Origin of the sequence: Microbacterium sp. BDGP8 (assembly GCF_029991045.1) — a bacterium.
Taxonomy (GTDB): Bacteria; Actinomycetota; Actinomycetes; order Actinomycetales; family Microbacteriaceae; genus Microbacterium; species Microbacterium plantarum.
This window is the reverse complement of record NZ_CP120712.1, coordinates 2,269,102-2,324,942: the sequence shown is the minus strand read 5'-3', so window position 1 is coordinate 2,324,942 and position 55,841 is coordinate 2,269,102. Positions and strand designations below refer to the sequence as shown.

The 55,841-nt window shown below is 69.8% G+C and carries 57 protein-coding genes and 1 tRNA gene (1 of these 58 running past the window's edge); 33 read left to right on the top strand and 25 right to left on the bottom strand.

What is annotated here, in order from left to right:
• Positions 1-60: 60 nt before the first annotated feature.
• A complete protein-coding gene (locus P6897_RS11330; protein ID WP_274178738.1) occupies positions 61-1,332 on the bottom strand; it encodes an MFS transporter in 1,272 nt (423 codons plus the stop codon).
• 106 nt (positions 1,333-1,438) lie between these two features.
• On the opposite strand from P6897_RS11330, the gene P6897_RS11325 reads away from it, so the two are divergent.
• The 9 genes from P6897_RS11325 to P6897_RS11285 all read left to right on the top strand — a co-directional run bounded on the left by P6897_RS11325 (position 1,439) and on the right by P6897_RS11285 (position 10,772).
• Positions 1,439-2,455 (top strand): TadA family conjugal transfer-associated ATPase, encoded by a 1,017-nt coding sequence (locus tag P6897_RS11325; RefSeq protein ID WP_274178737.1) that lies wholly within the window; start codon positions 1,439-1,441, stop codon positions 2,453-2,455.
• Entirely contained in the window at positions 2,452-3,351 is a 900-nt protein-coding gene (locus tag P6897_RS11320) for a type II secretion system F family protein (RefSeq protein ID WP_274178736.1), read from the top strand. The genes P6897_RS11325 and P6897_RS11320 overlap by 4 nt, the downstream gene beginning before the upstream one ends.
• Before the next feature lie 96 nt (positions 3,352-3,447).
• Entirely contained in the window at positions 3,448-3,648 is a 201-nt protein-coding gene (locus P6897_RS11315; RefSeq protein WP_114588405.1) for a DUF4244 domain-containing protein, read from the top strand.
• Positions 3,645-3,983 (top strand): TadE family type IV pilus minor pilin, encoded by a 339-nt coding sequence (locus P6897_RS11310; protein ID WP_274178735.1) that lies wholly within the window; start codon positions 3,645-3,647, stop codon positions 3,981-3,983. Before P6897_RS11315 ends, P6897_RS11310 begins: the two co-directional genes overlap by 4 nt.
• Complete coding sequence (locus tag P6897_RS11305) at positions 3,983-4,300, top strand: helicase (RefSeq protein WP_274178734.1); 318 nt, start codon at positions 3,983-3,985, stop codon at positions 4,298-4,300. Before P6897_RS11310 ends, P6897_RS11305 begins: the two co-directional genes overlap by 1 nt.
• A 351-nt stretch (positions 4,301-4,651) precedes the next feature.
• Complete coding sequence (gene topA / locus P6897_RS11300; RefSeq protein ID WP_282501277.1) at positions 4,652-7,357, top strand: type I DNA topoisomerase; 2,706 nt, start codon at positions 4,652-4,654, stop codon at positions 7,355-7,357.
• Positions 7,354-7,992, top strand: a complete 639-nt coding sequence (gene tmk / locus P6897_RS11295; RefSeq protein WP_282501276.1) for a dTMP kinase — start codon at positions 7,354-7,356, stop codon at positions 7,990-7,992. Before topA ends, tmk begins: the two co-directional genes overlap by 4 nt.
• A gap of 75 nt (positions 7,993-8,067) precedes the next feature.
• The gene (locus tag P6897_RS11290) at positions 8,068-9,222 is read left to right on the top strand and encodes a DNA polymerase III subunit delta' (RefSeq protein ID WP_112617192.1); all 1,155 of its coding nucleotides are present in this window, start codon (positions 8,068-8,070) and stop codon (positions 9,220-9,222) included.
• A complete protein-coding gene (locus P6897_RS11285) occupies positions 9,219-10,772 on the top strand; it encodes an alpha/beta hydrolase (RefSeq protein ID WP_282501274.1) in 1,554 nt (517 codons plus the stop codon). The genes P6897_RS11290 and P6897_RS11285 overlap by 4 nt, the downstream gene beginning before the upstream one ends.
• A gap of 106 nt (positions 10,773-10,878) precedes the next feature.
• Here P6897_RS11285 and P6897_RS11280 read toward each other — a convergent pair whose 3' ends face one another.
• From P6897_RS11280 to P6897_RS11265, 4 genes are all read right to left on the bottom strand, one after another.
• Positions 10,879-11,685, bottom strand: coding sequence for a nucleotidyltransferase domain-containing protein (locus P6897_RS11280; RefSeq protein WP_282501273.1), 807 nt, complete (start codon positions 11,683-11,685; stop codon positions 10,879-10,881).
• A gap of 119 nt (positions 11,686-11,804) precedes the next feature.
• Positions 11,805-12,464, bottom strand: coding sequence for an ABC transporter permease subunit (locus P6897_RS11275; protein ID WP_181574219.1), 660 nt, complete (start codon positions 12,462-12,464; stop codon positions 11,805-11,807).
• Positions 12,457-13,494 (bottom strand): methionine ABC transporter ATP-binding protein, encoded by a 1,038-nt coding sequence (locus P6897_RS11270; protein WP_282501272.1) that lies wholly within the window; start codon positions 13,492-13,494, stop codon positions 12,457-12,459. The genes P6897_RS11275 and P6897_RS11270 overlap by 8 nt, the downstream gene beginning before the upstream one ends.
• A gap of 68 nt (positions 13,495-13,562) precedes the next feature.
• Entirely contained in the window at positions 13,563-14,459 is an 897-nt protein-coding gene (locus P6897_RS11265; RefSeq protein WP_282501271.1) for a MetQ/NlpA family ABC transporter substrate-binding protein, read from the bottom strand.
• A gap of 230 nt (positions 14,460-14,689) precedes the next feature.
• Here P6897_RS11265 and P6897_RS11260 point away from each other — a divergent pair.
• Positions 14,690-14,765, top strand: a tRNA-Thr gene (locus P6897_RS11260).
• Between the two features lie 68 nt (positions 14,766-14,833).
• Here P6897_RS11260 and P6897_RS11255 read toward each other — a convergent pair.
• Together P6897_RS11255 and P6897_RS11250 are read right to left on the bottom strand one after the other, a co-directional pair.
• Positions 14,834-15,961, bottom strand: a complete 1,128-nt coding sequence (locus P6897_RS11255; RefSeq protein WP_282501270.1) for a Gfo/Idh/MocA family oxidoreductase — start codon at positions 15,959-15,961, stop codon at positions 14,834-14,836.
• The gene (locus tag P6897_RS11250; RefSeq protein ID WP_282501269.1) at positions 15,958-16,782 is read right to left on the bottom strand and encodes a sugar phosphate isomerase/epimerase; all 825 of its coding nucleotides are present in this window, start codon (positions 16,780-16,782) and stop codon (positions 15,958-15,960) included. Before P6897_RS11250 ends, P6897_RS11255 begins: the two co-directional genes overlap by 4 nt.
• Before the next feature lie 128 nt (positions 16,783-16,910).
• Here P6897_RS11250 and P6897_RS11245 point away from each other — a divergent pair, with 128 nt between their 5' ends.
• The 4 genes from P6897_RS11245 to P6897_RS11230 all read left to right on the top strand — a co-directional run bounded on the left by P6897_RS11245 (position 16,911) and on the right by P6897_RS11230 (position 20,801).
• Complete coding sequence (locus P6897_RS11245; RefSeq protein WP_282502591.1) at positions 16,911-17,489, top strand: TetR/AcrR family transcriptional regulator; 579 nt, start codon at positions 16,911-16,913, stop codon at positions 17,487-17,489.
• Positions 17,490-17,558: 69 nt separating this feature from the next.
• The gene (locus P6897_RS11240) at positions 17,559-17,954 is read left to right on the top strand and encodes a hypothetical protein (RefSeq protein WP_282501268.1); all 396 of its coding nucleotides are present in this window, start codon (positions 17,559-17,561) and stop codon (positions 17,952-17,954) included.
• Positions 17,955-18,015: 61 nt separating this feature from the next.
• A complete protein-coding gene (locus P6897_RS11235) occupies positions 18,016-20,220 on the top strand; it encodes an efflux RND transporter permease subunit (RefSeq protein ID WP_282501267.1) in 2,205 nt (734 codons plus the stop codon).
• Positions 20,217-20,801, top strand: a complete 585-nt coding sequence (locus P6897_RS11230) for an isochorismatase family protein (protein ID WP_112617185.1) — start codon at positions 20,217-20,219, stop codon at positions 20,799-20,801. Before P6897_RS11235 ends, P6897_RS11230 begins: the two co-directional genes overlap by 4 nt.
• Positions 20,802-20,805: 4 nt before the next feature.
• Here the strand turns inward: P6897_RS11230 and P6897_RS11225 are convergent, their stop codons facing one another.
• From P6897_RS11225 to P6897_RS11205, 5 genes are all read right to left on the bottom strand, one after another.
• Positions 20,806-22,428: a serine/threonine-protein kinase gene (locus P6897_RS11225; protein ID WP_282501266.1), complete on the bottom strand. Its 1,623-nt coding sequence runs from the start codon at positions 22,426-22,428 to the stop codon at positions 20,806-20,808.
• A gap of 108 nt (positions 22,429-22,536) precedes the next feature.
• Positions 22,537-23,853, bottom strand: a complete 1,317-nt coding sequence (locus P6897_RS11220) for an ABC transporter permease (protein ID WP_112617183.1) — start codon at positions 23,851-23,853, stop codon at positions 22,537-22,539.
• Entirely contained in the window at positions 23,853-24,605 is a 753-nt protein-coding gene (locus tag P6897_RS11215) for an ABC transporter ATP-binding protein (RefSeq protein ID WP_274178720.1), read from the bottom strand. Before P6897_RS11215 ends, P6897_RS11220 begins: the two co-directional genes overlap by 1 nt.
• The gene (locus tag P6897_RS11210; RefSeq protein WP_282501263.1) at positions 24,602-26,215 is read right to left on the bottom strand and encodes a hypothetical protein; all 1,614 of its coding nucleotides are present in this window, start codon (positions 26,213-26,215) and stop codon (positions 24,602-24,604) included. The genes P6897_RS11215 and P6897_RS11210 overlap by 4 nt, the downstream gene beginning before the upstream one ends.
• A complete protein-coding gene (locus tag P6897_RS11205; protein ID WP_282501262.1) occupies positions 26,212-27,180 on the bottom strand; it encodes a hypothetical protein in 969 nt (322 codons plus the stop codon). Before P6897_RS11205 ends, P6897_RS11210 begins: the two co-directional genes overlap by 4 nt.
• A 115-nt stretch (positions 27,181-27,295) precedes the next feature.
• Between P6897_RS11205 and P6897_RS11200 the strand changes: the two genes are divergently transcribed.
• From P6897_RS11200 to P6897_RS11185, 4 genes are all read left to right on the top strand, one after another.
• Positions 27,296-28,648 (top strand): D-alanyl-D-alanine carboxypeptidase, encoded by a 1,353-nt coding sequence (locus tag P6897_RS11200; RefSeq protein ID WP_282501261.1) that lies wholly within the window; start codon positions 27,296-27,298, stop codon positions 28,646-28,648.
• 222 nt (positions 28,649-28,870) lie between these two features.
• Positions 28,871-29,422: a CGNR zinc finger domain-containing protein gene (locus P6897_RS11195; protein WP_282501259.1), complete on the top strand. Its 552-nt coding sequence runs from the start codon at positions 28,871-28,873 to the stop codon at positions 29,420-29,422.
• A 45-nt stretch (positions 29,423-29,467) separates the two neighbouring features.
• The gene (locus P6897_RS11190; RefSeq protein ID WP_282501258.1) at positions 29,468-30,337 is read left to right on the top strand and encodes a WcbI family polysaccharide biosynthesis putative acetyltransferase; all 870 of its coding nucleotides are present in this window, start codon (positions 29,468-29,470) and stop codon (positions 30,335-30,337) included.
• Between the two features lie 172 nt (positions 30,338-30,509).
• Complete coding sequence (locus tag P6897_RS11185; RefSeq protein ID WP_282501257.1) at positions 30,510-30,803, top strand: hypothetical protein; 294 nt, start codon at positions 30,510-30,512, stop codon at positions 30,801-30,803.
• 75 nt (positions 30,804-30,878) lie between these two features.
• Here the strand turns inward: P6897_RS11185 and P6897_RS11180 are convergent, their stop codons facing one another.
• Positions 30,879-31,553: a TetR family transcriptional regulator gene (locus tag P6897_RS11180; RefSeq protein WP_112617175.1), complete on the bottom strand. Its 675-nt coding sequence runs from the start codon at positions 31,551-31,553 to the stop codon at positions 30,879-30,881.
• 122 nt (positions 31,554-31,675) lie between these two features.
• Between P6897_RS11180 and P6897_RS11175 the strand changes: the two genes are divergently transcribed.
• Positions 31,676-33,082: a DHA2 family efflux MFS transporter permease subunit gene (locus P6897_RS11175; protein WP_274179032.1), complete on the top strand. Its 1,407-nt coding sequence runs from the start codon at positions 31,676-31,678 to the stop codon at positions 33,080-33,082.
• A 79-nt stretch (positions 33,083-33,161) separates the two neighbouring features.
• Here the strand turns inward: P6897_RS11175 and tkt are convergent, their stop codons facing one another.
• Positions 33,162-35,237: a transketolase gene (gene tkt / locus P6897_RS11170; RefSeq protein WP_282501255.1), complete on the bottom strand. Its 2,076-nt coding sequence runs from the start codon at positions 35,235-35,237 to the stop codon at positions 33,162-33,164.
• Positions 35,238-35,358: 121 nt separating this feature from the next.
• On the opposite strand from tkt, the gene P6897_RS11165 reads away from it, so the two are divergent.
• Genes P6897_RS11165 through P6897_RS11145 form a run of 5 tightly spaced genes read left to right on the top strand, consistent with a single transcriptional unit; the run spans position 35,359 to position 39,005 of the window.
• Complete coding sequence (locus tag P6897_RS11165; protein ID WP_274178712.1) at positions 35,359-36,105, top strand: GntR family transcriptional regulator; 747 nt, start codon at positions 35,359-35,361, stop codon at positions 36,103-36,105.
• Between the two features lie 14 nt (positions 36,106-36,119).
• The gene (locus tag P6897_RS11160; RefSeq protein ID WP_274178711.1) at positions 36,120-36,572 is read left to right on the top strand and encodes a PTS sugar transporter subunit IIA; all 453 of its coding nucleotides are present in this window, start codon (positions 36,120-36,122) and stop codon (positions 36,570-36,572) included.
• A complete protein-coding gene (locus P6897_RS11155; protein ID WP_023954969.1) occupies positions 36,569-36,850 on the top strand; it encodes a PTS sugar transporter subunit IIB in 282 nt (93 codons plus the stop codon). The genes P6897_RS11160 and P6897_RS11155 overlap by 4 nt, the downstream gene beginning before the upstream one ends.
• 50 nt (positions 36,851-36,900) lie before the next feature.
• Entirely contained in the window at positions 36,901-38,313 is a 1,413-nt protein-coding gene (locus P6897_RS11150) for a PTS ascorbate transporter subunit IIC (protein WP_282501252.1), read from the top strand.
• A gap of 59 nt (positions 38,314-38,372) precedes the next feature.
• On the top strand, positions 38,373-39,005 hold the full coding sequence (locus tag P6897_RS11145; RefSeq protein WP_282501250.1) for an HAD-IA family hydrolase: 633 nt from the start codon (positions 38,373-38,375) through the stop codon (positions 39,003-39,005).
• A gap of 77 nt (positions 39,006-39,082) precedes the next feature.
• Here the strand turns inward: P6897_RS11145 and P6897_RS11140 are convergent, their stop codons facing one another.
• Together P6897_RS11140 and P6897_RS11135 are read right to left on the bottom strand one after the other, a co-directional pair.
• A complete protein-coding gene (locus P6897_RS11140) occupies positions 39,083-40,102 on the bottom strand; it encodes an NADP-dependent oxidoreductase (protein ID WP_274178708.1) in 1,020 nt (339 codons plus the stop codon).
• A gap of 85 nt (positions 40,103-40,187) precedes the next feature.
• Positions 40,188-40,577 carry a DUF1304 domain-containing protein gene (locus tag P6897_RS11135; RefSeq protein WP_274179031.1) on the bottom strand — a complete coding sequence of 130 codons (390 nt, stop codon included), beginning with the start codon at positions 40,575-40,577 and terminating at the stop codon, positions 40,188-40,190.
• 94 nt (positions 40,578-40,671) lie between these two features.
• Between P6897_RS11135 and P6897_RS11130 the strand changes: the two genes are divergently transcribed.
• From P6897_RS11130 to P6897_RS11115, 4 genes are all read left to right on the top strand, one after another.
• The gene (locus P6897_RS11130; RefSeq protein ID WP_274178707.1) at positions 40,672-41,262 is read left to right on the top strand and encodes a TetR/AcrR family transcriptional regulator; all 591 of its coding nucleotides are present in this window, start codon (positions 40,672-40,674) and stop codon (positions 41,260-41,262) included.
• 109 nt (positions 41,263-41,371) lie between these two features.
• Positions 41,372-42,271: an SDR family oxidoreductase gene (locus P6897_RS11125; RefSeq protein ID WP_274178706.1), complete on the top strand. Its 900-nt coding sequence runs from the start codon at positions 41,372-41,374 to the stop codon at positions 42,269-42,271.
• Complete coding sequence (locus P6897_RS11120) at positions 42,268-43,266, top strand: gluconate 2-dehydrogenase subunit 3 family protein (RefSeq protein WP_282501247.1); 999 nt, start codon at positions 42,268-42,270, stop codon at positions 43,264-43,266. Before P6897_RS11125 ends, P6897_RS11120 begins: the two co-directional genes overlap by 4 nt.
• Positions 43,263-44,810: a GMC family oxidoreductase gene (locus P6897_RS11115; protein ID WP_282501246.1), complete on the top strand. Its 1,548-nt coding sequence runs from the start codon at positions 43,263-43,265 to the stop codon at positions 44,808-44,810. The genes P6897_RS11120 and P6897_RS11115 overlap by 4 nt, the downstream gene beginning before the upstream one ends.
• 74 nt (positions 44,811-44,884) lie before the next feature.
• Here the strand turns inward: P6897_RS11115 and P6897_RS11110 are convergent, their stop codons facing one another.
• From P6897_RS11110 to P6897_RS11100, 3 genes are read right to left on the bottom strand one after another with little or no spacing between them, the layout of a single operon-like run.
• Positions 44,885-46,402 (bottom strand): tripartite tricarboxylate transporter permease, encoded by a 1,518-nt coding sequence (locus P6897_RS11110; RefSeq protein WP_282501245.1) that lies wholly within the window; start codon positions 46,400-46,402, stop codon positions 44,885-44,887.
• A gap of 1 nt (position 46,403) precedes the next feature.
• Positions 46,404-47,024: a tripartite tricarboxylate transporter TctB family protein gene (locus tag P6897_RS11105; RefSeq protein ID WP_274178702.1), complete on the bottom strand. Its 621-nt coding sequence runs from the start codon at positions 47,022-47,024 to the stop codon at positions 46,404-46,406.
• A complete protein-coding gene (locus tag P6897_RS11100) occupies positions 47,021-48,043 on the bottom strand; it encodes a tripartite tricarboxylate transporter substrate-binding protein (protein ID WP_282501244.1) in 1,023 nt (340 codons plus the stop codon). The genes P6897_RS11105 and P6897_RS11100 overlap by 4 nt, the downstream gene beginning before the upstream one ends.
• A gap of 163 nt (positions 48,044-48,206) precedes the next feature.
• On the opposite strand from P6897_RS11100, the gene P6897_RS11095 reads away from it, so the two are divergent.
• From P6897_RS11095 to P6897_RS11085, 3 genes are read left to right on the top strand one after another with little or no spacing between them, the layout of a single operon-like run.
• Positions 48,207-49,487 (top strand): ATP-binding protein, encoded by a 1,281-nt coding sequence (locus P6897_RS11095; protein WP_282501243.1) that lies wholly within the window; start codon positions 48,207-48,209, stop codon positions 49,485-49,487.
• Positions 49,484-50,242: a response regulator gene (locus P6897_RS11090; protein WP_112617160.1), complete on the top strand. Its 759-nt coding sequence runs from the start codon at positions 49,484-49,486 to the stop codon at positions 50,240-50,242. The genes P6897_RS11095 and P6897_RS11090 overlap by 4 nt, the downstream gene beginning before the upstream one ends.
• 60 nt (positions 50,243-50,302) lie before the next feature.
• Positions 50,303-51,157, top strand: coding sequence for a PhzF family phenazine biosynthesis protein (locus P6897_RS11085; RefSeq protein ID WP_282501242.1), 855 nt, complete (start codon positions 50,303-50,305; stop codon positions 51,155-51,157).
• Positions 51,158-51,179: 22 nt separating this feature from the next.
• Here P6897_RS11085 and P6897_RS11080 read toward each other — a convergent pair whose 3' ends face one another.
• The 3 genes from P6897_RS11080 to P6897_RS11070 all read right to left on the bottom strand — a co-directional run bounded on the left by P6897_RS11080 (position 51,180) and on the right by P6897_RS11070 (position 53,080).
• Positions 51,180-51,458 carry a PLDc N-terminal domain-containing protein gene (locus P6897_RS11080; protein ID WP_282501241.1) on the bottom strand — a complete coding sequence of 93 codons (279 nt, stop codon included), beginning with the start codon at positions 51,456-51,458 and terminating at the stop codon, positions 51,180-51,182.
• A gap of 76 nt (positions 51,459-51,534) precedes the next feature.
• Entirely contained in the window at positions 51,535-52,572 is a 1,038-nt protein-coding gene (locus tag P6897_RS11075; RefSeq protein WP_282501240.1) for a YdcF family protein, read from the bottom strand.
• A 4-nt stretch (positions 52,573-52,576) separates the two neighbouring features.
• Positions 52,577-53,080 (bottom strand): MarR family transcriptional regulator, encoded by a 504-nt coding sequence (locus P6897_RS11070; protein ID WP_274178696.1) that lies wholly within the window; start codon positions 53,078-53,080, stop codon positions 52,577-52,579.
• Between the two features lie 59 nt (positions 53,081-53,139).
• Between P6897_RS11070 and P6897_RS11065 the strand changes: the two genes are divergently transcribed.
• Both P6897_RS11065 and P6897_RS11060 read left to right on the top strand, forming a co-directional pair.
• Positions 53,140-53,508 (top strand): VOC family protein, encoded by a 369-nt coding sequence (locus P6897_RS11065; RefSeq protein ID WP_114588374.1) that lies wholly within the window; start codon positions 53,140-53,142, stop codon positions 53,506-53,508.
• Positions 53,509-53,528: 20 nt separating this feature from the next.
• A complete protein-coding gene (locus P6897_RS11060) occupies positions 53,529-53,768 on the top strand; it encodes a hypothetical protein (RefSeq protein ID WP_274178694.1) in 240 nt (79 codons plus the stop codon).
• A 75-nt stretch (positions 53,769-53,843) separates the two neighbouring features.
• Here the strand turns inward: P6897_RS11060 and P6897_RS11055 are convergent, their stop codons facing one another.
• From P6897_RS11055 to P6897_RS11045, 3 genes are all read right to left on the bottom strand, one after another.
• The gene (locus tag P6897_RS11055) at positions 53,844-54,080 is read right to left on the bottom strand and encodes a hypothetical protein (protein WP_282501239.1); all 237 of its coding nucleotides are present in this window, start codon (positions 54,078-54,080) and stop codon (positions 53,844-53,846) included.
• Positions 54,081-54,159: 79 nt separating this feature from the next.
• Positions 54,160-54,501: an Lsr2 family protein gene (locus P6897_RS11050; protein WP_282501238.1), complete on the bottom strand. Its 342-nt coding sequence runs from the start codon at positions 54,499-54,501 to the stop codon at positions 54,160-54,162.
• A 77-nt stretch (positions 54,502-54,578) separates the two neighbouring features.
• A protein-coding gene (locus P6897_RS11045) for a catalase (RefSeq protein ID WP_282501237.1) crosses the window boundary here: on the bottom strand, positions 54,579-55,841 show its 3' portion. It continues 393 nt past the right edge of the window; 1,263 of the gene's 1,656 nt are visible here — the last part of the coding sequence; the start codon falls outside the window, past its right edge; the stop codon is at positions 54,579-54,581.

Sequence of the window (55,841 nt, the reverse complement as noted above, 5' to 3'; positions counted from 1 at the left end):
CGTGGGCGGCACCCCTATCCCCCAATGTGGGGTGCCGTCCTTCTTCTTTTCTCCCGGGTTTCACGCGGCGAGGTGGTGCTTCCACTCGTCCGGCAGCGCACGGTGGGGCCGCAGCGGCGAGAGAGCGAACGCGGCCGCTGCGAGTGTCAGCAGCAGAGGCGACAGCAACAGGGCGACACCGTTCGATGCCGCGCTGCCGACGATGCCCGCGACGAGTGCCCCGAGGGGCATGGCGCCCTGCGTGACGAATCGGTTCGCGGCGGTGGCTCGTCCCATCAGCTGCGGCGGAGTCACCTCGGCGCGCAGGCCAGCGGAGCTGATCATCGTCGTCACGACGATCAGGCCGAAGGCGAAGCTCGACCCCGCGACGAACACGACCGAGGGAAGCGGCACCACGTACGCCGACGGCAGGATCAGTGCGGCCACGGGAAGCAGGCAGTATCCGGTGAGCATCGTTCGGATGGGACCCAGGCGGGTGCGGATCCGCATGGCGACGAACGACCCGATGATGGCCCCGGTCGCCCCGATGCCGCTCGCGAGCGCGTAGCCGCTCGCGGTCATCCCGAGGTCGTCCAGCGCGACGAGAAGGATCAGCGTTGCGAAGACGCCGGCGCCGGCGTTGATGAGGGCATTCGTGACGAGCATGGTCCGGAGAACGGGATGCCGCCGGGCGAACGCGATCCCCTCGACGAGCGACGCCCAGAACGGGGGAGGGGCGACACCCTTCTCGCGAGGCTCCGGTGCGCGGATGAGCGAGGCCGCGACGGCGGCCAGGATGCCGGTGACCGACGTGATGACGTAGAGGAGCGGTGCGGCCAGGCGTGTGAGCACGGCTGCTGCCAGCGCGGGGCCGACGACCTGCATCGAGGTGTCGGTCGACTGGATTCGAGCCGTTGCCTCGGATACCCGCGACGGCCCGACGATGGCCGGGGTGAACGCCGTCTGCGCCGTGTCGGAGAATACCGACGTCACGCTGATGATCGCGGCGACCACCATGAGCTGCCACACCGAGAGCCAGCCGGCGATGTACGCGACCGCGACGCTCGCCGCAGCGACAGCACGGATGAGCTCGGTGCACACGAGGACGGGCCTCTTAGGCCACCGATCGACCCAGACGCCGGCCGGGAGACCGATCACGAGATAGGCGCTCAGGCCGAGCGCGGAGATGACACCGACCTGCCACGCCTCGGCTCCGAGGACGGCCACCGCCGTCACCGACAGGGCGAGTGTCGTGAACTGGCGCCCGGCCTCCTGGAGGGCGTTCGACGCCCACAACCATCGGAAGCCCCTGTTGCGGTGAACCGCACCGGACGACTCGTCCTGAACCACCATGCCAGTGTCTCGTTCCGGTTCCTCCCCAACGGGGATAAGACACGGCTTGTGCCACGAATGGCGGCGGCCCGCGAATGAGGGCGGGGGCGCTTTCTAGTGTCGGGGCATGGCATCAGCATTCGTCGTCGTTCCGCGCCCGGGCTCCGCTGCGGCCTCACGCGGCGAACCGGCGTCGGTGCCGGGACCGCGGCGACAGCTCCCCGATGATGCGGCGCTCGACCCGCTGCGCGAGTACCTGCTCGATCCCGATGTGACGGACGTCTTCGTCAACGGGGAACGCGGCGTCTTCATCGACCGCGGTCGGGGCGCCGAGGCCGTCGAGGGGTGGTGTCCGAATGAGGCGGAGGTGCGCGCTCTCGCCGTCGCGTTGATCGCCCTCGGCGGGCGTCATCTCGACGACGCTACGCCCTGTGCCGACGTGCGCTGGGCCGGCGGCATCCGGGTGCACGCCGTGCTTTCGCCGGTGGCCTGCGAGGGGTCGGTGATCTCGATCCGGCTCCCCGCGGTCGAGCAACTGAGTCTCGCCGATCTCGAGCAGCGAGGCATGTTCGACACCGCGGTCGCCGCGGACCTTCGTCGGCTCGTCGAGGAGCGGACCAACCTCCTCGTCACAGGGGCGACGGGCGCCGGCAAGACGACGCTCCTCGCAGCGCTGCTCTCGGCCGCGAGCCCGACCGACCGGATCGTCACGATCGAGGATGTCGCCGAGCTTCGGCTCGATCACCCGCACCATGTGAGGCTCGAGGCGCGCCAGCCCAATCTCGAAGGCGCCGGAGCTGTGCCGCTCGCTCGGCTGGTCCGGGAGGCGCTGCGCATGCGGCCCGATCGGCTCGTGGTGGGCGAGTGCCGCGGCGAAGAGGTCCGCGAGTTGCTGACCGCCCTCAACACGGGGCACCAGGGCGGAGCAGGGACGGTGCACGCGAGCGGTCTGGCTGAGGTCCCGGCCCGGCTCGAGGCGCTCGGTGCGCTGGCGGGCCTCGACGATCACGGCGTCGCCCGCCAGGTGGTGAGCGCGATCGGCGCGGTCGTCCACGTAGGAAACGTCGACGGTGTGCGACGGGTCATGGGGATCGCCCGCCCGGTCCTCCGGGACGGGCGCCTCGGGATCGAGGAACAGGCATGACGCGGACTTGGCGCTGGCGCCGTTCCGCGGCTGAGTCGGATGCTGCAGCGGCGGATGTCGCACCCGTCCTGCATCGTCTCGCCGTGCTCCTCGAAGCAGGCATCGCACCCGACCGGGCCTGGGAGCACCTCGCCGCCTCGGGTGACTCGGCACCTCGGCGCGTGCACGAACGACGACGAGCGGGCCGACCGCTCGCCGACGCCATCGCTGCCGAGGAGGGCGCCTGGCGCGAGGTCGCCGAAGCCTGGCAGGTCGCGACGACGGTGGGCGCCCCGCTCGCGCGCACGCTGCGCGGGATGGCCGAGGCGCTCCGCGACGCCGAGGCAGCTCGTGACGACATCCGCGTCGCGCTCGCCGAGCCGACGGCCACGGCGCGCCTGGTCGGGTGGCTGCCGCTCGCCGCCGTCGCGCTGGCACTGCTGCTCGGTTTCGATGTGCTCGCCACGCTGCAGCACCCTGTGGGCGCAGCGTGCCTCGTCGTCGGGGCGCTGCTGATGGTGGGCGCGCACGTGTGGACACGTCGTCTCGTAGCTCGCGCCCGGCCGGGCGGTGGTATCCCGGGCATGTCGGCGGAACTCCTCGCGATCGCGCTGTCGAGCGGCGTATCGATCGGCCGTGCGGAGGAGGTACTGGCATCCGTCGACGTCTCGCCGGCGGATGCCGACCGAGACGTCCTCGATCTCTCGACCTCGGCAGGCGTGCCGGCGGTGGACCTTCTGCGCGCCACCGCGGAGCTCGAGCGCCACCGCGCCCGCATCGAGGGGCGGATGCGGGCGGCGCAGCTGACATCACGGCTGCTGCTGCCGCTCGGGGTCTGCACCCTGCCCGCGTTCCTCCTGATCGGCGTCGCGCCGATGCTCCTCAGCGCGATGACGAGCACCTCGGTGACGCTGTGACGTCGCTACCCCCGCGCGAGCGCGCTCACGTCCGACCAGACCCAGACCGTGCCCACCGTGCCCGATCCGAACACTCAACGACAGAACGGAGCGAACATGAACCGATCCCTTCCTCGATTGACGCGAGCGCGCGCTGCGAGGCTCTTCGCCGACGAGTCCGGCGCCGCGACGGCGGAGTACGCCATCGCGACGATGGCCGCCGTCGCCTTCGCGGGCCTGCTGGTGATGATCATGCGCAGCGACGAGGTGCGCGGCATCCTCACCGATCTCGTGCGGCGGGCGTTGACCGTCGAATGAGGTTACGCCGAGACGAGCGCGGCTCGGTGGCCGCCGAGTTCGCGGTCGTCGTTCCGGCGGCGATGCTCCTGGTGCTGCTCGCCGTCGCCGCGTTGGCGGCGGCGGGCACGCAGATCCGGCTCGAGCATGCGGCTGCTCAGGCCGCGCGGCTCGTCGCGCGGGGCGAGGATCCCGGGCGGGCGGCGGCGGTGGTGCAGGCCGCGGCAGGGGGTGCCGTGCTCGACGTGCGATCCGAGGCGGACCTCACGTGCGCGATCGTGACGGCCGATCATGCGATCCCGCTGCCGCTGCCGTCACTGCGCGCGGAGAGCTGCGCGCTCTCCGGAGGGCTCTGATGGCGGGCGTCGCGACGGCCATCGGCGTTCTGGCAGTGACGGCGACGGTCGCGGCGGGCTGCGCCCTGGCGGGAGTCGCGGCGATCCAGTCGGCGCGGGTGTCTGCCGTCGCCGACACGGCGGCGCTCGCGGCGGCCGATGCCGCGCTCGGGTTCGTCGGGGGAGTGCCGTGCGAGCGAGCCGGGCACGTCGTCGCACGGTCGGGGCTCGCGCTCACCGCGTGCGAGGTGGACGGCGTGGTCGCCACCGTCGCGGTCGGGTCGTCGGCCGGCGTATTCGCCGTTCAGGCGCGCGCCCGGGCCGGCCCGCCGGAGTGACTCATTCGATGTCTCGACCGCGGTCGTGAACCCGCCGCCCAGGGGAGCGGCCCGGTCGCCTCAGCCACCGGGCCTGGCCGAGTGGGACTGATCAGGAACCGCCGGCTTGCTGCGATCGTAGGAGGCGCCCGGCATCCCGCGCGTGCCGGTCATCCGCAATGCGTGATTCCCGGCTGAACCCCGTCGCATCGTGCCGTCGCAGACGGGCCTGTGAAGGGTGTATTCCGCGTGCCCGCGCGCGCCCGCGCGGCTCGTGAGTCCTGGCATGCCGACGGGAGGATATGGCGCGCCGTTCCCAGCATCCTCCACCGTGTGGCGCGTGTATGGTGTGCGCTGGAGAAAGGAAGACTCGTGGCAGGCGGCAAGAAACTCGTCATCGTCGAGTCCCCGACCAAGATGAAGTCGATCCAGGGCTACCTGGGCGACGAGTACGAAGTGCTCAGCTCGGTCGGGCACATCCGGGACCTCGCTAAGAAAGAGGACATCCCGGCCGACAAGAAGCAGGCGTACGGCAAGTACTCCATCGACGTCGAGAACGGCTTCGATGCGTATTACGTGGTCAGCGATCGCAAGACCAAGACCGTTGCCGAGCTCAAGCGCGCCCTGAAGGACGCCGACGAGGTCCTGCTCGCCACCGATGAAGACCGCGAGGGCGAGGCGATCGCCTGGCACCTGCTCGAGGTGCTCAAGCCCAAGGTCCCCGTCAAGCGCATGGTCTTCCACGAGATCACCAAGGACGCGATCCGCGCGGCCGCCGACAACACCCGCGAGCTCGACCTCGCACTGGTCAACGCGCAGGAGACCCGCCGCGTCCTCGACCGCCTGTACGGGTGGGACGTCTCGCCCGTGCTCTGGCGCAAGATCGGTTCCGGCCGCGACGGCCAGGCGCTGAGCGCCGGCCGCGTGCAGTCCGCCGCCACTCGCATGGTGGTCGAGCGCGAGCGCGAGCGGATGTCGTTCGTCTCGGCGTCGTATTGGGACATCGAGGCCCACGCGGCGAAGGACGGCGGCTCGTTCTCGACCCGTCTGGCACGTCTCGACGGCGCCCCGCTGGCCCGCGGCACCGACTTCGATGACACCGGTTCGCTCAAGAAGGCGGTCGTCGTCCTCAGCGAGAAGGATGCCCGCGAACTCGCCGCAGCGATCGAGAAGGCCGCCACCGCCGCCGTCACCGCGGTCGAGGCCAAGCCCGGAACCCGCAGCCCCAAGCCGCCCTTCACGACCTCCACGATGCAGCAGGAGGCCGGCCGCAAGCTCTCGATGAGCGCCAAGCACGCGATGAGCGTCGCCCAGCGTCTCTACGAGAAGGGCTACATCACCTATATGCGTACCGACTCGACCGCGCTCTCGGCGCAGGCCGTGACGGCCGCGCGCACGCAGGCGGTCGCGCTGTACGGTGACCGTGCGGTTCCCGCGAGCCCGCGCTCGTACCGCAACAACGCCAAGAACGCCCAGGAGGCGCACGAGGCGATCCGCCCGTCGGGCGAGGAGTTCCGCACGCCTGCATCCGTCGCGTCCGGTCTCGACCGCGACGAGCAGCGCCTGTACGACCTCATCTGGAAGCGCACCGTCGCCAGCCAGATGTCCGACGCGAAGTACGAGACCACGACCGTCACGCTCGAGGTCGACGCAGCCGGCAAGCGGGCCGCTTTCACGGCATCCGGCACCGTCTACACCTTCAAGGGCTTCCTCGAGGCGTACGAAGAGGGCAACGACGAGAAGCGCGGCGACAACGACCGCTCCGCCGACCAGTCGCTGCCGGCCGTCGCCGTGGGCGACGAGCTCGCGCTGTCGGATGTCGAGCCCAAGGGGCACGCGACGAGCCCCAAGCCCCGCTACACCGAGGCGAGCCTCGTCAAGGCGCTCGAGGAGAAGGGCATCGGCCGTCCGTCGACCTTCGCGAGCATCATCGACGTCATCCTCGAGCGCGGCTACGTCACCAAGCGTGGCCAGGCGCTCGTCCCCAGCTGGCTCTCGTTCAGCGTCGTGCGGCTGCTCGAGCAGCACTTCTCCGACCTCGTCGACTACGACTTCACGGCCGCGCTCGAGGACGACCTCGACGCCATCGCCCGGGGTGAGCAGGCGCGCGAGGCGTGGCTGAAGGAGTTCTACTTCGGCTCGGACAACCACGTGGGCCTGCGCAACATCGTCGAGAACCTCGGTGACATCGACGCCCGCGAGCTCAACGCGACGCCCATCGGCGACGTGGCGACTCTGCGGTTCGGCAAGTACGGGCCGTACCTCGACGTCCCCGTCGGCGAGGGCGAGACGCGCATCGTCAACGTTCCGGACGATCTCGCGCCCGACGAGCTGACGCCCGAGAAGGCGCAGGAACTCATCGACGCTCCCGTCGCCGGTGACCGCGTCCTCGGTGAGAACCCCGAGAACGGCAAGCTCATCGTCGTCAAGGACGGACGCTTCGGCCCCTACGTGCAGGAGCTCGAGCCCGAGCCCGAGGAGACCGTCGACGAGGCGACCGGTGAGGTCGCCCCCGCCAAGAAGAAGACGACGAAGAAGAAGGAAGCGGCCCCCAAGCCGCGGACCGCGTCGCTCTTCAAGTCGATGAGCGTCGACACGGTCGACCTCGAACAGGCGCTCAAGCTGCTGTCGCTTCCTCGCGTCGTGGGCGTCGACCCCGAGTCGGGCAACGAGATCACCGCGCAGAACGGCCGCTACGGTCCGTACCTGAAGAAGGGCACCGACTCGCGCACGCTCGCGAGCGAGCAGCAGTTGTTCGACATCACGCTCGAGGAAGCCCTCGCCGTCTACGCGCAGCCCAAGTACGGCGCTCGCGCGGCGTCCAGTGCGCTCAAGGAGTTCGAAGCCGACCCCACCAGCGGCAAGCCGATCAAGCTCAAGGACGGCCGCTTCGGTCCCTACGTCACCGACGGCGAGACCAACGCGACGATCCCGCGCGGTGAGAACGCCGAAGAGGTCACGTTCGAACGCGCCGTTCAGCTGCTCGCCGACAAGCGCGCTAAGGGACCGGCGCCCAAGCGCAAGGCGGCGGCGCGCAAGACCACGACGACGCGCAAGCCCGCGGCAAAGAAGAAGTGACCGGCTCCGCCGACCGCGGACTCTGGATCACCCTCGAGGGCGGCGACGGGTCGGGGAAGACCACCCAGGCGACCGCTCTCGAGGCCTGGCTCCGCGAGAGCGGACGCGAGGTCGTTCGCACGCGCGAGCCGGGCGGCAGCGACGTGGGCGTGCTCATCCGCGACATTGTCCTGCACCACCGGGGAGACATCGCTCCGCGCGCCGAAGCCCTGCTGTACGCCGCCGACCGCGCTCACCACGTCGCGACCGTGGTCCGTCCGGCCCTCGTACGCGGCGCCGTCGTCGTGCAGGATCGGTACCTCGATTCGTCCGTGGCCTACCAAGGGGCCGGGCGGGTCCTGGATGCCGGTGAGGTGCGCGACCTCTCGCTGTGGGCCACCGACGGCGCGCTGCCCGACATCACGGTGCTGCTCGACCTCGACCCCGCCGCCGCCCGAGCACGTCTCGACGCCGACGACAAACCGTTCGACCGGCTCGAGGCCGAGAAGGCCGATTTTCACGAGCGTGTGCGCACCGCCTTCCTCAGGCTCGCCGCCGCGGAACCCGAGCGGTTCCTCGTGCTCGACGCATCCCGTCCGCCGGTCGACCTGTCCGTCGAGATCCGCGCACGCGTCGAACGTTCGCTGCGCGGCTGAGTCGGCGCGGGCGGCGGACTGTGGCCCGCGCGGCGCGGGGTAACCGAGGTCGGGGGCTCCCCGTAGGCTGGACCCATGACCGCCTCCGCTCCGCTCGCGCCGCCGTGGGGCGAGGTCTGGGGTCAGGACTCGGCCGTCGCGGCGCTGCAGGCCGCGGCATCCGACCCCGCGCAGCTCGCGCACGCCTGGCTCATCACGGGACCGCCCGGCTCGGGGCGTTCGACGCTCGCGCACGCGTTCGCGGCAGCGCTGATCGCCGAGCCGGGGGATGAGGGCGCGATGCGGCAGGTCCTCGCGGGCACGCATCCCGATCTCACGGCCCTCCGCACGGAGGGCGTGGTCATCTCCATCCGTGACGCCCGAGCGCTCGTCGAACGGTCGTACTTCTCGCCGTCTCTCGGTCGCTACCGCGTCATCGTCGTCGAAGACGCCGACCGGATGGTCGAGCGGACGAGCAACGTTCTGCTCAAGGCTCTCGAAGAGCCGCCGGAGCAGACGGTCTGGGTGCTCTGCGCGCCGAGTGATGCCGATCTGCTGCCGACGATCCGCTCGCGCGTGCGAACTCTTCGACTGCGTGAGCCCGACGTGGCGGATGTCGCACGGCTCATCTCCGCGCGCACGGGCGTAGACGAAGCGGTGGCCGAGCAGTCCGCTCGTCTCGCCCAGCGCCACATCGGTATGGCCCAGCGCCTCGCGACGGATGCCGCCTCTCGGGAGCGCCGTGATGCGACGCTGCGCGCGGTGCTGGCGGTGCGCGGGGTGTCCGACGCCGTCGAGACGGCCGGTCGCATCGTGAGCGCCGCGACGGAAGATGCCAAGGCTCTGACGGCCGAACGCGACGAGTCCGAGCGAGAGGCGCTCCGGCGTACGCTCGGGGTCGCTCCGGGTGCACCCGTGCCGCCCGCCGTGCGCGGTCAGCTCAGCGCGCTCGAGGACGAGCAGAAGCGTCGGGCGACGCGCAGCCTGCGCGACGGCATCGATCGGGTCCTCACCGATCTCGAATCGATGTACCGCGACACGCTGATGCTGCAGTTCGGCCGGGAGGGCGACCTCATCAATCGCGAGCTGACGAGCGAGCTCGCCGCTCTCGCGTCGGCATGGACTCCCGACCGCACGCTCGTCGTGCTCGATCGCATCTCGGCCACCCGGAGCGCCCTCGAAGGCAACGCGGCCCCCCTGCTCGCCCTCGAGAGCATGCTCATCACCGTCGCCAGCGGAAGGACACCGTGAAAGCTCCCCGTCGTCTGGTCACCGTCATCGCGATCGCCGCGGCCACGGTGACGGTCCTCACCGGATGCGTCTTCAAGGGAAGCTCCGATCAGGCCTCGCCCGCGCCGAGCCGCACACCTGTCACCGAGGGCGTCTCAGCGGATCTGATGCCGTTCTACGGGCAGGAACTCGAATGGGAGTCCTGCGTGGGCGCCGACTCGGGTTCATACGATTGCACGACGGTGCGCGCGCCGCGTGACTGGAACGATCCGTCCGCGGGCGAGATCGAGCTCGCGGTCGTGCGGCGGGCGGCGGGATCGGGCGAAGCGCTCGGGTCGCTGCTGGTCAATCCCGGCGGTCCCGGCGCGAGCGGGTACGACCTGATCGCCGACAGCGCGCAGTTCGCGGTCGGGTCAGTGCTGGCCGACGCCTACGACGTCATCGGGTTCGACCCGCGCGGCGTGGGCCGCTCGAGCGCCGTCGCGTGCTTCGACGCCGCGGGCACCGACGCCTACTTCTTCGACATCCCGGCGGCGCCTCGGGGCACGCCGGAGTGGGAAGCGGAGTTGACGGAGCGCAACGAGCAGTTCGCCGCCGCGTGCGACGAGAACAGCGGCGGCATCCTGCCCTTCATCACGACCGAGTTCGCCGCGCGCGACATGGATCTGCTGCGTGCGGTGCTCGGCGACGAGAAGCTCAACTACCTCGGGTACTCGTACGGAACCTTCCTCGGGGCGACCTACGCCAAGCTCTACCCCGAGAACGTCGGGCGTCTCGTGCTCGACGGTGCGATCGACCCGAGCGTGTCGTCTCTCGATGTCAGCGCCACCCAGGCGGTCGGCTTCGAGTCGGCGCTGCGCGCGTTCATGGCGGCCTGCATCGAGGAAGAGGACTGCCCCTTCCGAGGGTCCGTCGATGACGCGATGACCGACCTCGGGACGCTGCTTGCGAGCGTCGACGCCTCGCCCCTGCCGGCATCCGACGGTCGCGGGCTCGGCGCCGACTCGCTCATGACCGCGATCATTGCCGCGCTGTACTCGCAGGACAACTGGCCGATCCTGCGGCAGGCTCTCTCGCAGACGCTGGCGGGCGACCCGCAGACGGCGTTCCTGCTCGCCGACTTCTACTACGCGCGCACGTCCGACGGGCAGTACTCGGACAACTCGTCCGAGGCGTTCCGCGCGTACAACTGCATGGACTACCCGGTCGAGAACGACCCCGAGGCCGAGGCCGCGTCGAAGGCGCGCCTCGCGGTGGAAGCGCCGACGGTCGCACCGTACTGGGAGGGCGTCGACGCCTGCGCAGTCTGGCCGTACCCGCCCACCGGTACCCGCGGCGAGATCACGGCCGACGGTGCCGCGCCGATCGTCGTCGTGGGCACGACCAACGATCCCGCCACTCCGTACGAGTGGTCGGAATCGCTCGCCGATCAGCTCGCCTCGGGCGTGCTCGTCACGCGAGAGGGCGAGGGGCACACCGGGTTCCAGAAGGGCAACTCGTGCGTCGACGACGCGGTCGAGGCCTTCTTCCTCGACGACACGGTGCCCGAGGACGGCCTCGTCTGCCGCTAGGTCTCTGCTCCCTCGGCATCCCCCCGGTCCCAGCTTGCCGCGTGAGGTCCCAGTTCGGCCGGGAACGGGGCCGCTGAAACCGGCCCAAGTGGGACCTCGGCGGCGGTCAGGACGGGCGAGGCAGGGTCCGGAGCATCTCGACCGCTGCCCGCGCCCCCTCGGGTGAGCCGTCGAGCGCGCTGAGAGCAGCGGCGACCCGGATGTCGAAGTCGGCCGGGGCCGATGTCAGACGGGAGACTCCGGGGACGATGCCTTTCTCGTTGATGGCCCAGGCTCCGGCGTCGGCGTGCCACGCGTACGCAAGCCGCACGGCCGCGTTGCTCAGGCAGAGACTGAGGTAGGCGGTGTCGCCGCGACCAGCGACCTTCGCTGCGGCGTCCACGAGGAAATCCACCTGCCACAGATCGTCGAGGAAGGCCTGCCGCAGCGGCTCGGGGTAGGGAATGAGGGCAGCGGAGCTTTCGCGCAGGAAACCCGCGCCATCCACGAGCGGCTTCGCGAGCGCGACCTCGCCGGCGTATGCGACGTCCAGGAACCCGAATGGATGCCCCGGCTGTGCGTGGAAGGCGAACTCGCCGCGACGAGCCCTTGCGACCTGAGCTCGAACGCGGTCGGCGTCGCGGATGATGACGTCGACGGGCATTCCCGCGATCGTCGCCCACGCGCCGCTGTCCACCCACGGGCCCCAGCTCCCGGACGGTCCGATGGTGACCGGCGTCGTCGCCCAGCGAGACACCGACGCGGAGAGGACGCCGCGGTCGAATGTTCGCCCGTCGACGTAGACGCCGAGATCGACGTCCGAGCCGGCGGCATGCGTGCCGCGCGCGCGGCTGCCTCCGAGCGCCACCGCGACCACGCCCGGCGTCGCTGCAACATCACGCGCGATGCGAACCAGATCGGCATCCGAAAGCATGCCGCCAGGCTAGCCCCCGCCCCCGAGGTCCCACTTGGGCCGGGAATGATGCCGCCATACCCGGCCGAACTGGGACCTCGACGGGCGCGAACCCCGCCCAACGGGGACCTCGGCGGGTATCAGCGCCGAAGGATGCGGCGCGCGAGGGCGTTGCCGAGGAACTGCACGCCCTGCACGAGCAGGATGATGATGATCACGGCCGCCCAGGTCACCCACGGGTTGAACTGACGGAAGCCGTTCACCAGCGCGAACTGACCGAGGCCACCCGCCGCGATCGCGCCGGCGACCGCGGTCATGTCGACGAGCGCGACCACGATGAAGGTGTAGCCGAGCACGAGCGGTCCGAGCGACTCGCGGGGGACCAGCCGGAACAGGATGCGCGAGCGGCTCGCACCGGCGGCGCGGGCAGCCTCGATCACCCCAGGGCGCACCGTCAGCAGGTTCTGCTCGACGATGCGTCCGATGGCGAACATCGACGCGATCGAGATCGCGAAGACGGCGAACTCGATGCCGATGCCGCGGATGCTGAACGCGCGGGCGAGCGGCTGAACCGCGGCCATGAAGATGATGAACGGGATCGGCCGGAACGTGTTGACGATCACATTGACGATGCCGAACACGACGCGGTTGGGGAACAGGCTGCCGGCCCGGGTCGCGTACAGTGCGAGGCCGATGAGGAAGCCCGCGATACCGCCGAACACGAGGCTCAGCGTGATCATGTAGAGCGTCTCGGCCGTCGCCGGCCAGAGGTCGGGGAGCAGGTCGATGAGCCTATCCACGGGAGTCCTCCTCGATGAGCGGTGCGTGGGCGGATGCCGCCGCCACGGCACGGTCGACGGCATCCTTCTCACCCGACAGAGCGAGCGTCAGATGCCCGAAGACGCGCCCGCGGATGTCGTTGATGCCGCCGTGGATGAGCTCGAACCGGACGCCGTGCGACGACAGCGCCGCGAACACGTCCGCCTGCGGCGACTCGCCCTCGCGGATCGTGAAGGTGACGATGCGGCCGGGGTGCCGGGCGCGCAGTGCCGCGAGCTTCTCACCCGTGGGCGCCTCATCGATGATGCTCGCCACGAAGCGGCGCGTGGCGTCGTGCGACGGTGCCGAGAGAACGTCGAACACGTCGCCGCTCTCGATGACGCGTCCATGTTCCATCACGACGACGCGGTCGGCGATCGCGCGGACGACTTCCATCTCGTGGGTGATGACCAGGATCGTCACGCCGAGCTCGGTGTTGATGCGCTTCAGGAGGGCGAGCACCTCCTGAGTCGTGTCGGGGTCGAGAGCGCTCGTCGCTTCGTCCGCCAGCAGGATGCGGGGGCTCGTCGCCAGCGCCCGCGCGATGCCGACGCGCTGTCGCTGCCCGCCCGAGAGCTGTTCGGGGTAGTTCTTGGCCTTGCCCGAGAGCCCGACGAACTCCAGCAGTTCGGCCACGCGCTGCTTGACCTCGGCACGCGAGCGGCCGGCGACCTCGAGGGGGTACGCGACATTGCCCGCGACGGTGCGCGAGTCGAACAGGTTGAACTGCTGGAAGATCATGCCGATGTCGCCGCGGAGGGCGCGCAGCTCGCGCTCGCGGAGCCCCGTGATGTCGCGGCCGTCGATCTCGACGCTGCCGCTCGTCGGCGTCTCGAGAGCGTTGACCAGGCGCAGCACCGTGCTCTTCCCCGCGCCGGAGTACCCGACGATGCCGCATACGGTTCCTGCCTCGATCTCGAGGTCGACGTCATCGACCGCGACGACGGGCTCGCCGCCCTTGGTGGACGGAGGGAAGCGTTTGGTCACGCCGGACAGGCGGATGAGGGTCATGCGGGGCTCCTCGAACGAGACATGCGTGTGCGGCCCGTCCGGGGGAGCGGGCCGCACACGCGGGGATGTCACTGGTTGGCGCGGATGTCGTCCTCGACCTGCTTCAGGGCGGAAGCGAGCTCGTCCTTCGGCGTCTTCACGAGCACGGCCGAGCCGCCGGACGCCTCCTGCAGTCCGTCGGTGACCGCCTGGGTGTCCTGGAAGATCTCGACGAGCTTCTGGTAGGTCGGGTTGTCGGCGTCCTCGGCCTTCGCGGCGAAGATGTTGATGTACGGCTGCGCGCTCGGGTCGCTGGGGTCGTCGGTCGCGAGCGCGTCGTCGAACTTCAGGCCGGCATCCTCGACGAAGTCGTTGTTGATGATCGCGGCGGCGACATCGGGCAGCGACGTCGCGGTGAGGGCGGCGTCGAGCGCCTCGACCTTGACCTTCGAGCCGGGCTCGACGTCGGCGGTCGTCGAGAAGACCGACCCCCCGTCCTTGAGCTCGATGAGGCCTTGCGCCTGCAGCACGAGCAGCCCGCGGGCCTGGTTGCTCTCGTCGTTGGGGACGGCGACGGTGGCGCCTTCGGGGATGTCGTCGACCGAGTCGTACTGCGTCGAGTACAGGCCCAGCGGGTAGGTCGCGGTCGAGCCGACGGCCACGAGGTCGTCTCCCGCGTTCACGTTGTAGGTCGCGAGGTAGATGATGTGCTGGAACTGATTGAGGTCCAGCTCGTCGGCCGACAGCGCGGGGTTGGGCTGCGTGTACTCGGTGAAGTCGACGATGTCGACCTCGATGCCTTCCTCGGCCGCGGCCTCCTTGTAGGTCTCCCAGTAGGGGTCGCCCGCGCCCACGACGCCGATGCGCACCGGGCCGTCCTGCGCGGCGTCACCGGCGTCGCCGGCGCTGGCGTTCGACGCGCACGCGCCGAGCAGGAGGGTCAGGGGGAGGGCCAGGGCGGCCGCGGTCAGAAGTCGCTTGGACATGAGTGGTGCTCCTCGGATCGGGCACCGCGGGGCGGTGACCCGCCCGTGCGCGACCGGGGTCGCGCTCGCCTCATCGCGGTGCCCTCCGACGGTAAGCGCCACGGGTGGACGGGGAGTAATCGTCGCGTAACACGGCGTCTCCCGATATAAGGGCGTCGGCCGCGCCCCCGGTTCGCGACGGGGTCGGAGACCATGTAACATTGCTGATCGTGCATCGCACAGCGACGCGCGCCGCCTTAGCTCAGACGGCAGAGCGATTCACTCGTAATGAATAGGTCAAGGGTTCGATTCCCTTAGGCGGCTCCACAACGAAAGGCCCGAACTCCGAAGAGTCCGGGCCTTTCGCGTTCCCGTTGGACGGGCCGCCGCGCGGCTTACAGCGTCGCGGCGAACGGGTCGAAGTCGATCGGCACGGTGGGCACGGGCGCCACGGTGCTCGCGACCTTCACGAACTCGCCCGAGGCGGCCGATTCCTGCGCCGAGAGCATGACGTCGAGCACGTGGTAGCCGAGCTCGCCGGTGGCGACATGCGGCCGGTCCTCCGCGATCGCGCGGACCATGTCGAGCAGGCCCAGGCCGCGGCCGGTGAGCTTGCCCTCCTGCTCGATCTCGATCCACTCCTGCTCGCCCCAGTTGCCGTCCGAGATCGACTTCCGCGCCTTGACGTAGGCGATGCGTCCTTCGAACTGGTTGGGGTCGGGGAGCACGATGGAGCCCTCGGTGCCGTGCACCTCGAACACGCCGTGGCGTTCGAGGGCCGAGTCGAAGCTCAGCAGGCTCGCCGCCTGCTGACCCGCCTCGAAGGCCGTGATGACCTGCATCGTGGTGGGCACCTCGACGGGGAAGACGGTGCCCGCGTTGGGCCCGGCCTGGATGGTTCGCTCCTCGAGCTTCTTACGCCCGACGGCGGCGACGCGGTCGACCGACCCGAAGAGGCTGACGAGACCACTGAAGTAGTACGGACCCATGTCGAGCAGCGGTCCGGCTCCCTGGGCGAAGAGGAACGCGGGGCTCGGGTGCCACAGGTCGGGGCCGACGGTCTGGAACGTCGTCGACGCGAACATGGGCTCGCCGACCACACCGCTCTGGATCGCGCGCTTCGCGGTCTGGAAGCCGGGGCCGAGGAGCGTGTCGGGGGCCGAACCGATGCGCAGGCCCGCGGCATCCGCCTGGCGCAGGAGCTCCGCCGTGCTCTCGCGGTCGAGGCCGAGCGGCTTCTCGGTCCAGACGTGCTTGCCCGCCGCGATCGCGCGCGAGGAGATCTCGACGTGGACGGCGGGGATCGTCAGGTTGACGACGACGTCGACATCGGGGTGCGCGAGGACATCGTCGGTCGTGCCCCATCCGGCGACGCCGTGCTTCTCGGCCTGAGCCTTGGCGCGGTCGACGTCGAGGTCGCCGAGGATGACGACGCGGACATCGGGAAACGAGCCGAGGTTCTCGAGGTAGGTGTCGCTGATGACACCGACGCCGACGAAACCGACTCCGACGGGCCCGGTCATGCGCTGACTCCGTTCTCACGCAGGAACGCCAGGCTGGCGGCGACGTCGGCGAAGACGTCGCCGGGTGCCTTGTCGTATTCGACGACGGCGTACTTCAGAGCGGTCGCCGCGCGCAGCGACTCGGCGAGGGGGACGTCGCCCGTGCCGGCGTGACGCTGATCGAGGCTGTCGGATCCGAACTCCGCGGCTCCTGGGGCCCAGGGGTTGGATGTCGGGACGACGCCGTCCTTGACGTGGACGGCGATGAGCCGGTCGCCGAGGCTCTTCACGAGGGCCGGGACGTCCTGGCCACCGGTGAGCGCCCAGAAGAGGTCGAGCTCGAGCGTGACGCGCTCGTCGAGGAGCGAGACGAAGCGCTCGTAGGCGCTCTGACCGTCGAAGGACGCGACGAACTCCTGCGCGTGGTTGTGGTAACCGACGCTCAGGCCGAAGCCGGCGGCGATCTCGGCCTGCGCGTTCAGGCGCTCCGCGATGTCGGCGACGCCGTCCTCGGTGAGCCACCGCTCGGGGGCGACGAACGGGTCGATGACCGTCTTCATGCCGATCGTTGCGGCGGCCTCGTAGACGACCTCGGGTGCGGGGGTGGGGATGGAGCCGTCCGGCGTCCAGAGCTCGTCGGTCAGCAGGGGAGCGTGACCGGTCGGCGAGGTGAGGCCGGCGGCATCCAGCGCCGCGCGGATCTCGGTCGGACGCGAGACGAAGTCGAACGCCTCGACGTGTGCGAATCCGATCTCGGCGAGCTTCGCCAGCGAGCCGGACATGTCGGCGGAGAACTCCTTCGCAAGCGAATAGAGCTGGACGGATGCCTGGACCTGAGTCACAGTCGACCTTCTTTCGTACGTCATCGTGCGGGGTGCCTGTGGTGGCACGACGTCACGCTAACACGTAATACATCCAGGTGGAGGTTTCTTGTTACAGTCGCGGTGTGAGCAACGACGATCGCGCGAAGATGGGGCGCCCCGGCGCGTACGCCAAGGGTGTGGCGCGACGTCAGGAGATCCTCGACCGCGCGATCGAGGTCTTCCAGGAGCGTGGGCTGCAGGGAACGTCGCTGCGGCGGATCGCCGAGGCCATCGGGGTCTCGCACGCCGCACTGCTGCACTACTTCGAGTCGCGCGAGCAGCTCCTCGTGGCCGTGTACGAGCACGCTGAGACGCAGCGCGGACAGCGCGGTCGGACTCCGCCCGAAACGGCGATCGGGGTGATGACGCGCGCAGCCGTCGACAACCTCGAGGTTCCGGGCCTCGTCGAGCTCTACTCGATCCTCGTCGCCGGTGCGCTCGAGGCGGGGAGCGAGCACGGCAAGCGCTTCTTCACGGCCCGGTTCGAGCGCATCCGAGGCGAGCTGACCGAGCGGCTGCGGGCCGAGCAGCGTGCGGGAACCGTTCGTGACGACGTGCCGGCGGAACAACTGGCGGCTCTGCTCATCGCGGCATCCGACGGCTTGCAGATCCAGTGGCTCCTCGAGCCCTCGATCGAGCTCGAGCGCACGCTCGCCTCTCTCGCAGTGCTCCTGCGTCCGTCATGAATTCGCACCCGGCGTGAACCATACTGAGTGCATGGCCCGAGCGACCCGCTTCCCGAGCCGGCGGCGCGCGTGACGACGACTCTCGATGCGGTCCTCGAGATCCTCAGCTGGGCGGGCTTCGGTGGCGCTGTCACGTTCGGCGTCGCGCTCCTCGTGCTGTGGGCGGCGGACGGGACGTGGCTTCCGGCCGACGCGCTCGTCGACCACGAGCCCGACGGCACGTGGGTGCGCTGGTTCGACGACGAGGGTGAGGCGAACAGCGCGCGGGTCGATGAGCACACGGCGGCGCTCCTCGCGGGCCGCGATCGCGCCGACATCTGGTATCGCCACGGGTGGCGGGGAAGGATGCGGCTGACCCGTCGGCCGCCGGTTCGCCGACTGCTCGTCGGCTTGTCATCCGGATTTCTCGCTGTGGGCGTCGTCGCGCTCGTCGCATCCTGGATCGTCCTCTTCGTCCGCGGCTGAGCGGGGTCTCGAGTCGGCAGACGGACTGGCGTATCCGAATGTAGCTAGATAAGCTACCTACGTGAATAGCGAACGAAGTGTCCCACGCTGGCTGCGCATCGGCATTCCCGCCCTGCTCGTGCTCGTCTGGCTCGTGGGCGGCTCGGTGGGTGGACCCTACTTCGGGCGCGTCAGCGAGGTGGCCACGAACGACCAGTCCTCGTTCCTCCCCGCGAGCGCCGACGCGACGAAGGTCAGTGAGCGCCTGACCGACTTCACCGGCGGTGAGGAGATCCCGGCGGTCGTCGTCGCCGCGGCATCCGATCCGCTCGACGAGGCGCAGCTCGCAGCACTCGGCGAGCTCGGCACCGCCATCGGCGAGCTCGACGGTGTCGGCGAGGTGTCGCCGCCCATCCCGTCCGAGGACGGTCTGGCTGTCCAGGTCTTCGTGCCGATCGACGCCTCGGGGGAGGTGCGCGACGTCGTCGAAGAGGTCCGGGCGCTCGTCCAGGAGGACCTGCCCGCGGGCGTCGAAGCGTGGGTCACGGGGCCCGCCGGGTTCACGGCGGATCTCGCCGAGGGCTTCCTCGGCATCGACGGACTGCTTCTGATCGTCGCGCTGGCCGCGGTGTTCATCATCCTGGTCGTCGTCTATCGCTCGCCGTTGCTGCCGATCCTCGTTCTGCTCACATCGGTCTTCGCGCTGTGCGTCGCCCTCCTGACGGTCTGGTGGCTCGCCAAGGCCGACATCGTCGTCCTCAACGGACAGGTGCAGGGCATCCTCTTCATCCTGGTGATCGGCGCGGCGACCGACTACGCCCTGCTCTACACGGCTCGTTACCGCGAGGCGATCGGGGCGGGCGCATCCCGCTGGGACGCGACGCTCCGCGCCTGGAAGGGCGCTGTCGAGCCGATCCTCGCCTCGGGCGGCACCGTGATCGCGGGCCTTCTCTGCCTGCTGCTCAGCGACCTGGCGAGCAACAAGGCGCTCGGTCCGATCGCCTCCATCGGCATCGCGTTCTCGATGCTCTCGGCGCTGACCTTCCTGCCGGCACTCCTGGCGCTGTTCGGGCGGGCCGCCTTCTGGCCCTTCATCCCCCGCACCGGCGCCATCGATCTTCCTGACGACCCGCGTGAGCCGGTTCGCGGACTCTGGCCGCGTCAGGCGCGTTTCGTCGCACGTCGTGCCCGGACGGTCTGGATCGCGAGTACCGTCGTGCTGCTCGTCGGCGCTGCAGGCGTGCTGCAGCTCAACGCAAACGGTGTGCCCTCGAGCGACCTCGTGCTCGGAGCCTCAGAAGCCCGCGACGGTCAGGCCGCTCTCGCCGAGCACTTCCCGGCGGGGTCGGGCAGCCCGGCGTCCGTCATCGTTCCGCAAGACCGTCTCGCCGACGCGCTCGCCGTGCTCGAGGAGAACCCCGGCATCTCATCGGTCGCCGCGGTCGCAGCGGATTCACCCACCGGACAGGTCTCGGTGGCTCTCGAGGGCGGCGAGCCGGTCTTCACCGCCGCCGGGCCCCCGGGGGCACCGGCCCCCGAGCCGACGGTGTCGGAGGGCGATGTCCTGCTGTCGGTGACGCTCGCCGATCCGGCGGACTCGCTCGAGGCCGAGCAGACGGTGCGCGATCTGCGAGCAACGTTCGCCGACGAGGCACCCGAGGTACTCGTGGGCGGGACCACAGCGACGAACGTCGACACCAACGACACCTCGATCCGCGACCGGACAGTCATCATCCCGGTCATCCTGGTCGTGATCCTGCTCATCCTGATGCTGCTGCTGCGCTCGATCCTCGCGCCGGTGCTGCTCATCCTGAGCACCATCCTGTCGTTCGGCACGGCGTTGGGAGTGAGCGCCCTCGTGTTCAACCACGTGTTCGACTTCCCCGGAGGCGATCCCGCGGTGCCGCTGTACGGCTTCGTGTTCCTGGTGGCGCTGGGGGTCGACTACAACATCTTCCTCATGTCGCGTGTTCGTGAGGAGACTCTCGAACACGGAACCCGTCGAGGCATCGCCCGGGGGCTCGTGGCGACCGGCGGGGTCATCACCTCGGCGGGGCTCGTGCTGGCGGCGACGTTCGCGGCTCTCGGCGTCATCCCGATCCTGTTCCTCGCGCAGATCGCCTTCATCGTGGCCTTCGGGGTGCTGCTCGACACCTTCGTCGTCCGCTCGCTCCTCGTCCCCGCACTCGCTCACGACATCGGCCCCGCCATCTGGTGGCCGTCGAAGCAGTGGCGACGCGAGCGGGACGTGCAGCGCGAGGACACGCGGCGTACCCTCGACGCATGACCCGTGCCCTGTTCATCGTCGATGTCCAGAACGACTTCACCGAAGGCGGAGCACTCGGTGTGACCGGGGGTGACGCGGTCGCCGCGGCGATCACGCGTCACCTCCGGGAGCACGCCGGCGATTACGAGATCATCGTCGCCTCGCGCGACTGGCATCACGGCGATCATGACAACGGTGGGCATTTCGCCGTCGACGAGCCCGACTACGTCGACACCTGGCCGGTGCACTGCGTCGCCGACACCGCGGGCGCGGAGTACGACCCCGAGCTCGACGTGTCCGCCGTGACCCACCACGTGAAGAAAGGGCAGGGCGTGCCCGCGTACTCGCTCTTCGAAGGGACGACCGAGGAGGGGCATGCCGTCGCCGACCTGCTGACGCAGCACGGGGTCGTCGACGTCGACATCGTCGGCATCGCGACCGACTACTGCGTGCGCGCATCGGCCCTCGACGCGATCGCGCACGGTCGTCGGGTACGCATCCTGACCGACCTCGTGGCGGGCGTCGCGGAAGAATCGAGCGCGGCCGCGCTCGCCGAGCTGGCCCACGCGGGCGCGGCGCTCGCCGCCAGCACGGACCGGTGAGAGCTCAGCCGCCCGGCTTCTCCGGCTTCCCCGGCTTCTGAGAGCCCGGACCGTTGGACATCGGCCCCGCGCCGCTGTTCGCACCGGGACCGTTACCGTTGCCGCTGTTCTCGCCCGGTGCTGATCCGTTGCTCCCCGCGGGAGGCGCGTCGGTGATGACCGTTTCGGTGGTCGGGGTGTCGGCTGGCACGATGTCGGCCGGCACAGTGTCGGTGGTTTGCGCCGGAGCGCCGGCCTGACCGGTGCCGGGGGCGACGACAGTCTGCGTCCCCGTCGTGACATCGTCCGCGGGCGTTTCTGGCTCCTCGCTCTCGCCTGCATCGCCGTCGACGCCCGAAACGGACGGGGACGGAGTCTCGACGACGGTCGGCACGGCGACATCCGTCACCGGAGAGGCCTGCGGCGGCATCAGCATGAGATGTGCGGCGACCACCACGCCAGCCGACGCTGCGGCGAGGGCGCCGACAGCCATCGCCGTCCGCTTTCGGTGACGCTGTCGGGCGGCGGTGACCCGTTCCGGTGCGGACGTTGCGGTCGCACTGAGGCTGGGCGAGAAGAACGTGGGTTCCGTGCCTGCTCCGCGTGCCGCGAGAGCCGCGGCTGCCGTCACGGGGGCGTCGAGGTTCGTCGGCGACGCGGTCCCGCGCGTCGAGGTGAGCGGCCACGCGGCGGTCGCGACGTCAGACTGAGCGGCGCGGCTCGCGGCGGGCACGAAGCCGGATCGCGCCGCTGCTGTGCTCGCCGGGAAGGCGACGGTGGCTTCTCCCGCGACGTCGGCCTGGGCGCGCGCCCCACTCAGCCGTGACATGACCTCGAGCGCGGTCGGGCGATCCTCGGGGCGGCGTGCTGTCATCGCGCACAGCAGGTCGCGCCAGTGATGATCGAGCCCCTGGGGCATGTCGGGATCGCGTGACAAGCGTGCCAGCAGCTGGCCGCGATTGCCGTCCGACCCGGAGAACGCGCGCTCGCCCGTGGCCGCCTCGAGCATCACGAGGCCGAGGGCGTAGATGTCCGACGGCGGGGCCGGGTCGGCCCCGTGCAGCAGCTCGGGAGCAATATAGGCGGCGGTGCCGATCAGCAGGCTCGGTGAGGTGACACGTTCGCTGTCCAGAAGGTGGGCGATGCCGAAGTCGGCGAGCTTGGCGCGCAGCGGAACCCCCGGGACCGTCGAGCGCGCGAGGAGGATGTTGGACGGCTTCACGTCGCGGTGCACGATTCCCGCGTCGTGGACGACGTGAAGCGCGTCCGCGAGCTGGCCGCCGAGCGCTGTGAGCTCGCCCTCGTCGAGCACACCTGTCGCGATCCGCTGGGCCAGCGTCGTCCCGACGACGTGCTCCATCACGAGGAAGCGCGGTTCGGCCGTCAGATGGGCGTCGAACAGCGTGACCAGTCCCGGGTGGTTCAGCGAGGCGAGCAGGCGCGTCTCGATCGCCGCACGATCGGACGCGGCACTGTCGGTCAGCTCGGGCCGCAGCACTTTGACAGCGACCGGGCGTCCGAGGGCCTCGTCGCGCGCGAGGAACACCCGCGCCATGCCGCCCGAGCCGATCGGCTCGACGACGCGATACCGGCCCGCCAGGAGGGCGCCCGGCAGCGCGACATCATCGTTCGCGACACCGTCGATCATCCCGCGTCCTCGTCCTCGGCCGTCCCCACCGCGAGCAACGGTAGACCTGCGCGATCTCGAGCGAAGAGGACTGGCGCTCGGGCCCGGTCCGCGCTATGGGGCGACGGTTCAGGCGTTGCCGCGCAGGGCGACGACGGGTTCGATGCGAGAGGCTCGTCGAGCCGGGATGCCGCCGGCGGCGAGGCCGATGATCGCTCCGAGGACCGTTCCGCCGAGTGCTACCCACGGGTCGAGCACCGGCGACCACTGCTGCACGATCGAGACCCCCAGCACGGCGAACACGCCGAGCGCCGACCCGATGAGGCCACCGAGCAATCCGATGACGATGGACTCGACGACGAACTGGCCGGCGATCTGTCTGCCGGTGGATCCCAGCGCGCGGCGCAGCCCGATCTCGCCGGTGCGTTCGAGCACCGAGAGGGTCGTGACGTTCGCGATCCCCAGCCCTCCCGCCAGCAGCACGATGACGCCGAGGATGAGGAAGACCACATTCACGTCTCCCTGCACGTCGCGGGCGAGGTCGGAACGCCCCTGCGGTGCGCTGACCTCGAGCGTGTCGACCGCGTCGGGGGCGAGGGCCAGCGGTGCCTGCTCGCGCAATTGCGGACCTGTGCCGACCACGATGCGCGCGATCGCGTCGCCGGGGGAGGCGAGCTGGAAGTCCTGCCGGGCAGCCCCCGTGGGGATCACCACGGCATCGACGACCTCGGCGCGGCGGTCGAGTTCGTCGAAGATGCCGACGATGGCGTAGGCCACCCCTCCGATGAACACCGACGGCTGCGTGTCGACGCGGTTGATCGCGAGCCGCTCGGCGGCCCGCGACCCCAGCATCGCGACGCGGTCGCCGCGTGCGTCGTGCCCCTCGTCGAACGATCGGCCGGTGACGATGCGCCCGCCGAGGGTGTCGAGGATCTCGCCCGAGGCCGCGAAGAGCGCCGGCGGAGCGGGCGCCGCGATCGAGGGATCGTTGATGGGGACGGTGGTGATCGTGTTCTCGCGCAGCGTGACGGGCGCCAGCACGGCGGCGGACTCGACGCCGGCGAGGTGCTCGAGGCGCAGGGGGGCGTCCCACGGCAGCGAGGCGGTCGCGACCCGCTGTCCGCCCCGCGCCTGCGCTTCGGTCGGGGCGATGCTCAGATGGGTGGCTGCGGCCGCGTCGAACTGTCGGGCGATCTGCCCGGCTGCGGTCTGCGCGAAGCCGACGGTCGCGACGAGCGCGCCGATGCCCAGCACGGTTCCCATGACGGTCATCACGAGGCGTCCCGGGCGTGAGCCGATGTCGGTCGTCGCCTCGAGCACGAGGTCGCCGAATCCGAAGCGATCGGCGCGCGCCACCTGGCGTGCCTCAGCGACCGCAGTCGTCGTCTCGACGTCGGTGCGGCGGCGAGAGACGCGCCCGCGGAGCTTCTTCCAGAACGCCGGCATCAGCTCAGCTCGCTCATGCGGCCGTCGGCGATGCGGATGCGCCGTGCCGCGCGGTCGGCCACGCCTTGGTCGTGGGTGATGACGACGAAGGTCAGCCCACCCGCGTTCAGCTCCTCGAACAACGCCATGATGTCCGCCGTCGTGGACTGGTCCAGGTTGCCGGTCGGCTCGTCGGCGAGGATGACCCGCGGCTGCGTGACGACGGCACGCGCCACCGCCACCCGCTGGCGCTCGCCGCCCGAGAGGAGACCGGGCCGGAAGTCGACGCGGTGGCCGAGGCCGACGCGCTCGAGCGCGGCCCGTGCGCGGTCGGCGCGCTCGGCCCGCGGTGTGCCGCTGTAGAGCATCGGCAGCATGACGTTCTCGAGCACGGTCCGCCGCGGCATCAGGTGGAAGGCCTGGAACACGAACCCGAGCCGACGTGCTCGCACCGCGGCGCGCTCGTCCTCGGTGTATCCGCCGGTGAGCTCGCCCGCGAGGCGGTACTCGCCCACCGTCGGGCGGTCGAGGAGGCCGAGGATGTTGAGCATCGTCGACTTGCCCGACCCGCTCGGCCCGACGATCGACACGTACTCACCGTCGGAGACGGTCAGATTGATGCCTTTGAGCGCCTGCACCTCGGGCGGCCCGGGGAACGATCGAGTGACGTCGCGCAGTTCGATCACCGGCGGAATTTCATCCGATCGGATGACGTCCTCGCCCGCGTCCGGTGCGGCGGAACGGTCGGAGGCGGCGACGATCGTGTCTGTCATCGCCCGACCACGACGAGATCGTCCTCCGCCAGTTCGCCCTCGGTGGCGCGCACCTCGACGGCGCCGCCGGCCGACAGTCCGGTCTCCACGACGACGAGCCGGGTACGGGCGTCTGGGTCACGCGGGTCGCCCTCGACGACCTCGACGCGGGTCTCGCCGCCCGGCCCCGCCGTCAGCGCCGCCGCGGGAACGCTCAGCACGTCGCCGGCGGTCGCGCCGACGGCGATCGTCACGCGCACGTTCGTGCCCTGGAGCTGCGAGATCTGCTCGGGGGTCAGCTCCGCCGGCTCGAGGCTGACCTTCCACCGGCTTTCGCCACCGGTGCCCGGTTCCACCGCGGTCACGGTCGCGGCGTGCTCAGCCCCATCGGGCAGCGCGAAGGTGGCGGCCGAGCCGACTGTGAGCAGCTTCGCGTCGGCCTCGGCCGCCGAGCCGTTCAGCGCCACGGTCGCTCCGGAGACGGTCATCGCCGCGCCGGAGAGGATGCTGCCGCGCTCGGCCGTGACCGCGTCGACGCGGCGGGGCAGCTCGGTCAGATAGAGCACTTCGCCGGCCGGCAGGGCGGGCAGCGCTTGCTGGCGGGCTCGGGCGAGGTCGTCCTGCGCCTGCGAGAGCTGGCTCGCGGCGGCGTCGACGGCGGCGCGCTCGCTGCTCGTGTCGGGGGCGGCGTTCGCCTGCTCTCGCGCGAGTTCCGCGGTAGCCACCTGGTTCTGGGCGGCGACGATCTCGTCCCAGGAGGCGCCGTTATCCCGCGCACCCTGCAGGACCGCGCGGGCGTTCGCGACCTCGAGGTCGGCGCGAGCGATGGCGTCGCCGTCTCGCCCGGCCGAGGCCAGCTGAGCGCGCGCGGCGGACAGAGCTTGCTCGGCCGATCGGACGCTCTCCTGCGTCGCGCGCACCGCGCTGTCACCGTCTTCTTCCGACTCGGGGCCGGTGTAGCCGACAGCGGCGTACAGCGCGGTGACCGCGTTCGCCGCCTGCTCGTCGAAGACGTTGTCGGCGGGATCTCCCGCGTCGATGCCGACGGAGCGCATGGCCTCCTTGAACTGCACGACATCGGGGCCGGAAACGCCGAACCGGAGTGTGCGGTACGCAGGCAGCTCGCCGGGCAGCGTGATGACGGGACGCCCCGCCACCTCGAGCGCGACCGAAAGTTGCGTCAGCTCGGCTCCCAGAGCCGGAACCTGCCCGGTGACGACGGCCGGGCCCGAGATCGCGGACGTGTCGATCTTCACCTCGACGGGGTCGGCGAAGCCCACCTCACCGCGGATGGTGACGTCATTGCTCAATGGGCCGAACTCCACCGGAACGGTCACGAGACCCGGTGCGGGGGCGTCGTCCGCCGCCGCCGAGGCGGGCGCCATGACGAACCGGCCGACGAGCAGCCCGCCGACCAGCGCGACCACGGCGACTGCTGCGGAGATCCAGAGCACGCGGTTGCGTGAGACGACCGACCGCCAGACGGCGAGTCGCCCACCTCCCGCGGCCGGCGTGGATACCGCGGCATCCGTGCTGTCGGCGGCGTCGGGCGCTTCCGCGGGGTCGCCGATGAGTTCATCGAACGAGTCGTCAGCCTCCGAGACGGCGTCGTTCACGCGCTCACCACTCACGGACGAGCCTGCTCAGCAGCCGCCTTCATCGCCTCGAGCTCCGTCTTGTGATCGGCGATGAACTGCTCCTCGGCGTCGAACTGCGCCTTGTCGTACTTCGCGCGGTAGTCGGTCTCCTTGCGGCAGTCGAGATCCGCGAGCGCGAGTTCGACCTCGCGCTCGTAGATGTCGTCCATCGTCGCCTGGTCGGGCCCGGCTTCCGTCATGGTCTCGTACATCTTGTTGAGCTCGTCGAAGATCGAGTTCTGGGCGTCCGCCTGCGTAGCGAATCCGGGGTATCCCGCGGCATCCATGCACGCGGACCATTCGCGGTCGAGGTCGACGATGGCGGGGAGCGACGCGGAGTTCTCGTAGAACTTCGTGATGGCGTCCATCACGTCGGCGAATTCGTCGGACTGCAGGGGGTCGTCGCCGCTGATCTCGTGAGAGGCCGAGCCGTTGCAGCCGGCTGTCTCCCAGTTGTATTCGTACGACCCGTCCTCCGACATCTCCTCTTCGCTCGGGGTCGGCCCGTACAACGCCTCGTAATACGCGGCCTGTTCCGACTCGGAGAGCGCCATGACGTAGTCCGAGTTGGGGTCGGGGGTCATCTGCTCGGGCTCAGGCTGCTCGTCCGCCTCGGGGTACTTCACAGCGCCGTAACCCCACTGGGCCACGAAGTCGCGATCCTCGGGCTTCCATTCGGTGCCCGAGCTGAACGACATGCTGCTGGGGGCGGGGATGTACTCGAAGCCCTCGTCCTGCATGCATTGCGCGACGAGTTCTTCGCGCTGCTTGTTCTCCTTCTCGAACTTCGCCTGCTGCTCTTCCTCGCTCATGTCGCTGCCGTAGAAGGCGGAGGAGTACTCGGAGAGCGGCGATTCCTCAGCCGCGTCGGCGGAACCGTCGGCGGCCGTGCAACCGGCCAGAACGAAGACGAGACCGATCGCGGCCGGTGCGGCCCATCGAAGCGTTTTGCGGTGCACGTGCAACCCCCTTGTTTCAAGATCGCCTCAACACTATGGGGTCGCTGAGAGTCGCGAATCATCCATGAGGATGACGTTTGAGTGAAGATGGGCGACACAGACGGAGGGAACCGCGATGACGCGACGCGACTCGGAAAGCGACGACCTCGGCGAATTCGGGGAGTTCTTCTCGGCAGCCGCTGGGGTGCCTGTGGCGTCCCCGGAAGAAGTGTCGGCATCGCGCCGCCGTCGACGCCGCACCGGCTGGATCGCCGCAAGCGTTACGGCCGCGATCATGCTCGGTGCGCCCGGGGGATACGCCGCCTGGGCGTTGACCGCCCCGCTCAAGCCGGCTGCGGGCGAGGTCTCGATTCCCCGAGCGCCCGCCCCGCCGGCTGCCGTCGACCTCGGTCTTACCGCTGATGGCGCAGCCGCCCTCTCGGTCGCGGGCGCCGAGCCGTATCTCGGCCCGGAGGCAGCCGGGGTCTGGATGGTCCAGGGCGGTGACGATCCTCGCCCGATCGCCAGCATCACCAAACTCGTCACAGCGCTCGTGGTCCTTGACGCCTACCCGATCACCGACGGCGACCGGGGGCCGACGCTCACCTTCGACCGCGACGATCACGCGCTCTACGACGCGTACTTCGTCCGTGACGCGACGATCGCTCCGATGCCGATCGGCAGCTCGCTCTCGCTGCGCGACGCCCTTGCGACCATGCTCATCCCGTCGGCGAGCAACTACGCCGAGGCGATCGCCGTGTGGGCGTTCGGCTCGGTGTCGGGCTTCCGCGCAGCTGCCGATCGGTGGCTCACGGCGAACGGCCTGGAGCGGACGAGCATCGTCGAGCCGTCTGGCCTGGATCCCCGGAACACCAGCTCCCCGAGCGACCTGATCGCACTCGGTCGCATCGCCGCGGCAGATCCGACGGTGGCGGCGATCGCCGCGACGCCGTCTCTGACCCTGCCGGGGCCGGGGGCCATGGCGAACACCAACCGGTTGCTCGGACAGAGCGGGATCACGGGACTCAAGACCGGCACGCTCGAGGAAAGCGGTGCGAATCTGCTCTACACAGCGACTGTCGACGTCGGTCTTCCCGAGCCGCTGAGCGTCGTGGGGGTGGCACTCGGCGGCTCATCGCAACGCGGCGTGGGCGCCAGTGTGCTCGGCATCCTGCAACGTGTCTCCGACGGGTTCCACGTCACCTCTGTCGCGCAGCCCCGTCAGCAGATCGGCACGTACACGACCGCGTGGGGCAGCTCGGCCCGGGTCGTGCTGGGGGAGGGGGCCTCGTTGCGCACGTGGTCCGACACGCCCATCGTCGTCGATGGAGACGTGCGCGAGCCCCGCCTCTGGACCGACGGCGAGGTACTCGGCGAGATCACCTGGTCGGCCGGCCCGGAGTCGGTCACCGTACCCGTCGTGCTCGACGGCGAGATTGAGCCTCCCTCCGAGTGGTGGCGTCTCACTCATCCGGGTGAAATCGGCTGATCGATTTCCGCGGTCTCCGCGACCGGCGGGAGGGATGGTGTCGGTTGTAGGTCGACCCGTCGTATGCCGCATCCCGCGCATCGGACGTAACGGACGATTCCCTCCGACGTCGGGTGCGCGGACTCGGTCGTCCAGCCGTGCTCGTGAGTGCGCGTGTGAAGCGGTGCGGCGGACGATGCGGGGGAGGAGGGTGACATGATTCGATCGTGATGTAATGCCGTTATGCAGCTCAACCCTTACGGCGAGTACGCGGTCCTGCTCGCCGCTTCGCTGGCCAACGACTGGCCGAGCGATCGAGATGGGATCGTCGCGCGCACATACGAGTTCGGGATGACCGCGATCTACGCCCCGGCGGCCCCGTCCGACCTCGATGCGACCCATGCGGTCATCGACTCGTGGCTCGAGGTCGTCGATGCCAAGTCGGCAGCGCAGCGCGCCACGCTGCTCAACCGGCTCATGGCCGCAGCGACGGCGTACCCCCGGCTGACCGACCACGACGGCGAGTGGCACCTCCACTACCGCGACGACGACCAGCGTTTGCCGCAGGTTCTCCGCGCGGTCATCGCGGTCGGAACAGCCCTGCACGTGACGACGCGGGGGATGGAGCGCCTGTCGCGGTGCGCCGCGGGCCGTGTTCCCGGCGACCCGTGCCGCAACGTCGTGGTCGACGTGACCCGTAACGGTCGGCAGCGCTACTGCTCGGTTCGCTGCGCCAATCGCGACGGCGTGCGTCGTCACCGGGCGCGCTCGGCGGTAGCGCATCGGGTGGGCTGACCGCAAACACCGGCGCGCGTCGACGCGGATGGTCACAGTGGAGGGATGCACCACGCCCCCTCCCCGTTCCGGGGTGTCGAGCCGCCGGAGGGCTTCGGGCTCGTCGTCGGCAACTGCCAGGCCGAATCGATGCGTATCGTCCTCGACGCCCCCGACCGTCCGACGGTTCGCGTGCCTCCCGTCCACGAGATGGATGCCGCCGACGTCGAGCGCCTGCACGAGCTGCTTCCCCGGGCTTCCTTCCTCGTCGCTCAGCCTGTTCGTGATGACTACCACGGTCTACGCCTCGGAACCCGCCAGCTGGCGGAATCCCTCGCGCCGTCCGCCCGCCTCGTGACCTTCCCGGTCGTCCGCTACGCGGGCCTGCACCCGTTTCAGGCGGCGCTGCACGTGGACGGGATCGAAGAAGTGCCGCCGATCGTGGCGTACCACGACATCCGCACCCTCGCCGCGGCGGCGGGACTTCCCGCGCTTCCGCTGCTCGACCGCCGGGCCGTGCACGAGGTTGAGAGCGACTCCCTCGCCGAGCTGCGTCGCCGGGAGGAGGCGATCGACGTCGCTGCGTCAGACCTGCTGCGGCCCACCTCCGCCGAGGTCATGCGCACGATCAACCATCCGGGCAACGGCGTCTGGATGCCCCTGGCGGAGCGCGTGCTGTCGGCGCTCGGCCTGCCCGGCGGCCCGACCGACCCGGGGAGGCCCCTGCTGAACGCCGTGCGGGCCCCGCTCGAGGACTGGGTGGTCGACGCCTGGGGGCTGCCCGATGCACCGCGTCGCTCGTGGATCGTCGACGGGGTCGAGGTCGATCCGGCACTCGTCGCCGAAGCTCACGCCGAGTGGTACCGGACGCACCCCGACTTCGTCGCCGCGGCGATCGTCAGGGTCCGCGAGCTGGCCGGGCGGTGGAGCGGTTGACCCCGTCCGGCCCCCGCTCATCGGGGGCGTGCTAGCGTTGAAACGTCCCTTCGGGGCTCGTGTGTCGTTCGCCTGGCTCACTGTCGAGCAGATCGTCCGACGCGATCACTGGTTCATCCAGCTCCCTTCTTCTTCCGCGCATCATGCTGTGCGCGCTCATTCTCAGGACATCGTGCTTTCAACTCTTTCTTCTTCCGCGCCCGCGCTCGTCTGGCGACAGGCGGACGCCGACTTCTTCGTCGCGACCCTCGACGGCCAGTACGCCGGATTCGTGACCACCGGTTCAGCGCCGGCGACCTTCGACGCCGAGAGCGGCCACGGCGCCGACCTCGGCACCCACGCCTCGCCCGACGCGGCTGCTGCAGCCGTCGCCGAAGCGGCCCGGCCGGCATCTGCGCGCCGCAATGCGCGCCCGCCGCGACGACGCACCCGCGGCCCGGCGTCGCCTCAGCGCGTACGCGCCTGAGCTCCGGCCCCACCCTGCGAGGTCCCACGTGGGCCGGGTCCACCGCCGGTTTTTCCAGCCGAAGTGGGACCTCGGTCAGCCGTGGTGCGGGGGATCGGCCTCGAGGTCGCGGGCGACCGTCGCGACGCCTCGGCGCATCTCGAGGTAGATCTGGCGGACGCTCGCGCGCTCGTTGAGCTCGGCACGCCGGACCCACTCGTCGATCGTGAGCCGGAGGACGAGGGCCATCGTCGAGACGGCCGCGCGAGCGGCGAGCACATCGGCGTCGGCGCCCGCCGCGTCGACGGCGGCGTCGGTGAGCTGCTCGACCTCTTCGGCCTCATTGCGCAGCGCGACGGCCAGCAGCGACGGCTCCGAGCCGACGAGACGGCGGATGCGCAGCGCGCGGATGTGCTCGTCGGGATGCGCGTCGAAGCGGTCGAGGAGCTTCAGCCAGCTGCGTTCGATCCCTTCGACGACGGACGCTCCCGCGCGCACGGCGTCGATGGCGTCGCCCACGACGCGCGCCGAGTCGTCGGCGCTGGCGAACACGGCTGCCTCCTTCGTCGCGAAGTAGCGGAAGAAGGTGCGCTGCGACGTGCCGGCGCGGCGTGCGATGTCGTCCACCGTCGTGCCATGCACGCCGTGCTGCTCGAAAAGGTCGAGCGCGGCATCCGACAGCTCGCGCTGGGTCTCCTGGCGTCGACGTTCGCGCAGACCCGCGGGATGCTCCTCGATGATCGGGGCATCGTTCTCGCCGTCGCGGTGCATGGCATAAGTGTCGCACAGCGCCAAGGTGGCAGGGACTGCCATATGATCAGTCAGTGACACTTGAGCAGCAGCATCCCGATACCTCAGCCATTCCGACATCTTCTGCCTCCCGCGCGACATCCGTGCGCACCGGCCCCGTCATCGCACTGCTCGTCGCCTCGGCGTTCGTGGTCATCCTCAACGAGACGATCATGGGTGTCGCGCTTCCGCGGCTCATGGTCGACCTGGAGATCACCGCCGCGACCGCGCAGTGGCTCACCACCGGATTCCTTCTGACGATGGCCGTCGTCATCCCGCTGACGGGGTACGTGCTCGCACGCTTCCCGATTCGCGGCGTCTTCTTCACCGCGATGTCGCTGTTCGCCGCGGGCACGCTGATCGCGGCGCTCGCGCCGGGCTTCGGGATGCTGCTCACCGGTCGCGTCGTGCAGGCCTCCGGCACCGCCATCATGATGCCGCTGCTCATGACCACCGTCCTGAATGTGGTCGAACCCGCTCGTCGTGGGCGGATGATGGGCGTCATCAGCATCGTCATCGCTGTCGCCCCGGCGATCGGACCGACCGTCTCGGGTCTGATCCTGTCGGTGCTCGACTGGCGCTGGATGTTCTGGCTCGTCCTCCCGATCGCGCTGCTTGCGCTCGGCCTCGGCGCGATCTGGGTGCAGAACGTCACCGAGACACGCGAGGCGCGCTTCGATGTCGGATCCGTCGTGCTCTCCGCTCTCGGCTTCGGCGGGCTGATCTTCGGGTTGAGCTCGATCGGGGAGTCGGCGACCGGCCACGCACCGGTCCCGGTGTGGATACCCCTCGTCGTGGGTGCCCTGTCACTCGCCGCCTTCGTCGTGCGTCAGCTGAAGCTGCAGCGCACCGATGCGGCCTTGCTCGACCTGCGGACCTTCCAGTCGCGGTCGTTCAGCCTCGCCGTCGTGCTGGTCGTGGTCGTGATGTCGGCGCTGTTCGGATCGCTCATCCTGCTGCCGCTCTACCTGCAGCAGGTGCTCGGTCTCGACACCCTGACCGTGGGCCTGATGCTGCTGCCCGGCGGCGTGCTCATGGGGCTCATCGCTCCCGTGGTCGGCGCGCTGTTCGACCGGTTCGGCCCGACCCCGCTGGTCATCCCGGGCATGATCGTCGCGGCATCCGCACTCTGGGGCATGACGACGTTCGGAGTCGGAACCCCGATCGCCTGGATCATCGCTGTTCACATGGGCCTCAACCTCGGCCTGGGGTGTGTGTTCACGCCGCTGCTCACCTCAGCGCTGGGCTCGCTGCCGGTGCGGCTGTACTCCCACGGCAGTGCGACGGTGAGCACACTGCAGCAGGTCGCCGGCGCAGCCGGAACCGCTCTGTTCGTGACCCTGATGTCGGTCGGTGCCGCATCGGCTGTCGCTGACGGCGTCGATGCGATCTCCGCGACCGCCACGGGCGTCCACACGGCGTTCGTCACCGGCGCATGCATCGCCTCGGCGGCGGTGGTGCTGACGTTCTTCGTCCGCCGCCCGGCCCCCATTGCGGCGCCGCGGCACTGACGGGCCACCCATCCGACGAAGAAGGCGGTGACGCGCGAAGCGTCACCGCCTTTTCGATCGGGTCGACGGATGAGGCCGGTCAGCTCCGTGCGGTGACCGAGCGGAGGGCCTCGAGAACGCGCTCCTCCGTCATGCCGCGCTCGCGCAGAGCGTCTGCCGCGGGAGCGGAGAGGCCGAACTCGTCGATGCCGACCACGGCGCCCGTCGAGCCCACGATCTCGTGCCAGCCGAACGGCGACGCCGCCTCGACCGCGACTCGCGCGTGGAGCGACGGCGGCAGGACCGCGTCGCGGTACGCCGCGTCCTGACTCAGGAACCACTCACGGCTCGGCATCGACACGACCCGGACCGCGAGCCCGGATGCTGCGGCCGTCTCGGCGGCCGAGAGAGCGAGGGCGACCTCGCTCCCGGTCGCGATGATGACGGCGTCCGCATCCGCGGCGTCGCGCACGACGTAACCGCCGCGGCGGACCCCGGCGTGCACGTCATCGATCGGGATGTCGAGCACCGGCACGCCCTGCCGGCCCAGCACGAGCCCGGCGGGGGAGTCCGCCTCGACGATCGCATGCCATGCCGCCACGGTCTCGTTCGCGTCGGCTGGGCGGACGACGGAGAAACCGGGCATCGCGCGCAGGCTCGCCAGGTGCTCGATCGGCTGGTGGGTGGGACCGTCCTGACCCAGCGCGACCGAATCGTGCGACCACAGGTACGTCACCGGAAGTCCCATGAGTGCCGACAAGCGGATCGCGGGGCGCTGGTAGTCGCTGAACACCAGGAATGTGCCGGCGAAGACGCGCCAACCGCCGGCGAGGGCGATGCCGTTCATCGCGGCACCCATCGCGTGCTCGCGGACGCCCCAGTGGATGTTGCGGCCCGCTCGCGTTCCCAGGCCCGTCTCCTCGGGCAGGAACGATCCGCCCGCGTGGATCTCGGTGCGGTTGGGCTCGGCGAGATCGGCCGATCCGCCCCACATTGCGGGCAGCGCCTGCGCGAGGGTCTGGATGGCGGCACCGGAGGCGTCGCGCGTCGACACCTCCGTGCCGGGGTCGAAGCGGGGGAGTCGCGCGCCGAGATCATCGGGCAGACGGCGTGCCCGGAACGTGGCGTGCGCGTCGGCTCGAGCGGCATCCGATGCCTGCCACCGTGCGAACGCCTCGTCCCATTGCGCGTGCAGACGCGCACCGCGCGCTCGAGCGGCGCGCGAACGGCGCAGGACCGCCTCGCTCACGTCGAAGGGCGCAGCCTGCGTGCCGAGCGCGTCGCGCAGCAGTTCGATCTCGGCGGCCCCCAGCGGAGCGCCGTGGGATGCCGCGGTGTTGAGGGCTCCGGGCGAGGGGTACGCGATCTGCGACTTCAGGATGACCAGGCGCGGCTTGCCGATGGGGTTCGGTGCGCCCAGGACGCGGTCGAGCTCGTCGACGTCGACGTCGCCGCTTGCGGCCAGCTCGATCCGTTCGACGTGCCACCCCTGGGCGCGGAAGCGGGCGCCCACGTCCTCCGACGACGTCAGACGCGTGTCGCCCTCGATCTGGATGTCGTTGTCGTCGTACACCACGGTGAGGTTGTCGAGTCCATGACGGCCCGCGAGGGCCCCGGCTTCGTACGAGATGCCCTCCTGCAGGTCGCCATCGGAGGCGAGGACCCACACGTGCCGGTCGAAGGGCGATGCGCCCCGCGGGGCGTCGGGGTCGAAGGTCGCCCGCTCGTGCAGCATCCCCATGGCCATGCCGACGGCGGTGGCGAGGCCCTGTCCGAGCGGCCCGGTCGTCGTCTCGACCCCGGCGGTGTGTCCGAGTTCGGGGTGGCCGGGAGTGCGCGAGCCGAGCGTGCGGAAGGCGCGGAGGTCATCGATCGTGACGTCGTACCCGGTGAGGAAGAGCTGCGTGTACAGCAGGATGCTCGCGTGCCCGCACGACAGCACGAAGCGGTCACGACCCTGCCACTGCGGGTCGGCGGGGTCGTGCTCGATGTGCCGTTGGAAGAGCGCGGTCGCGATCGGCGCGAGGGCGATCGCGGTGCCCGGGTGTCCGGAGCGAGCGGCCTCCACGGCATCCGCAGCGAGCAGGCGGGCGGCGACGACGACGTCGTGCTCGGTGGCTTCGGTGGTATCCGGGATGGTGGCCGGTGCGGCGGGCGTCGAGATCAAGTTCTCCATAGTCATCATGATGTCATAACGACTCTGCGACGCAATCTTGCAGGAAAGCCGGGTTTCGGGCATGATCGACCTCGGATTAATCATGACGTCATGATGACGCGAGTCAGCAAGGAGGCGACCGATGGTGACAGCAGCCGGAACCGCGAAGTACCGGACCGTCCACGACGAACTCCTGCGACGCATCCGCGAGATGGCCGTCGGCGACCGGCTGCCGTCCGAGCCCGAGCTGTGCGAGGAGTTCGAGGTGAGCCGCATCACCCTGCGCAAGGCCGTCGACGGGCTCGTGCAGGACGGATGGCTCGCTCGCGAGCACGGCCGCGGCACGTTCGTCACCGAGCCGGTTGCGGGCGATCACTACCCGGAGCACTTCGCCGACGTCGTCACCGGGTTCCACCGTCAGCAGACGAGCGCGGGCAACGTCGTCACGACCCGCGTGCTCCGTCAGGAGCTCGTGCCCGCCGGTGCGCAGGTGGCCCGCCTCCTCGAACTCGAGGAGGGGGAGAGCGTGGTCGAGCTCGTCCGTCTGCGCTACGTCAACGGCCAGCTCCACCAGCACGTGTTCACGTGGGTTCCGCACGCCCGGTACCCCGGGGTGTACACCGGTGACTTCTCGGACCAGTCGCTGTACGCCTTCCTGCAGGAGCAGTACGGAGTCAGCCTCGTCCGCAACGACATGACGGTGCGCGTCGACGAGGCAGCGCCGGACGTGGCGCTGAACCTCGGGGTGAGCGCCGGCCTGCGGCTGCTCACCATCGATTCCCTCGTGTTCGACGCCGACGGCGCGCCGGTCGCCTTCGGCACGGCACGCCACGCTCCGGAGAACAGCGAGATCTCCCTCACGCTCCACGGCCCTCGGCCCGGCGTCTGACCGGAAGGACCCCCATGCTCATCGAACAGCTCAGCGACGACCGCATCCAGTTCGCGACCGACCTCGACGGATGGCGCGCGGCCATCGAGACGGTCAGCCGACCGCTTCTCGGCGACGGCTCCATCACGCGGTCGTACATCGACGCGATGATCGAGTCGATCGCCGCCGGCGGCACCTACATCGATCTCGGGTTCGGCATCGCGCTGGCCCACACCCGCCCCGAGAAGGGTGTCGTGCGCACGGGGCTCTCCGCGCTCTGGGTAGACCCCGCCGTCCTGCTCAACGACGAAGGGGCCCACCCCATCACCCTCTTCTTCTGCCTGGCGGCGACCGACACCGAGTCGCATCTCTCGACGATGTCGGAGCTCGCCCGACTGCTCAGCGACGACCGCGCCCGTGCGGTTCTGCTCTCCGCCCGAACCACCGCCGACGTCCGCGCGGCCCTCATGACAGGAGTCACCCAATGACCAAGTTCCTCGCCGTCTGCAGCTCCGGCCTCGGCAGCAGCTTCATGGTGCACATGAACATCGAGAAGGTGCTGAAGGAGCTGGGAGTCTCCGGCATCACCGTCGATCACGCCGACCTCGGCTCGGTCGCCCGGGGCGACGCCGACACCATCTTCGTCGGCCGCGACATCGCGGAGGCCGCGAGCGGCCTCGGCGACGACGTCGTCGCTCTCGACAGCATCATCGACCTCGCGGAGCTCCGGACGAAGGTCGACGAGGCCGTCAAGCGGCACTCCTGACCCGACCCTCCCTCCACCCGACGCTTTCACCGACGAAAGGAGCATCCGCGATGGATGCTGTCATCGATGTCCTGCTCGACATCTTCACTCAGCCGGCGGTCATCGTCGCGCTCATCGCCCTGATCGGTCTCGCTGTGCAGGGGAAGTCGTTCAGCGACGTCCTCAAGGGCACGATCCGCACCCTGGTCGGCTTCCTCGTGCTGGCCGCCGGCGCCGGCGTCGTGGTCGGCTCGCTCGATCCGTTCGGCGCGATGTTCCAGCACGCGTTCAACGTGCAGGGCGTCGTCCCCAACAACGAGGCGATCGTCGCGCAGGTGCTGCTCGACTACGGCTCCGCCGCCGCGCTCATCTTCTTCTTCGGCATGATCGTCAACATCGTGCTGGCGGCGACCACGCGCTTCAAGTACATCTACCTGTCGGGTCACGTCGCGTTCTACATCGCGGCCATGTTCGCCGTCATCCTCGGTGTCGCCGGCTTCGAGCCGTGGGCTGTCGTGCTCTGGGGCTCGATCGCGCAGGGCATCTACATGGTGGTCTCGCCTGCTCTCGTCCAGCCGTTCATGCGCCGCGTGACCGGCAGCGACGACGTCGCCCTCGGGCACACCGGCGGCGCCGGCGTCGCCCTCAGCGGTCTCGTCGCCCTGATCACTCGGGGCAAGGGCCGCTCGAAGTCGACCGAGGAGATCTCATTCCCCAGCGGGCTCGGCTTCCTCCGCGACACGACCGTGATCGTCGCGCTCTCGATGGCCGTGATCTACATCATCGTCGGACTGTTCGCGGGAGCCGCGTACATCGAGGGGGAGCTGTCGAACGGACAGAACTTCATCGTCTTCCTCGCTCTGCAGGCCGCGACGTTCTCGGCCGGCGTCTTCATCATCCTCGCCGGCGTGCGCGTCGTGCTCGCCGAGATCGTGCCCGCCTTCAAGGGCATCTCCGAGAAGCTCGTGAAGAACGCCAAGCCCGCGCTCGACGTGCCGATCGTCTTCCCCTTCGCCCCGAACGCGGTGCTCATCGGGTTCCTCGCGAGCTTCGTCGGCGGCATCGTCGGCATGCTCGGGATGGCCGCGCTCGGCACAGCGATCATCATCCCCGGCGTCGTGGCGCACTTCATGACGGGTGCCGCCTCGGGCGTCATCGGCAACGCCGTCGGCGGCCGCCGGGGCGCCGTCCTCGGAGCCTTCGCCAACGGTGTGGCGATCACCTTCCTGCCGCTGTTCCTGCTGCCGGTCCTCGGTGACATCGGGTTCTCGAACTCGACCTTCTCCGACTCGGACTACGGCGTCTTCGGCCTGATCCTCGGCGGAGTCTCCGGTGCCGGCGGCCAGATCGCCGTCATCGTCGCGCTCGCCGTCGCCCTCGTCGCGCTTTACGGCACGACCTTCGCCCTGCGCGGTCGCGACCGGCGCAAGGTGGCGGAAGCCGAGGCCGACGCGAGCCCGGCCCCCGCAGCCACGTCCCGCTGAACCGAACCGATGCCCGCCGGGGTCCGCCCCGGCGGGCATCGTCCTCCTTGGAGCATCCTGTGACCACCATCACCCCGCGCGCCGTGCTGTTCGACTGCGACGGCGTGCTCGTCGACTCCCTCGAGGCCGCCGCCATCGCATGGGACGCCTGGGCGAGGCGGTACGCCCCGGGCTTCGACTTCCGCACGCAGATCGAGCACGGGGTGCGCGCCGCCGACACCGTCGCGACGCTCGTGGCGGCAGGGCTGCGCGACGAGGCCGTCGCCGCTCTCAAGGAGGCGGAGGTCGCATCCGCCGCACTGACGGCGCCGATCGCCGGCTCGGTCGCCCTCACCTCACGTATCCCGTCGGGGTCGTGGGCCGTCGTGACCTCGGCCACGCGCGAGCTGGCGCACCGGCGACTCGCGGCCGCGGGGCATCCCGTCCCGTCCGCGCTCGTGTCGGCGGAGGACGTCGGTCACGGCAAGCCCGACCCTGAGCCCTACCTCGCCGGCGCCGCCCTGCTCGGCGTCGACATCGCGCGATGCGTCGTGTTCGAGGATGCCGAGGCCGGCGTGCGTTCGGCTCGCGCCGCCGGAGCGGGATGGGTCGTCGGCGTGGGGGACCACCTGGGTTCCGCCGTCGTCGACGCTCGGATCGATGACCTCCGCTCCGCCGACTGGCGAGACGGCAGCCTGCACCTGCCGGGGTGATGACCTCCCCCGTCGCCGAGCCGACGCGAAAGGCGGTGACGCGCGGAGCGTCACCGCCTTTTCCGTCGGCTCAGGGCTTACCGCGCGGAGGTCCGCACGAGCATCTTGCCGGTGTTGGCCCCGCGCATCATCGCCAGGAAGGCGTCGACGGTGTTCTCGATGCCGTCGACGATGGTCTCGTCGTAGGCGATCTTCCCCTCGGCGAACCAGGCGGTCATCTTCTCGGTGAACTCCGGCGCGAGGTGCAGGTAGGCGGCGAGCGTGAAGCCGGTCGCGGTGAGACCACGGGTGATCATGTTGGCCATGTTGTCGGGCCCCGGCGTCTTCTCGGTGGTGTTGTACCCGGTGATCGCGCCGCAGAGCGCCATACGACCGCCGGTGTTCATGACGTCGAGCGCGGCCTCTAGGTGGTCGCCGCCCACGTTGTCGAAGAACACGTCGACGCCGTCGGGGGCGTGCGCGGCGAGCTGCTCGCGGACGGGCGCGTCCTTATAGTTGAAGGCTGCGTCGTAGCCGTACTTCTCGGTGAGCAGCGCGACCTTCTCCGCAGAGCCGGCCGAGCCGATGACCCGGCCCGCTCCGAGCAGCTTGGCGATCTGACCGACGGCGGTGCCGACGGCTCCGGCTGCACCCGAGACGAAAACAGTGTCGCCCGGCTTCATGTGCGCGATGGCGGTGAGGCCGACGTAGGCGGTCAGGCCCGTCATCCCGAGGATGTGCAGGCGCACCGACAGCGGAAGGCCCGGCACCTCGGGGACGGCACGGAACGTCGAGGCGTCGGCCTGGACGACATCCGACCACCCGTGCTGGTGCAGCACGACCGTGCCCACGGGCAGATCGTCCGAGGCGCTCGCCACGACGCGGCCGATCGCGCCCCCGGCGATCACGTCGCCGAGGGCGTACGGCGGGACGTAGCTGCGGACATCGTTCATGCGCCCGCGCATGTACGGGTCGACGGAGACGAACTCGTTCGCCACGCGCACCTCGCCCGGAGCGGGCTCGCTCAGCTCGACGCGCCCGATCGAGAAGTCGTCGGGCGTCGGCCAGCCCTGAGGGCGGCGAGCCAGACGGATCTGTGTGCTGGTTCCGTGGGTCATGTTTCTCCTTCGTGAGGGGTCGGTGACGGATGCCGCGGGCTCGGTCGGAGTCGCGGACGAGAGGGCGGCGCGGATGGGCGCCGGGTCAGATCGCGAGGCCGAGCGCGAGTGCGATGACGCCGAGAGCGGGGATCACGCCCTGCTTCAGGGCGGCGGAGGCCTTGGAGCGGTCGGAGAGGATGAGCACGAGGCTGGCCGCGACCATGGAACCTGCTCCGGTGAAGACGAGGGCCGCGCCGACCGGGACGTTCCCGGCGATGACGAATGCGATGCCGATGAACACCGTGATCGCGAGGAAGAGGTTGTAGAAGCCCTGGTTGAAGGCGAGGGCCTTCTGCGTCTCGGCCTGCGCGACCGTTCCGGTGCCGAACGTCTTGCGGGCCCGCTCGCTCGTCCAGGCGATGGACTCGAGGTAGAAGATGAAAACGTGGATGAGCGCTGCGAGGCCCGCGAGCGCAAGACCGACGATGATCATGAGCTGTTCCCTTCCGGCGGTGGACACCGCAGTTTCTGTATCGCTTGGTTCAATATATACTGAACTGACCGATACACAAAAGGGGGCGCGGCGCATGGGCCGAACGCAGAGCTACGACCGCGACGACGTCGTTCGCGCGGCGCGGAGCGTCTTCTGGGAGCAGGGCTACGAAGGCGCGCCGTTGCCCGAGCTCGAGCGCGTCACCGGCCTGAACCGATCGAGCATCTATCACGCATTCGGCTCCAAGCGCGGCCTTTTCGACGCCGCGGTCGAGAGCTACCTCGACGAGATCATCCGGCCCCGACTGTCGCCTCTGACCGTCGATGAGGTCGCCCCGGGCGCCCTGGAGGAGTACCTCCTCGGCCTGCGAACCGCCCTCAAGCAGCCCGCTTCGCTTCCGGCGTCGAGCGGGTGCCTGCTCGTGAACACGGCAGCGGCGCCCATCGGGCGCGACGAAGCCGTCGCGCACGTGATCGCCGGGTACCGATCCGAATTGCGCTCAGCCTTCGGTCGCGGTGTCGCCGCCCGCCGCTCCGACCTCGACGGTGCTCAGGTCGCGACCCTGGCGGACGCGTGCACGGGGTTGGTCGTGTCGGCCTTCGCCCTCGCGCGCGTGGATGCCGCCGGTGCGGCGGACGCTGTCGGCACGGCGATCGCGCTCGTCACAGGGTCGCCGCAGTCCTGACAGCGGCGGGCGGGTCCGCAGGGCGTCGGCCGGTGATCCGCTTTACGCCCCTCCCTTGACTTTTGGCAAGCGTTCGCGCCGAGTTTCGGCCGAGACCTACGGTGAGCCCGTGGAGCACAGCGATCAGTACACCTTCGACAACCCGGTGACCCGATACGACCGGGTCGAGCCGCCCGTCCAGCACCAGCCCGAGCCGGGCATCCAGGCCAACATGCAGCCGGTTCCCGACCTCGGCGAGCAGACGTACCGCGGTTCGGGGCGCCTGTTCGGTCGCAAGGCCCTGATCACCGGCGGAGACTCCGGCATCGGCGGCGCCACCGCGATCGCCTTCGCCCGGGAGGGGGCCGACGTCGTGATCGTCCACCTGCCCGCCGAGCAGCGCGACGCCGACCGCATCCTCGGCCTCATCGCCGACGCCGGCGTGCGCGGGCATGCCATCGCCGCTGACATCTCGACGGCCGAGGCGTGCCGTGCGCTCGTCGCGGAGGCCGCCGACTTCCTCGGGGGCATCGACATCCTGGTCAACAATGCGGGAAAGCAGGTCGCGGTCGAACGGCTCGAAGATTTGACCGACGAGCAGTTCGCCGCGACCTTCCACACGAACGTCTTCGCGAACTTCTGGATCACGAAGGCGGCTCTGCCCCACCTCCCGGCGGGCGCCTCGATCATCAACACCGCCTCGCTGGAGGCGTACAAGCCGGCACCCGACCGGGTCGACTATGCCGCGACGAAGGCCGCGATCAACAATCTCTCGAAGGGGCTCGCACAGCAGCTCGCGCCCCGCGGCATCCGGGTCAACGTCGTCGCGCCCGGTCCGACGTGGTCGGCGCTCCAAGTGAGCGACGGCGTCTCGGACGACCAGATGCAGGCCTTCGACGACGAGAGCACCTACCAGCGCGCCGGCCAGCCCGCCGAGATCGCTCCCGCCTTCGTCTTCCTCGCCTCTGCCGAGTCGAGCTACGTCTCCGGCGAGACCCTCAACGTCAACGGGGGCATGGTCACCCCGTGAGCGACACCCCCTTCGCGGTCGTCTCGCTTCGCGGGGACGTACCGCAGCTCGACGACGCATCGGACGATTCCGTCGGCGCGTTCCGGCAGATCACGGTCGACCCGGCGCTCGGCGCCGACGCTCTGATCGAGGCCATCGCCGCTGCCGAGATCACCACGCCGTGGATCCTCGTGGCCGGCCACGACGATCACGGGCTCGCGGAGGATCTCGTCGAGCGGATTCTCGACGGCGCGCTCGGCGTCTTCGGTCTCGCCGGGCTCGTGGTCGAGGGGGCGGTGATCCCCGACGGCATCCGCGAGCACGAGGTGCCCGCGACCCTCGTGACGGAGGACGTCGCGGCGTCGGTGCGCGACCTCGCGGCCGACATCGCCGCGTGGGGGCCGCGCGTTCCCGAGGCGTGGGCGCAGGTCATCGCGTCGTCACGGACGGATACCGCCGTGCGCGCCACCCTCGCCCGACGTGCTCTCGTCGACGATCCGGCCTACCGTCCGACGGCCCTCACTCCCGCGCAGCTGGCGCTCCTGCGCGACGTTGCGCGCCGCATCATCCCGCAGGGCGCAGGAGCGACGATCGATCTCGCTGCCCGCCTCGACCGCATGATCGAAGCGGGGGAGAGCGACGGCTGGCGTCCCACCGGCATGTCGACCGATGCCGAGGCATACCGGGCAGGACTCGATGCACTGGCCGCCATCTGGATGCGCGGACCTGCCGCCCAGGATGCCGTCATCCGTCAGGTGATCGAGGGTGAAGCCCCCTCCGGCACGGTCCTCACCCCCGATCAGCTGAGCCTGTGGTTCGAGGACGCCCGTAACGACCTCGCCCGCGTCTGGCTGTCGCACCCGGCGTCGCTCGCACGTGTCGGCTACACCGGCTTCGCGACCGGCGGAACCGGGCCGGAGCCCGCCGGCTACCTCGTGCTGGCCGCGGGCGAGCGCGAGGAATGGGAACCCGAAGAGCTCGGACGCCTCGGCGCCGCGAAAGGACGCACCGCATGAACCTCTCCGGAATGCGCCGATACGACCTCGACGAGGTCGTGGATGTCGTCGTCGTCGGGACCGGAGCCGGCGGCGGGCCGTTGCTCAGCAGGCTCGCCGAGCGCGGACTGCGGGTCGTCGCGCTGGAGGCCGGACCGAACCTCGAGATGGACGAGTTCACCCCCGATGAGCGCGAGGCGACGCGCATCAACTGGATGTCCGACCGGTTCAGCGGCGGCGACACCCCCACAGCCTTCGGCCCGAACAACAGCGGCTGGGGCGTCGGCGGCGGGACGCTGCACTGGGGTGCGTTCACCCCGCGCCCGGACCGCCGCGACCTCTCGTTGCACAGCGAGACGGGGCAGGGCCACGACTGGCCGGTCGACTACGACGAACTCATCCGGTACATCGTCGAGGTCGAGCGGGTCATCGGCGTCAGCGGTCCCACTCCCTACCCGTGGGATCCGCAGCGCGAATACCTCGACGGTCCGACCCGCCGTAACGCGCCGGCCGATCTCGTGCTGCAGGGCTGCGAGCGTCTGGGGATCACCGCGACGGACGCTCCGGCCGCCATCATCACCAGCGATCGCGACCAGCCGCACTACGGCCTGCGTAAAGCGAGCATCGACGTCGGCGGCATCCATCAGGGCGACCGATTCGGGTACAAGGCGACGACAGCCATCACCTATCTGCCCGTCGCGGTCGCTCACGGAGCCGAGATCCGGCCGGACTCGATGGTGCACCGCATCGAGCAGGATGCCGCGGGCCGCGTAACGGGCGTCGTCTACCTGCACGAGGGCGTCGAGTACCGGCAGCGCTGCGCTGCTCTGGTTCTCGCGGGCGGGGGCATCGAGACACCGCGACTCCTGCTCAACACCGGGATCGCGAACTCAAGCGGACAAGTGGGGCGGAACTTCCTCGCCCATGGCGCCGTGCAGGTGTGGGGCCGGTTCGACGAGAGCGTCCGGGGCTACCGCGGCTATCCGTCTGCGGCGATCACGGAGGACTTCGTGCGGCCCGAGGGCGTCGATTTCGCGGGCGGCTACCTCATTCAGAGTCTCGGTGTCATGCCGCTGACGTACGCGACATCGCTCGTGCGCGGCGGTTCGCTCTGGGGACAGGACCTCATGGACGCCCTCGACGCCTGGCAGTTCTCCGCGGGCATCGGGATCAACGGTGAGTGCCTCCCGTCCGACGACAACCGGCTGATCCTCTCGGACGAGACCGACGAGTGGGGCATCCCGCGCGCGGAGATCAGCTTCTCGCCCGGGCCGAACGAGAAAGCGATCGACGACCACGCCGTGGGAATCATGACGCGGATCCTTGACGCTGCGGGCGCACGCGAGACGCGCGTCCTCGCGCGGACGGCCCACACGATGGGCACGTGTCGCATGAGCAGCGATCCCGGTGACGGCGTCGTCGATCCGGAGGGTCGGTCTCACGACATCCCCAACATGTGGATCTGCGACAACTCGACGTTCCCGAGCGCGCTGTCGGCGAATCCGGGACTGACGCAGATGGCGCTGTCACTGCGCACGGCGGATCGGCTGCTCGCCTCGGCCTGATCGGCGGGAAGACGGGGAAGGGCGGATGCCGCGTGCTGCGGCATCCGCCCTTCCCTCGTCCGTGCCGTGTTCGATCAGCTCTTCACGAGCTGCTTCTCGCGCTTGCGGGCGACGACGCGGCCCCGCACCGAGACGATCAGAACGAGCGCGAGGAGCGCGTAGAGCACGATCGTGATCGGACTCTGGACGAGCACGGAGAAGTCGCCGTTGGAGCTCATCGCCGCGTCGCGCAGGCTCGTCTCGGCCAGCGGCCCCAGCACCATGCCGATGATCAGCGGCGCGAGCGGGAAGTCGAGCGCGCGCATGAGGAACCCGAGCAGTCCGATGCCCAGCAGCATGAGCAGGTCGAACGTCGAGCCCGAGGTCGCGTAGATGCCCAGGCCGCAGAACACCGTGATCCCCGCGTAGAGGTACGGGCGCGGGATCAGCAGCAGCTTCGCCCACAGCATCGCGAACGGGAGGTTCAGGATGAGCAGCACGACCATCGCGATGAAGAAGCTCGCCAGCAGCGACCAGACGAGGTCGGGCGCCCGGTCGAACAGCAGCGGGCCGGGCTGCAGGCCGTACTGGCGGAAGGCGGCCAGCATGATCGCGGCCGTCGCCGAGATCGGCAGCCCGAGCGCGAGCAGCGCACCCATCGCCATACCCGTCGTGGAGTTGCCGGCGGCTTCCGGAGCGGCGAGACCACGGATGGCGCCCTTGCCGAACTGCGGGTTCTTGCGCCGCGCGTCGAGTCGCTTCTCCAGGCCGTAGGCGAGGAAGGTCGGGATCTCCGAACCGCCGGCGGGCACGACGCCGAACGGCAGACCGATCGCGGTGCCGCGTGCCCAGGCGGGTGCGGCTTCTTTCAGCTCGCGACGCGAGAGCCACGGCCGTCCCGTCGGCTTGATGAGCGCTTTGTTCGAGGTATGCCGTTCGAGGCAGGCGACGTAGATGACCTCGCCGAGGGCGAGGATCGCGACCGTCACCGTGACGAGGGAGATGCCGTCGAACAGGTTGGGGGAGTCCATCGTGAAGCGCGGAGCGCCCGACACGCCGTCGATGCCGATCACGGCGATGCCGAGGCCGATGAACAGAGCGGTGAGGCCCTTGACGACGTTGTCGGTGACGACCGACGACGTGGCCGCGAACGCGAAGACGGCGAGCGCGAAGAACTCGGCGGGGCCGAACCTGCTCGAGAAGTCCGCGAGGGCTGGAGCGACGAAGACCACGACGATCGACGCCATGAAGCCGCCGATGAACGCGCCGATGGCTGCCGTTGCGAGTGCCTGTGCCGCGCGTCCGTTCAAGGCCATCTTGTGGCCCTCGAAGGTCGACGCGATCGCCGAGGCCTGGCCGGGCGTGTTCATGAGGATGCCCATGGTCGAGTCGCCGAACAGGCCGCCGAAGTACACGCCCGCGAACATGATGAAGGCGGCCGTCGGGTCGAGCGAGAACGTGATCGGCAGCAGCAGGGCGACCGCCATCGAGGAGCCGAGGCCGGGAAGAACGCCGACGGCCGTGCCGAGGAGGCATCCCACGAGCACCCAGAGCAGGTTGGCGGGGGTCAGTGCGCCGGCGAAGCCCTCGCCGAGAAGCTGAAGCACATCCATGTCAGAACCCTCCGAGGATGCCGGAGGGGAGCGGCATCCCGAGCACCATGTCGAAACCGATGTAGGCGATCGAGCTCACCGTGAGCCCGACGACGAGTCCGCCGAGATGCCTCGTCGAGCCGAAGGCGCGCGCGACGCACCAGAAGAGGAGACCTGCCGCGATGATCCACCCCAGGACCTCGAGCAGGAAGGCGAAGCCGAGGAACGACAGGACGACCCACAGCAGCGAACGCACGTCCACCCGGACGGCCCGGGCGGGAGCGGAGCCGTCGGATTCGGCATCCGCTTCGTCGCCGCCGATGACGTCGGCGCTGACCGCTGCGATGTCGGGCTGTGCCGCGCTCGTCTCGCGCATCTCCTTCACCGCCGAGACCACGAGCGCCGCGGCGAAGATGTAGAGGCCTCCGGCGATGATGGCGGGGAAGAACTGCGGCCCGGGGAACACGGCGTTGGCCGGCACCTTCATCGTGAAGATGCCCACCACCAGATAGGTGGCGAAGGCGGCGATGATCACCGGCATCGTCAGCCCCTTGAGCAAGGCGGCGATGCCGGGGCCCGAGACGAGCCGCAAGCGATCGCCGACGACGGCCGAGGTCGCGGTCGGGTTCGGGGGGAACGTCATAGTCCCATCTCCTCGTACAGGTTCGTGATGCGCTCTTCCTCGTCGTCGAGGAAGGCGGTCAGCTCGTCTCCGGTGATGATCCGCTCGGTCCAGCGGTAGCGCTCGATCGCGTCCTGCCACTCCGGGGTGGCGACAGAGTCGAGCACGAGCTCGGTCAGAGCGGTCACGTCGGCCTCATCGAGCCCCGAGGGCGCCGCGAGCATGCGCCAGTTCGACAGCGAGATGTCGTAGCCCTGCTCAGCGGCGGTGGGGATGTCGATGCCGTCGATCGGTTCCTTCGCGACGAGCGCGAGCGCCCGCAGTCGGCCCGCCTCGATCTGATCGATGTTGTCGGGGTAGCCGCCGGCGGCCGCTTTCGCGGTGCCGTTGAGGAGCGCCTGGATGGCCTCACCACCGCCGTCGGACGAGATGTAGGTCGTGTCGACGGGGTCGATGCCTGCGGCGAGGGCCAGGTCGGTGACCACGAGCTGATCGAACGATCCGCCGCCCGTCCACGGAATCGACTTCGGGTTCTCGCGCCAGGCGTTCACGAGGTCGTCGAGAGTCTCGTACGGCGAGTCGGCCGGCACGACGATGACGTCGTACTCCTCGACGACGACCGCGAGCGGAGTCACGTCGCTGAGCTTGGCGGCTGAGTCGAACTGGATTGTCGCCGCAAGCAGCCCGGTGCCGCCGACGAGCATGTTGCCCGGCTGGCCGTCGAGCACCGAGACGTTGCCGAGCGCGATCGTCCCGCCCGCGCCCGGCATGTTCACCACCTGCACGTTGTTGACGAGGCCGTTGGCCTTCTGCGCCTGCTGCAGCTCACGAGCCACGCCGTCCCACCCGCCGCCCGCCGCTGCCGGGGCGATGATCGTCATCGAGGCATTGATCTCCTGGCCGGTGGCGGCCGAGGTGACCGAGCCGACCGCGGCGGTCGCAATGGCGGCCGCCGCGACGGCGCCCCCGATGATGCGGGCCGCGAGCGTGCGGCCGCGGTGCGCCGGGCGCGCGCCGGCGTCTGTCGCGCTATGCGTCATGATCACTCCATTCGCGCGGACATCGTCGTCTCCGCGAGATCGAATTAGGATGGCACTTCGCTGAGCCGCCCCCGAGCGTGGCGGGATTTGTTCTCATAGATGCGCACGGGCACGGCCCGACAGCGTCCGATCGCACGAGGAAGTGGACAGGATGCCGTTCACGGTGAGAGCGTCTGCCGCGCGCCTCGTGCTGCTCGTGCTCCCGTCGGTGGTGACCCTCGCGGCGTTGTCGGCCACGGTGGCCACAGCCCTCGCGGCGCAGGAACGGACGATCCGAGAGGCGACGACCGAACGCGTGCTCGAGGTGGCGTCGAGCCTCGCCGACCTTCCGGAGGTGCGCGAGGCCGTGACCGGAGCGATGAGCGCGGGGTCGCCGAGCGTGCTCGCCGACGCGGCCGATCTCGCGCCGGCGACCGCGATCCTGCAGCCGATCGCCGAGCTCGTGGGCGAGGCGGCCGGCGTCTACTACGTCGTCATCACCGACGACGAGGGTGTCCGGATCACCCACCCCCTCGCGTCCGAGCGCGGCGTGCAGGTCGAGACCGCCAACGCCTCCGTGCTCGCGGGCGAGACGTTCGTCGGCACGGAGGTCGGCGCCTCGGGGCCGTCGCTGCGCGCGAAGGTCCCGGTGCGCGGTTCGGACGGAACACCCATCGGGATGGTGGCTGTGGGGGTGCTCGAGTCCCAGATCGCCGGCGAGCTCGACGAGGCCGTCGGCGCCCTGCTGCCCTGGGCGATCGGTGCGCTCGTCATCGCGACGCTCGCGAGCTCGATCCTGACCGCCGCGGTCGAGCGCCGGTTCCGCCGGCTGGATGTCATCGCCGCGGAGCACGCGCAGATGCGGCGGACGGCGACGGCGCTGCGCGAGCAGTCGCACGAGTTCAGCACACGGCTGCACGTCATCCACGGCCTCCTGTCGCGCGGCGACACCGACGAGGCTCGCGGATACATCGAAGACATCGCGAGCGTGCGCCGCCCCCTCGGCACCGGCGACGACGGGGCCCGCGACGACCAGCCCGTGCTCGCCGCGATGATCCCGACCGTGCGTGCCGAGCTGCACGAGATCGGGGCTCGGGTGCGCTTCGACCTCGACCTCGGCGGGGACGTCGCCCCGGACATCGACGAGGGGATCGTGTCGGTGGTCTCGAACCTGTGCCGCAACGCGGCGGAGGCGGGCGCGGCGAATGTGATCTGCGAGCTGGGCCGCCGGGGGTCCCGCATCGTGGGCTCGGTCGACGACGACGGCCCGGGTGTCGAGCCGCGCGTCGCCCGCCGCATCTTCGCGCCCGGTTACTCCTCGAAGACCGACACGACGGGCCTCGGTCGAGGCTTAGGACTGGATGTCGTACGCCGAATCGTCACGGCCCGATCGGGCTCGGTCGAGGTCGGGAGATCGGCGCTCGGGGGAGCGCGATTCGCCTTCGAGCTGGAGGCTGCGCGATGACCGGACCGATCAGGGTCCTCGTCGTCGATGACGACCGCGGTGCGCGCGCCCTCCACGCGGGATTCGTCTCCGACACACCCGGATTCGTCGTCGTCGCCACCGCGGGTACCGGCGAGGCGGCTCTCGAGCACAGCCGGTCCGGGGTCGACCTGATCCTGCTCGATATGCGGCTGCCCGGCATCAGCGGCATCGAGGTGCTCCACCGGCTGCGCACGCTCGGCGACGACGGACCCGACGTGCTGGTCATCAGCTCGTCGCAGGATCAGACCACCGTGCGTCAGGCTCTCGCGGCGCGGGTCGTCGGCTACCTCGTCAAGCCCTTCACGCAGGCCGCGCTGAGCGAGCGACTCGAACGCTATGCCGCCGACCGCGAGCGGATCGTCAGCGGCGACCGTGACGCGCTTCTGGCTCAGGGCGAGATCGACCGGCTGCTGTCGACCGGCACCATCCGAACCGCGCCGGTCGCGGCATCCGGATCGCACCGGGGGGAGGGACGGATGACGGGCGGTGGTGACCACGCCGGCCTGCCGAAGGGCCTCGCTGCGCCGACGCTCGCGCAGGTCGTCGCCGCCCTCGACCCGGTCGTCGCGCTCACGGGAGCCGAGGTGGCCGCGGCCTGCGGCATCTCTCGCGCTACCGCGAACCGCTACCTGACGCACCTGGTCGACACCGGCGTCATCCATCTCTCGCATCGCTACGGCAAACGCGGCCGTCCGCAGGTGCTGTACCGGCTCGCCCCGTCGCCCGAGCGGTGAGCGTCGCCGCGTCGTCGGCGGCTTCGGCGTGCCACCGACGCGCGGGCGTAGCCTGAACGGATGAGTACGCCCGAGGTCTTGCGATACACCGCGTTCAGCACGCGACCCGAAGGTGGGAATCCCGCCGGCGTGGTGCTGGATGCCGGCGCACTCGATGCCAGCGCCATGCAGCGCATCGCTGCCGACGTCGACTACGCCGAGACGGCCTTCGTCACCGGCACGACCGCCGACGGTGCACGCTCGGTCCGCTACTTCTCGCCCATCGCCGAGGTTCCGTTCTGCGGCCATGCGACGGTGGCCACGGCGGTCGCGCTCGCCGCGCGGGGCCAGGTCGCCTCCGACGGTGCGGTTCGTTTCGACACCCCGGTCGGCGTCGTGTCGATCGCGGTCTCGCGCGACGACGACGGCATCCGCGCGTCCTTCACCAGCATCGAGCCGTCGGTCCGCGACCTCGACGACGCCGATCTCGAGGCGATTCTCGGTCTGCTCGGCCTCACGCGGGCTGACCTCGACCCCGAGCTGCCGCCGCGGCTCGCGAACACGGGCAACACGCATCCGGTCATCGTGCTGGCAGAGCAGAAGACCTTCGACGATTTCTCGTTCGACCCCGACACGGTTCGTGCGCTGCTCGACGACCGCGGGTGGCCCGCCACCATCACCGTTGCATTCCGCGCCGCATCCGATCGTTTCCAAGCGCGCAACCTCTTCCCCGTCGGTCGCATCACGGAGGACCCGGCGACGGGGTCGGCTGCGGCGTCGTTCGGGGCCTACCTGCGCTCGCTCGGGGCCGTCGACGCTCCCGCGGTCGTGGTCATCGAGCAGGGCGCACACGTCGGCCGACCGGGGGAGTTGACGGTCGAGATCCCCGTCTCAGGGGGCATCACGGTCTCGGGTCACGCCGTCGCCATCGTCTGACGACCTGCAGGGGCGCTTCACGTCACACGCGGTCGGTGCGGATGCGAGCCTTGCGGCCACCGAGCCACCAGACGAGCGGGCCGGCGATCGGGAAGACGAAGATCCCGATGATCCACAGCAGCTTGCCCCCGCCGGTGTAGCGAGGCGAGGCGAGGATCGAGATCAGGCTCGAGATGAACAGGATCGCGACGACGGCAGCGACCACGGCGGATACCACGGCGACCGACGTCGTCACCCCCGGCATCCACTCGCGAGGCAGCCACTCGTCTGAGACGACGAGGAATCGTGCGGTTTCGATCATGCTTCCAGCCTCGCCCCAGGCAGGGCTCGTGTCGTGAGCCTGTCGATGGTTCTCGGCTACGCCGGCAGGATGACGTTCAATCCGCGAAGAGAGTGATCAGCGAGATCGCCACGAACGCGATGAGCGGCAGCATCAGGATGCCGAGCGCGACGGCGTTGAGCACGAGGTGGTCGCGCAGCAGGGCGAGGTACTCGCGCAGCAACGCGCTCGGCCGGTAGTAGCGGGCGGTGCGCGCGCCGATCGCGTGGCCCGGCATGCCGAGGGTGCGCAGCAGCGTCGCGGCGCGGAACGCGTGATAGTCGCTCGTCACGGCGAGCACCGGGCCGGTGATGCCGCGTTCTGCGAGGATCGCGCGGGTCAGTGTGAGGTTCTCCTCGGTGGTGCGAGATGCACTTTCGACGAGCAGCCGATTCGCGGGCGCGCCGAGCTCGCCGGCGTACTCCGCCATCGCCGCCGCCTCGCTTCGCGGTTCGTCTGCGCCCTGGCCGCCCGAGACGACGAGCATCGCGCCGGAGGAGCGCTGCAGGGTCTCGACCCCGAGCGCCACGCGTTGGGCGAGCAGCGGCGGCACGCTCCCGTCTCGGCGCAGACCCGACCCGAGGGTGACGATCGCTGCCGGCGCGGGCGCGCGTCGCGCGAGGCGCGCGTACACCGCCGACCAGCAGAGGTAGGCGACGAACCCCATGCCGACGTAGCCGATCGGAGCGGCGAGCAGCAGAAGGATGACGGCGAGCTCGAACCATCCCGCCGTGACGGCGACGATGCCGAGCGCGAGGATGGCCAAGACGCCGACTCCGGCCAGGAGCGAGAGGCGGTTCGCCAGCGACCGTCCTTCGCGCTGGATCATCACCACGCCGTTGGCGAGCAGCGCGACGCCGAGTCCCACCGCTGCGAGCAGGGGGATGCTGAAGATCAGCACGAGCGAGACGACGCTGTTCCCGGGAACGGTCAGTGTCGCCAGGACGAGGCCGACGCCGAGGATGAAAACCGCCACCTCGGCCACGAGCGCACTCGCCGCGAGCGTCAGCAGGACGCCCGGCAGCAGTCGTCGCGGATCGCGGGCGGCGAGCAGGATGCCGAGCGCCGCGAAGAGGAGTGTGAAGAAGCCGGGCACGACCTCAGCCTAGAGAGCGTGCATGAGACGCCGGGTCCGACGCTGGTTCGTCGCCGACGGCGCCGGGCTGCCGCAGAGACCGCGCCATACGCCGCAGCGCCCGGAACGTCGTCAGCCTGTCGGTGTCATCGAGCCCTGCCAGCATCCGCAGTTCGACTCCGCGTACCGCCGCCGTCGCCGTCGCCAGTCGTTCACGCCCGCGCGCGGTGAGCTCCGTCGGCAGTGCCTTGCCGGCTGCAGGCGTGTTCGCACGCGTGACTTCGCCGTCTCGTTCCAGAGTCTGCAGCAGGACGTTCATGCTCTGTCGCGTGACGAACGTGCCCCGAGCGAGCTCGGAGTTCGACAGTCCGGGGCGCTGTGCGAGCAGCTCCAAGCACGAGTAGTGGGTGATGTTCATGCCGAGCGGGCGCAGCACGTCTTCCATCGCCGATCGAAGGGCGCTCGATACCTCCTTCACGAGGTACCCCATCGACGTCTCGAGGTCGATTCCGTCGCGATCTTGACTCATGTCAGTATTCTGACATAGTGGGATGTGTCAGATAACTGACATACGAAAGGAATCTGCTCATGCCTGTCACCGGACCCGACTTCATCTCCCTCCAAGTGCGCGATCTCGCGGCCGCCCACGCGTTCTACGAGCGGTTCCTCGGGCTCGAGCAATCGCCGCAGGGGCCGCCGCATGCCGTCGTCTTCTCCACCACGCCGATCGCGTTCGCCCTGCGGGACCCGATGCCCGGCGTCGACCTCGACGCGCTCGAGCAGCCCGGCCAGGGCGTCGCGCTGTGGCTCCATGCGACCGGTGTGCAGGATATCCACGATGAACTGCTCGCTGCCGGGCACCGAATCGTGTCTGAGCCTGTCGACGGACCGTTCGGGCTGACCTTCACCTTCGCCGACCCCGACGGGTACCACGTCACGCTTCACGACCGGGGCTGATCGGCTGTTAGGTTCGCTGGGTGCAGAGTCTGTGGCAGCGAATCGGAACGGCCTCCGCCGCAACCCCGTTCGGCGTCATCGTCATGCAGACGATCGTCTGGGTGGGGATGTCGGCGATCTGGATTCCGTGGGCGATCAACGGTGGCGACGTCATCCGCATCGTGCTTGCCGTCATCTCGCCATTTCTCGCGCTCTACTGGGTGGTGGCGCTGATTTTCGGCATCCGTCGGCGGCGAGCATCGCGGACGTCCCGCGATTGATCATCTCCGCGCAGGACTTCGCCGCATCCGCGTGACCGCATCCGGGATTTCCGCGCGGGGCCGTGACCTGCGCGTTCAGCCGCCGGCATCGGCGTCATCCGCCTGATCGCGGCGACGCGCGTCGGCCGCGACGCCCAGCACGATCCCGAGGGAGAGGCCGATCGCGCCGCCGAGCGCGATGTTGTCGAACGCGAGCATGCCGATGGCGCTGCCGAGCGGAAGGCCGAGCGCGATCCCGATCGCGACCCCGTTCACGCCGCCGCTCTTGCTCGCGCTATCGCTATCGCTATCGCCGGATGGCGGCTGGGTCATGGGATCCTCCGTCCATCGAGGAGAACGAGAAATGGCTCAGGCCTGGAGGTGCCTGAGCCATTTCTGCGATGGGATGCGGTCAGTTGGCGGCTCGGTAAGCCTCGATGATGGATGCCGGAACTCGGCCGCGCTCGTTGACGGTGTGACCGTTGGAGCGCGCCCATTCACGGACAGCCGTCAGGTCGAGGTCGCTCTTGTTCGCGCGAGACGACCGGGAACGCGAAGGGGTGTTCGCGCGGATCGAGCGGGCGACATCCACGAACGGTGCCAGCGCGTTGTAGAACTTCTCGGCGTTGTCGTCGGAGAGGTCGATCTCGTAAGCGCGTCCCTCGATGGAGAAGGTGATCTGCTTTCCTTCGCCGCTCTCGAGAACGGTTCCGTCGAGGTCGTCGATGAGCTGGGTAATTTGTTTGCGGGCCATGGCTGACATATTAACGGTTTGACGGCGTTCTGCATCACCACGTGACCACAGTATTTCGTGTCGTGGCTATCTGATGCTCAGGCCACCTGTGCGCGCGCATTGGGAACGCAATGAGTCATCTGAAGACCCGCCACGTCGCGAGGGCCGTTGTGCCCGAGATTGCGCAGTCGCTCGAGCTCGTCCCCGCTGAGCGTTTGCGACTGCAGAGGCGGCAGGTCCTTGATTTCCTCCAGCGTGATTCCCAAGCCCTCGCCGACGCGACGGCCGAGGTCGTCCTCCACCATGTAGAAGTGCCAGAGCATCCGCTCTTGGACGGGGCGAGCGGCCTGTCCGATCAGGTCGACGAAGTTCGCCACGAGGTCATTGCGCTCCCAGTCCTCCATCAGCAGGTACCGCTGTCCGGCCTGCGTGTAGTCGTTCGTCCGGGGGATTCGCTTGCGCGTCAGCCGCCCCACGATCTCCGGCCCCTGCTCGTCGTGGGTCGGGTACTGGGCTTCGCGGAGCCCGCCGGTGATGGACGGCTCGTAGTTGACGTGGGGATTCTCACCGCCGTTGTCGACGTGGTACGCCATCTGTCCATCGCGGAGGTTCGTCGCCACTGAGGCGTTCTTCGGAGAATTGACCGGCAGCTGCAGGTAATTCGGACCGACGCGGTAGCGCTGAGTGTCGGAGTACGAGAACGTGCGCCCTACCAGCATCTTGTCGTCGGAGAAGTCGAGGCCGTCGACGAGGACGCCGGTGCCGAACGAGATCTGCTCGTTCTCGGCGAAGAAGTTCGACACGTTCCGATTGAGCACCATCTTGCCGACCACGCGCGGCGGGAACTCGTTCTCGGGCCACACCTTCGTGTCGTCGAGCGGGTCGAAATCGAGCTCGGGGTGGTCGTGGTCGTCCATCATCTGCACCTGGAGCTCCCATTCGGGATACTCGCCGCGCTCGATCGCCTCGTACATATCGCGGGATGCGTGACCGAGATCACCGGCTTGCACGGCGGCGGCATCCGCTTCGGTCATCGAGCTGACGCCGACCGAGGGGATCCAGTGGTACTTGACCAGCTTCGTCTCGCCGTGCTCATTGACCCATTTGTAGGTGTTGACCCCGAAACCCTGCTGGGTGCGATAGTTCGCCGGGATGCCGCGGGGGCTGAAGAGGTTGACGAGCATGTGCATCGACTCCGGCGTCTGCGACATGAAGTCGAAGATGCGCGCCGGCTCCTGCCGGAAAGTGATCGGGTCGGGCTTGAGCGAGTGGATGACGTCGGGGAACTTGATCGCGTCACGGATGAAGAAGACACCGAGGTTATTGCCGACGAGATCCCAGTTGCCGTCTTCGGTGTAGAA

Bases quoted from the DNA above. Each gene is read 5' to 3' on its own strand.
- P6897_RS11080 (WP_282501241.1), bottom strand. From the start codon at position 51,458: ATGATCGAAACCGCACGATTCCTCGTCGTCTCAGACGAGTGGCTGCCT.
- P6897_RS11115 (WP_282501246.1), top strand. From the start codon at position 43,263: ATGAACCTCTCCGGAATGCGCCGATACGACCTCGACGAGGTCGTGGAT.
- P6897_RS11230 (WP_112617185.1), top strand. From the start codon at position 20,217: ATGACCCGTGCCCTGTTCATCGTCGATGTCCAGAACGACTTCACCGAA.
- P6897_RS11105 (WP_274178702.1), bottom strand. From the start codon at position 47,024: ATGACGTTCCCCCCGAACCCGACCGCGACCTCGGCCGTCGTCGGCGAT.
- P6897_RS11200 (WP_282501261.1), top strand. From the start codon at position 27,296: ATGACGCGACGCGACTCGGAAAGCGACGACCTCGGCGAATTCGGGGAG.
- P6897_RS11055 (WP_282501239.1), bottom strand. From the start codon at position 54,080: ATGACCCAGCCGCCATCCGGCGATAGCGATAGCGATAGCGCGAGCAAG.
- P6897_RS11330 (WP_274178738.1), bottom strand. From the start codon at position 1,332: ATGGTGGTTCAGGACGAGTCGTCCGGTGCGGTTCACCGCAACAGGGGC.
- P6897_RS11245 (WP_282502591.1), top strand. From the start codon at position 16,911: ATGGGGCGCCCCGGCGCGTACGCCAAGGGTGTGGCGCGACGTCAGGAG.
- P6897_RS11110 (WP_282501245.1), bottom strand. From the start codon at position 46,402: ATGGATGTGCTTCAGCTTCTCGGCGAGGGCTTCGCCGGCGCACTGACC.
- P6897_RS11085 (WP_282501242.1), top strand. From the start codon at position 50,303: ATGAGTACGCCCGAGGTCTTGCGATACACCGCGTTCAGCACGCGACCC.
- P6897_RS11265 (WP_282501271.1), bottom strand. From the start codon at position 14,459: ATGTCCAAGCGACTTCTGACCGCGGCCGCCCTGGCCCTCCCCCTGACC.
- P6897_RS11195 (WP_282501259.1), top strand. From the start codon at position 28,871: ATGCAGCTCAACCCTTACGGCGAGTACGCGGTCCTGCTCGCCGCTTCG.
- P6897_RS11050 (WP_282501238.1), bottom strand. From the start codon at position 54,501: ATGGCCCGCAAACAAATTACCCAGCTCATCGACGACCTCGACGGAACC.
- P6897_RS11160 (WP_274178711.1), top strand. From the start codon at position 36,120: ATGCTCATCGAACAGCTCAGCGACGACCGCATCCAGTTCGCGACCGAC.
- P6897_RS11150 (WP_282501252.1), top strand. From the start codon at position 36,901: ATGGATGCTGTCATCGATGTCCTGCTCGACATCTTCACTCAGCCGGCG.
- P6897_RS11290 (WP_112617192.1), top strand. From the start codon at position 8,068: ATGACCGCCTCCGCTCCGCTCGCGCCGCCGTGGGGCGAGGTCTGGGGT.
- P6897_RS11140 (WP_274178708.1), bottom strand. From the start codon at position 40,102: ATGACCCACGGAACCAGCACACAGATCCGTCTGGCTCGCCGCCCTCAG.
- P6897_RS11320 (WP_274178736.1), top strand. From the start codon at position 2,452: ATGACGCGGACTTGGCGCTGGCGCCGTTCCGCGGCTGAGTCGGATGCT.
- P6897_RS11190 (WP_282501258.1), top strand. From the start codon at position 29,468: ATGCACCACGCCCCCTCCCCGTTCCGGGGTGTCGAGCCGCCGGAGGGC.
- P6897_RS11310 (WP_274178735.1), top strand. From the start codon at position 3,645: ATGAGGTTACGCCGAGACGAGCGCGGCTCGGTGGCCGCCGAGTTCGCG.
- P6897_RS11255 (WP_282501270.1), bottom strand. From the start codon at position 15,961: ATGACCGGGCCCGTCGGAGTCGGTTTCGTCGGCGTCGGTGTCATCAGC.
- P6897_RS11070 (WP_274178696.1), bottom strand. From the start codon at position 53,080: ATGAGTCAAGATCGCGACGGAATCGACCTCGAGACGTCGATGGGGTAC.
- P6897_RS11165 (WP_274178712.1), top strand. From the start codon at position 35,359: ATGGTGACAGCAGCCGGAACCGCGAAGTACCGGACCGTCCACGACGAA.
- P6897_RS11135 (WP_274179031.1), bottom strand. From the start codon at position 40,577: ATGATCATCGTCGGTCTTGCGCTCGCGGGCCTCGCAGCGCTCATCCAC.
- P6897_RS11325 (WP_274178737.1), top strand. From the start codon at position 1,439: ATGGCATCAGCATTCGTCGTCGTTCCGCGCCCGGGCTCCGCTGCGGCC.
- tkt (WP_282501255.1), bottom strand. From the start codon at position 35,237: ATGGAGAACTTGATCTCGACGCCCGCCGCACCGGCCACCATCCCGGAT.
- P6897_RS11305 (WP_274178734.1), top strand. From the start codon at position 3,983: ATGGCGGGCGTCGCGACGGCCATCGGCGTTCTGGCAGTGACGGCGACG.
- P6897_RS11215 (WP_274178720.1), bottom strand. From the start codon at position 24,605: ATGACAGACACGATCGTCGCCGCCTCCGACCGTTCCGCCGCACCGGAC.
- P6897_RS11315 (WP_114588405.1), top strand. From the start codon at position 3,448: ATGAACCGATCCCTTCCTCGATTGACGCGAGCGCGCGCTGCGAGGCTC.
- P6897_RS11100 (WP_282501244.1), bottom strand. From the start codon at position 48,043: ATGACGCATAGCGCGACAGACGCCGGCGCGCGCCCGGCGCACCGCGGC.
- P6897_RS11280 (WP_282501273.1), bottom strand. From the start codon at position 11,685: ATGCTTTCGGATGCCGATCTGGTTCGCATCGCGCGTGATGTTGCAGCG.
- P6897_RS11090 (WP_112617160.1), top strand. From the start codon at position 49,484: ATGACCGGACCGATCAGGGTCCTCGTCGTCGATGACGACCGCGGTGCG.
- P6897_RS11180 (WP_112617175.1), bottom strand. From the start codon at position 31,553: ATGCACCGCGACGGCGAGAACGATGCCCCGATCATCGAGGAGCATCCC.
- P6897_RS11065 (WP_114588374.1), top strand. From the start codon at position 53,140: ATGCCTGTCACCGGACCCGACTTCATCTCCCTCCAAGTGCGCGATCTC.
- P6897_RS11155 (WP_023954969.1), top strand. From the start codon at position 36,569: ATGACCAAGTTCCTCGCCGTCTGCAGCTCCGGCCTCGGCAGCAGCTTC.
- P6897_RS11130 (WP_274178707.1), top strand. From the start codon at position 40,672: ATGGGCCGAACGCAGAGCTACGACCGCGACGACGTCGTTCGCGCGGCG.
- P6897_RS11225 (WP_282501266.1), bottom strand. From the start codon at position 22,428: ATGATCGACGGTGTCGCGAACGATGATGTCGCGCTGCCGGGCGCCCTC.
- P6897_RS11220 (WP_112617183.1), bottom strand. From the start codon at position 23,853: ATGCCGGCGTTCTGGAAGAAGCTCCGCGGGCGCGTCTCTCGCCGCCGC.
- P6897_RS11270 (WP_282501272.1), bottom strand. From the start codon at position 13,494: ATGACCCTCATCCGCCTGTCCGGCGTGACCAAACGCTTCCCTCCGTCC.